At 62.8% G+C, this 57,054-nt stretch carries 51 protein-coding genes and 2 pseudogenes (1 of these 53 cut by a window edge); 27 read left to right on the forward strand and 26 right to left on the reverse strand.

What is annotated here, in order from left to right; all coding sequences use genetic code 11:
• The first annotated feature begins 160 nt into the window (after positions 1-160).
• Positions 161-1,024, forward strand: coding sequence for a polysaccharide deacetylase family protein (locus F759_RS0116705; protein WP_027800872.1), 864 nt, complete (start codon positions 161-163; stop codon positions 1,022-1,024).
• Positions 1,025-1,098: 74 nt separating this feature from the next.
• Here the strand turns inward: F759_RS0116705 and F759_RS37900 are convergent.
• A pseudogene (locus F759_RS37900) lies at positions 1,099-1,962 on the reverse strand (DUF2252 family protein); the annotation flags it as partial.
• 222 nt (positions 1,963-2,184) lie between these two features.
• Here F759_RS37900 and motA point away from each other — a divergent pair.
• Both motA and motB read left to right on the forward strand, forming a co-directional pair.
• Complete coding sequence (gene motA, locus F759_RS0116715; RefSeq protein ID WP_027800873.1) at positions 2,185-3,072, forward strand: flagellar motor stator protein MotA; 888 nt, start codon at positions 2,185-2,187, stop codon at positions 3,070-3,072.
• Positions 3,069-4,055 carry a flagellar motor protein MotB gene (gene motB / locus F759_RS0116720; RefSeq protein ID WP_027800874.1) on the forward strand — a complete coding sequence of 329 codons (987 nt, stop codon included), beginning with the start codon at positions 3,069-3,071 and terminating at the stop codon, positions 4,053-4,055. The genes motA and motB overlap by 4 nt, the downstream gene beginning before the upstream one ends.
• 49 nt (positions 4,056-4,104) lie before the next feature.
• Here motB and F759_RS0116725 read toward each other — a convergent pair whose 3' ends face one another.
• From F759_RS0116725 to F759_RS0116735, 3 genes are all read right to left on the reverse strand, one after another.
• Positions 4,105-4,914 carry an exodeoxyribonuclease III gene (locus F759_RS0116725; protein ID WP_027800875.1) on the reverse strand — a complete coding sequence of 270 codons (810 nt, stop codon included), beginning with the start codon at positions 4,912-4,914 and terminating at the stop codon, positions 4,105-4,107.
• 23 nt (positions 4,915-4,937) lie between these two features.
• Complete coding sequence (locus F759_RS0116730; RefSeq protein ID WP_027800876.1) at positions 4,938-5,180, reverse strand: hypothetical protein; 243 nt, start codon at positions 5,178-5,180, stop codon at positions 4,938-4,940.
• A gap of 130 nt (positions 5,181-5,310) precedes the next feature.
• Complete coding sequence (locus F759_RS0116735; protein ID WP_027800877.1) at positions 5,311-7,410, reverse strand: D-(-)-3-hydroxybutyrate oligomer hydrolase; 2,100 nt, start codon at positions 7,408-7,410, stop codon at positions 5,311-5,313.
• 158 nt (positions 7,411-7,568) lie between these two features.
• On the opposite strand from F759_RS0116735, the gene F759_RS0116740 reads away from it, so the two are divergent.
• The 7 genes from F759_RS0116740 (at position 7,569) to F759_RS43340 (ending at position 15,147) form a co-directional block, all read left to right on the forward strand.
• The gene (locus F759_RS0116740; RefSeq protein WP_027800878.1) at positions 7,569-8,339 is read left to right on the forward strand and encodes a (2Fe-2S)-binding protein; all 771 of its coding nucleotides are present in this window, start codon (positions 7,569-7,571) and stop codon (positions 8,337-8,339) included.
• A gap of 13 nt (positions 8,340-8,352) precedes the next feature.
• Complete coding sequence (locus F759_RS0116745; RefSeq protein WP_027800879.1) at positions 8,353-9,354, forward strand: FAD binding domain-containing protein; 1,002 nt, start codon at positions 8,353-8,355, stop codon at positions 9,352-9,354.
• Positions 9,351-11,573: a xanthine dehydrogenase family protein molybdopterin-binding subunit gene (locus F759_RS0116750; protein WP_027800880.1), complete on the forward strand. Its 2,223-nt coding sequence runs from the start codon at positions 9,351-9,353 to the stop codon at positions 11,571-11,573. Before F759_RS0116745 ends, F759_RS0116750 begins: the two co-directional genes overlap by 4 nt.
• Positions 11,574-11,648: 75 nt before the next feature.
• A complete protein-coding gene (locus F759_RS0116755; protein ID WP_027800881.1) occupies positions 11,649-12,236 on the forward strand; it encodes a nucleotidyltransferase family protein in 588 nt (195 codons plus the stop codon).
• A gap of 151 nt (positions 12,237-12,387) precedes the next feature.
• Positions 12,388-13,947 (forward strand): DUF4130 domain-containing protein, encoded by a 1,560-nt coding sequence (locus tag F759_RS0116760; protein ID WP_036024598.1) that lies wholly within the window; start codon positions 12,388-12,390, stop codon positions 13,945-13,947.
• Between the two features lie 215 nt (positions 13,948-14,162).
• On the forward strand, positions 14,163-14,867 hold the full coding sequence (locus F759_RS0116765) for a PIG-L deacetylase family protein (RefSeq protein ID WP_027800883.1): 705 nt from the start codon (positions 14,163-14,165) through the stop codon (positions 14,865-14,867).
• A gap of 127 nt (positions 14,868-14,994) precedes the next feature.
• Positions 14,995-15,147 (forward strand): hypothetical protein, encoded by a 153-nt coding sequence (locus tag F759_RS43340; protein ID WP_164701897.1) that lies wholly within the window; start codon positions 14,995-14,997, stop codon positions 15,145-15,147.
• 228 nt (positions 15,148-15,375) lie between these two features.
• On the opposite strand, the gene F759_RS0116775 is transcribed toward F759_RS43340, so the two are convergent.
• Genes F759_RS0116775 through aepX form a run of 3 tightly spaced genes read right to left on the reverse strand, consistent with a single transcriptional unit; the run spans position 15,376 to position 19,358 of the window.
• The gene (locus tag F759_RS0116775; RefSeq protein ID WP_027800884.1) at positions 15,376-16,443 is read right to left on the reverse strand and encodes a 2-aminoethylphosphonate aminotransferase; all 1,068 of its coding nucleotides are present in this window, start codon (positions 16,441-16,443) and stop codon (positions 15,376-15,378) included.
• A gap of 21 nt (positions 16,444-16,464) precedes the next feature.
• Positions 16,465-17,637: a phosphonopyruvate decarboxylase gene (aepY, locus tag F759_RS0116780; RefSeq protein WP_027800885.1), complete on the reverse strand. Its 1,173-nt coding sequence runs from the start codon at positions 17,635-17,637 to the stop codon at positions 16,465-16,467.
• Entirely contained in the window at positions 17,634-19,358 is a 1,725-nt protein-coding gene (aepX, locus tag F759_RS0116785; RefSeq protein WP_027800886.1) for a phosphoenolpyruvate mutase, read from the reverse strand. Before aepX ends, aepY begins: the two co-directional genes overlap by 4 nt.
• Before the next feature lie 573 nt (positions 19,359-19,931).
• On the opposite strand from aepX, the gene F759_RS0116790 reads away from it, so the two are divergent.
• Both F759_RS0116790 and F759_RS0116795 read left to right on the forward strand, forming a co-directional pair.
• Positions 19,932-21,473 carry a methyl-accepting chemotaxis protein gene (locus tag F759_RS0116790; protein ID WP_027800887.1) on the forward strand — a complete coding sequence of 514 codons (1,542 nt, stop codon included), beginning with the start codon at positions 19,932-19,934 and terminating at the stop codon, positions 21,471-21,473.
• 308 nt (positions 21,474-21,781) lie between these two features.
• Positions 21,782-23,518 carry a peptidoglycan D,D-transpeptidase FtsI family protein gene (locus tag F759_RS0116795; RefSeq protein WP_027800888.1) on the forward strand — a complete coding sequence of 579 codons (1,737 nt, stop codon included), beginning with the start codon at positions 21,782-21,784 and terminating at the stop codon, positions 23,516-23,518.
• A gap of 45 nt (positions 23,519-23,563) precedes the next feature.
• Here the strand turns inward: F759_RS0116795 and F759_RS0116800 are convergent.
• Positions 23,564-23,827: pseudogene (locus F759_RS0116800) on the reverse strand (sensor domain-containing diguanylate cyclase); the annotation flags it as partial.
• Positions 23,828-24,056: 229 nt separating this feature from the next.
• Between F759_RS0116800 and F759_RS0116805 the strand changes: the two are divergent.
• Positions 24,057-24,314: a DUF2866 domain-containing protein gene (locus F759_RS0116805; protein ID WP_027800890.1), complete on the forward strand. Its 258-nt coding sequence runs from the start codon at positions 24,057-24,059 to the stop codon at positions 24,312-24,314.
• Here the strand turns inward: F759_RS0116805 and F759_RS0116810 are convergent.
• Positions 24,296-24,928, reverse strand: coding sequence for a 2-hydroxychromene-2-carboxylate isomerase (locus F759_RS0116810; protein ID WP_027800891.1), 633 nt, complete (start codon positions 24,926-24,928; stop codon positions 24,296-24,298). The genes F759_RS0116805 and F759_RS0116810 overlap by 19 nt on opposite strands.
• On the opposite strand from F759_RS0116810, the gene F759_RS42180 reads away from it, so the two are divergent.
• Both F759_RS42180 and F759_RS0116820 read left to right on the forward strand, forming a co-directional pair.
• Positions 24,918-25,097: a hypothetical protein gene (locus F759_RS42180; RefSeq protein ID WP_152530656.1), complete on the forward strand. Its 180-nt coding sequence runs from the start codon at positions 24,918-24,920 to the stop codon at positions 25,095-25,097. The genes F759_RS0116810 and F759_RS42180 overlap by 11 nt on opposite strands.
• 107 nt (positions 25,098-25,204) lie before the next feature.
• Positions 25,205-25,573, forward strand: coding sequence for a hypothetical protein (locus tag F759_RS0116820; protein ID WP_027800892.1), 369 nt, complete (start codon positions 25,205-25,207; stop codon positions 25,571-25,573).
• Positions 25,574-25,593: 20 nt separating this feature from the next.
• Here the strand turns inward: F759_RS0116820 and F759_RS0116825 are convergent, their stop codons facing one another.
• A complete protein-coding gene (locus tag F759_RS0116825) occupies positions 25,594-26,220 on the reverse strand; it encodes a LysE family translocator (protein WP_027800893.1) in 627 nt (208 codons plus the stop codon).
• Positions 26,221-26,537: 317 nt separating this feature from the next.
• Here F759_RS0116825 and F759_RS0116830 point away from each other — a divergent pair, with 317 nt between their 5' ends.
• The 4 genes from F759_RS0116830 (at position 26,538) to F759_RS0116845 (ending at position 29,826) form a co-directional block, all read left to right on the forward strand.
• The gene (locus tag F759_RS0116830; protein WP_027800894.1) at positions 26,538-27,119 is read left to right on the forward strand and encodes an IMPACT family protein; all 582 of its coding nucleotides are present in this window, start codon (positions 26,538-26,540) and stop codon (positions 27,117-27,119) included.
• Positions 27,120-27,336: 217 nt separating this feature from the next.
• Positions 27,337-27,876, forward strand: a complete 540-nt coding sequence (locus tag F759_RS0116835) for a hypothetical protein (RefSeq protein ID WP_027800895.1) — start codon at positions 27,337-27,339, stop codon at positions 27,874-27,876.
• Positions 27,877-28,046: 170 nt separating this feature from the next.
• Entirely contained in the window at positions 28,047-28,667 is a 621-nt protein-coding gene (locus F759_RS0116840; protein ID WP_027800896.1) for a LysE family translocator, read from the forward strand.
• A gap of 181 nt (positions 28,668-28,848) precedes the next feature.
• On the forward strand, positions 28,849-29,826 hold the full coding sequence (locus tag F759_RS0116845; protein ID WP_027800897.1) for a 2-dehydropantoate 2-reductase: 978 nt from the start codon (positions 28,849-28,851) through the stop codon (positions 29,824-29,826).
• A 107-nt stretch (positions 29,827-29,933) separates the two neighbouring features.
• Here F759_RS0116845 and F759_RS0116850 read toward each other — a convergent pair whose 3' ends face one another.
• From F759_RS0116850 to oxlT, 3 genes are all read right to left on the reverse strand, one after another.
• Positions 29,934-31,385 carry an aldehyde dehydrogenase family protein gene (locus tag F759_RS0116850; RefSeq protein WP_027800898.1) on the reverse strand — a complete coding sequence of 484 codons (1,452 nt, stop codon included), beginning with the start codon at positions 31,383-31,385 and terminating at the stop codon, positions 29,934-29,936.
• A gap of 91 nt (positions 31,386-31,476) precedes the next feature.
• Positions 31,477-32,565, reverse strand: coding sequence for a LysR family transcriptional regulator (locus F759_RS0116855; RefSeq protein WP_027800899.1), 1,089 nt, complete (start codon positions 32,563-32,565; stop codon positions 31,477-31,479).
• A 33-nt stretch (positions 32,566-32,598) separates the two neighbouring features.
• A complete protein-coding gene (oxlT, locus tag F759_RS0116860) occupies positions 32,599-33,945 on the reverse strand; it encodes an oxalate/formate MFS antiporter (RefSeq protein ID WP_027800900.1) in 1,347 nt (448 codons plus the stop codon).
• Positions 33,946-34,312: 367 nt separating this feature from the next.
• On the opposite strand from oxlT, the gene F759_RS0116865 reads away from it, so the two are divergent.
• Both F759_RS0116865 and F759_RS0116870 read left to right on the forward strand, forming a co-directional pair.
• On the forward strand, positions 34,313-35,260 hold the full coding sequence (locus F759_RS0116865) for a LysR family transcriptional regulator (protein ID WP_027800901.1): 948 nt from the start codon (positions 34,313-34,315) through the stop codon (positions 35,258-35,260).
• Between the two features lie 96 nt (positions 35,261-35,356).
• Complete coding sequence (locus F759_RS0116870; RefSeq protein ID WP_027800902.1) at positions 35,357-35,662, forward strand: hypothetical protein; 306 nt, start codon at positions 35,357-35,359, stop codon at positions 35,660-35,662.
• Positions 35,663-35,772: 110 nt separating this feature from the next.
• On the opposite strand, the gene F759_RS0116875 is transcribed toward F759_RS0116870, so the two are convergent.
• The 7 genes from F759_RS0116875 to F759_RS0116905 form a co-directional block, all read right to left on the reverse strand.
• Positions 35,773-36,561, reverse strand: a complete 789-nt coding sequence (locus F759_RS0116875; protein ID WP_027800903.1) for an NAD(P)(+) transhydrogenase (Re/Si-specific) subunit beta — start codon at positions 36,559-36,561, stop codon at positions 35,773-35,775.
• Positions 36,562-36,624: 63 nt separating this feature from the next.
• Positions 36,625-37,446, reverse strand: coding sequence for a fumarylacetoacetate hydrolase family protein (locus F759_RS0116880; protein WP_027800904.1), 822 nt, complete (start codon positions 37,444-37,446; stop codon positions 36,625-36,627).
• 100 nt (positions 37,447-37,546) lie between these two features.
• Entirely contained in the window at positions 37,547-39,742 is a 2,196-nt protein-coding gene (locus F759_RS0116885; protein WP_027800905.1) for an acetate--CoA ligase family protein, read from the reverse strand.
• Between the two features lie 99 nt (positions 39,743-39,841).
• Positions 39,842-41,089, reverse strand: a complete 1,248-nt coding sequence (gene frc / locus F759_RS0116890) for a formyl-CoA transferase (RefSeq protein WP_027800906.1) — start codon at positions 41,087-41,089, stop codon at positions 39,842-39,844.
• 24 nt (positions 41,090-41,113) lie between these two features.
• Positions 41,114-42,877 carry a thiamine pyrophosphate-binding protein gene (locus F759_RS0116895; RefSeq protein ID WP_027800907.1) on the reverse strand — a complete coding sequence of 588 codons (1,764 nt, stop codon included), beginning with the start codon at positions 42,875-42,877 and terminating at the stop codon, positions 41,114-41,116.
• 416 nt (positions 42,878-43,293) lie between these two features.
• A complete protein-coding gene (locus F759_RS0116900; protein WP_027800908.1) occupies positions 43,294-44,013 on the reverse strand; it encodes a GntR family transcriptional regulator in 720 nt (239 codons plus the stop codon).
• Positions 43,991-44,209: a hypothetical protein gene (locus tag F759_RS0116905; RefSeq protein WP_027800909.1), complete on the reverse strand. Its 219-nt coding sequence runs from the start codon at positions 44,207-44,209 to the stop codon at positions 43,991-43,993. Before F759_RS0116905 ends, F759_RS0116900 begins: the two co-directional genes overlap by 23 nt.
• A gap of 364 nt (positions 44,210-44,573) precedes the next feature.
• On the opposite strand from F759_RS0116905, the gene shiA reads away from it, so the two are divergent.
• The 3 genes from shiA to F759_RS0116925 all read left to right on the forward strand — a co-directional run bounded on the left by shiA (position 44,574) and on the right by F759_RS0116925 (position 47,812).
• Complete coding sequence (gene shiA / locus F759_RS0116910; RefSeq protein ID WP_027800910.1) at positions 44,574-45,890, forward strand: shikimate transporter; 1,317 nt, start codon at positions 44,574-44,576, stop codon at positions 45,888-45,890.
• A 379-nt stretch (positions 45,891-46,269) separates the two neighbouring features.
• The gene (locus F759_RS0116920; protein ID WP_027800912.1) at positions 46,270-47,673 is read left to right on the forward strand and encodes an L-lactate MFS transporter; all 1,404 of its coding nucleotides are present in this window, start codon (positions 46,270-46,272) and stop codon (positions 47,671-47,673) included.
• A gap of 10 nt (positions 47,674-47,683) precedes the next feature.
• Positions 47,684-47,812 carry an MFS transporter small subunit gene (locus F759_RS0116925; RefSeq protein ID WP_027800913.1) on the forward strand — a complete coding sequence of 43 codons (129 nt, stop codon included), beginning with the start codon at positions 47,684-47,686 and terminating at the stop codon, positions 47,810-47,812.
• Positions 47,813-47,885: 73 nt separating this feature from the next.
• Here F759_RS0116925 and F759_RS0116930 read toward each other — a convergent pair whose 3' ends face one another.
• The 3 genes from F759_RS0116930 to F759_RS0116940 all read right to left on the reverse strand — a co-directional run bounded on the left by F759_RS0116930 (position 47,886) and on the right by F759_RS0116940 (position 53,002).
• Positions 47,886-50,744, reverse strand: coding sequence for a YadA-like family protein (locus F759_RS0116930; protein ID WP_027800914.1), 2,859 nt, complete (start codon positions 50,742-50,744; stop codon positions 47,886-47,888).
• A gap of 399 nt (positions 50,745-51,143) precedes the next feature.
• Entirely contained in the window at positions 51,144-51,569 is a 426-nt protein-coding gene (locus tag F759_RS0116935; RefSeq protein WP_027800915.1) for a DUF3830 family protein, read from the reverse strand.
• 509 nt (positions 51,570-52,078) lie between these two features.
• Positions 52,079-53,002 (reverse strand): helix-turn-helix domain-containing protein, encoded by a 924-nt coding sequence (locus F759_RS0116940; RefSeq protein WP_209440492.1) that lies wholly within the window; start codon positions 53,000-53,002, stop codon positions 52,079-52,081.
• Between the two features lie 176 nt (positions 53,003-53,178).
• Here F759_RS0116940 and F759_RS0116945 point away from each other — a divergent pair, with 176 nt between their 5' ends.
• Positions 53,179-54,177 (forward strand): helix-turn-helix transcriptional regulator, encoded by a 999-nt coding sequence (locus F759_RS0116945; RefSeq protein WP_027800917.1) that lies wholly within the window; start codon positions 53,179-53,181, stop codon positions 54,175-54,177.
• A gap of 76 nt (positions 54,178-54,253) precedes the next feature.
• Here the strand turns inward: F759_RS0116945 and F759_RS0116950 are convergent, their stop codons facing one another.
• Both F759_RS0116950 and F759_RS0116955 read right to left on the reverse strand, forming a co-directional pair.
• Complete coding sequence (locus F759_RS0116950; RefSeq protein ID WP_027800918.1) at positions 54,254-55,015, reverse strand: ABC transporter permease; 762 nt, start codon at positions 55,013-55,015, stop codon at positions 54,254-54,256.
• On the reverse strand, positions 55,012-55,938 hold the full coding sequence (locus tag F759_RS0116955; protein WP_027800919.1) for an ABC transporter ATP-binding protein: 927 nt from the start codon (positions 55,936-55,938) through the stop codon (positions 55,012-55,014). The genes F759_RS0116950 and F759_RS0116955 overlap by 4 nt, the downstream gene beginning before the upstream one ends.
• Between F759_RS0116955 and F759_RS42185 the strand changes: the two genes are divergently transcribed.
• Both F759_RS42185 and F759_RS42860 read left to right on the forward strand, forming a co-directional pair.
• A complete protein-coding gene (locus tag F759_RS42185) occupies positions 55,937-56,128 on the forward strand; it encodes a hypothetical protein (protein ID WP_152530658.1) in 192 nt (63 codons plus the stop codon). The two genes, F759_RS0116955 and F759_RS42185, sit on opposite strands and share 2 nt — an antisense overlap.
• Positions 56,129-56,389: 261 nt before the next feature.
• On the forward strand, positions 56,390-56,809 hold the full coding sequence (locus tag F759_RS42860) for a hypothetical protein (protein ID WP_027800920.1): 420 nt from the start codon (positions 56,390-56,392) through the stop codon (positions 56,807-56,809).
• Between the two features lie 194 nt (positions 56,810-57,003).
• Here the strand turns inward: F759_RS42860 and F759_RS0116965 are convergent, their stop codons facing one another.
• On the reverse strand, positions 57,004-57,054 hold the end of the coding sequence (locus tag F759_RS0116965; RefSeq protein ID WP_244438851.1) for a tannase/feruloyl esterase family alpha/beta hydrolase. Its footprint extends 1,494 nt past the window's final position; only the last 51 of its 1,545 coding nucleotides appear in the window; its start codon lies beyond the right edge, outside the window — the gene reads right to left on this strand; its stop codon occupies positions 57,004-57,006.

Consider the following 57,054-nt stretch of genomic DNA (forward strand, 5'->3'; position numbering starts at 1 on the left):
GGTCGATCACAAATGCCACCGAACGCCGGCTTTCATCATGCAGCCACCGCGCTTTCATTGCCGTTCCTGTGCACAAGCGCGCCGGCCCGCGCATCAATGGTATTGTTCGACGTTGCGCGCGGCGCCTTGCCTGCCCGCGCGATTACCGGAAGCACGCTTTATGAACCAACTTTCCACGTCCCACGACGCTGCAGCGGCACCGCTGCGCCGCTGGCCCCAAACCGGCTATCCCGCGATGCTCACCGCCACCGCCGCATGGCACGTTTTCGTGCTCGGCGCATGGCTGCTGGTGCCGCGCGCGTGGCCCTGGTGGCTCACCGCGATCTTCGCGAATCACGCGGTTTTCACGGTGGCCGGCCTGCTTCCGCGTACGTCACTGCTCGGTCCGAACTGGACGCGTCTGCCCGCCGGAGCGCGCAACGCGGATGCAATTGCATTGACGATCGACGACGGCCCGGATCCCTTCGTCACGCCGCAAGTGCTCGATCTGCTTGACGCGTTCGACGTGCGCGCCACCTTCTTCTGCATAGGAGAAAAGGCACGGCGTTATCCGCAGCTAGCACGTGAGATCGTCGCGCGCGGTCATGCGCTCGAAAACCATTCGCAGGTTCACGTGCATACGTTTTCCGTCACGTTTCCGGGCGCGCTTTTGCGCGAAATCGATGCCGCGCAACGCACGCTCGAAGAACTCAGCGGCGAGCGGCCGATGTTCTTTCGCGCGCCGGCCGGCCTGCGCAATATCTTTCTCGAACCTGTGCTGCGCAAGCTCGATCTGCGGCTCGCCGCGTGGACGCGGCGCGGCTACGACACCCGGGAGCGCGATCCGCTGGTCGTCGCGCGAAGGCTGCTCGACGGTCTGGAGCCGCGCGACATACTGCTGCTGCACGATGGCAACGCCGCGCTGACCATCGACGGGAAGCCGCTCATTCTCGCGGTGCTGCCGCGTGTGATCGACGCCGCTCGCAAACGGAACTTGCGCTTCGTCACGCTGCGCGAGGCGAGGGTCGACCGTCCACACCGCTAACTCACGCGGTTGATCCACGCCGCTGCTTTACGCCGCTGCTTTACGCCGCTGCTCCGCACGGCCGGCCCCACCCGTCACATGCGAAAATCCGCAGCCATGTCCTCGTCCGAGCGCGCCTCGATCGCGCCGCTGCGGCACGCTTTGACAAAGACATCGTAATCGCGCTCCACCTGGTCCGCGTAACTCGCCGCGTAAGCCGTGAGCGCTTCGGCGAACTGATCGCCGCGTCCGATATACGCGCTCACTTCCACCGCCTGACCGCTTGCCTTTGCATGGGCACGCGCCATCACCCAGCCGCATAGCCTCGCGTAACCGTTCAGCAGATCGCTGTCGAACAGCTCGATGCTGGCCGACAGCTTCACGTCGCGCAACTGACGAAAGTAGTAATGCCGTCCAAGCGAACTCGTCGCCCAGCCGAGAAAGATGTCTTTGGCGGCCTGCAACATGCGCTGCCCCTGCACCACGCGCTCGCCCTGATGTTTGACGGCCGGCGACTTGTAGTAACGGGCAATCACCGACGGCCTCGCTTCCTTGATCTGCACGAAGAGCGGCTTGTCCATATGATCGACGAGCAGCACAGCCATGCAACGCGCACCCACGCTGCCCACACCCACCATTTTGAACACGATGTCCTGCACGGTGAATTGAGCAAGCAGTTCGCGCCGGTCGTGCGGCATCGTCTTCAGGTACTCGCTCCACATGCCGTCGAGCATGTTGCGTCCGTGCGATCCCCCTAGCTCATCAGTCTCCCCGGCGGTGAACAGTGTGTTCGCGCCGAGCACATGAAAAAGCGCGGGCGGCGCATCGCGAATCACCCAGCGCTCGCCGTCATGCTGGGCCATCTTTTCGAACAAAGTTTCGTGCGTGCGGCTTGCGGCCTTCTCCATGCCGCGCCGCACCGCGCGGCGATGTTCCGGCGTAAGCGCCGTCTCGGCCATGCTAGCAGAGCGGTCGGTAAAAAGGTGCGGGCGGTTTTACCGGCGCCGCATGAGCGCACCGGGACACCGACAATTTTTCAGTTCCGGCTTGGTCGTGCTCTTCAGCAATCATCTTTCGAGCCGTTTACCAGTACATGCGGAAATTCAGTGACGCACGCAAAGTCCCTTTGAACAAGGGCTCGTTTGATAGACGTGCGGCGCGCAAAAGATAACGGAGAAAATATGTTTGTCGCAATTGGCTGGCTGTTGGTGATCGGCTCCGTCATTGGAAGCTTTATTGGCGTGGGCGGTCATTTGCCGGCGCTGATTCAACCGTTCGAATTGTTATGCATTTTCGGCGCGGCAATCGGCGCGTTCGTCGTGAGCAATCCGACTTCGACGCTGAAGAAGACGCTCAAGGCGATTCCTTCATGCTTCAAGGGCGGCGGCTACACGAAGGAAAAATATCTGGAACTGATCGCGCTGCTTTACGAACTGCTTCAGAAGGCACGCAAGGAAGGCATGATGTCGCTCGAAGCCGACGTCTTTGCGCCGGAAGAAAGCGTGATTTTCCAGAAGTATCCGCACGTTCTCGCCGACCATCATCTGCTGGACTTCATCGTGGACTATCTGCGCATGATGTCCGGCGGCAATGTCAATGTGCTCGAAGTGCAGGATCTGATGGATGAAGAACTCGCCACGCATCATGCGGAAGCGTCGGTGGCGGCCAATGCAATCCAGAAGATGGCCGACGGCCTGCCCGCATTCGGCATCGTCGCCGCGGTGATGGGCGTCGTCCACACGATGGGTTCGGTGGGCGCGCCACCCGCCGTGCTCGGCGAGATGATCGCCGGCGCACTGGTCGGCACGTTCCTCGGCATTCTTCTCGCGTATGGCTTTATCGGCCCGCTCGCCGATCTGCTCAACGCGAAGGGTCGCGCCGAAGCGAAGCCGTTTCAATGCGTGAAAGCCGTGCTGCTCGCTTCGCTGTCGGGCTATGCGCCGCCCATCGCAGTGGAGTTCGGCCGCAAGGTGCTGTTTACCGCCGATCGCCCGAGTTTCCAGGAACTCGACGACGCCGTGCGCGCCACCAAATCGCCGAAGCCGCTTGCCGGGGGAGCCGCATCATGACGCAAAGAAGGTCGCGCGGCTCGCAGGACGACGCGCCGCCGCCGATCATCGTGCGTCGCTCAAAAAAGGGCGATGGTCACGACGCGCATCATGGCGGCGCATGGAAAATCGCGTATGCCGACTTCGTCACTGCGATGATGGCGTTCTTTCTGCTGATGTGGCTGCTCGGCTCCACGTCGAAGTTCGACAAGCAAGGCATCGAGGATTACTTCAATACGCCGCTATCGAGCCTGCTCGGCGGCAATGAAGGCACGGCCGCCGCACGGCCGAGCGTCGTGCAAGGCGGCGGCCGCGACATCTCGGACACGCGTCCCGGCGACGGCAAGAAGACCCAGATCGAGCCGGCCACGCCTGTAAACGTGGTGCCGACCGTCGCCCCCGCGGACGCGGCCCGCTTGCAGCAACTGAAAGAGAAGCTAATCTCGTTGATCGAGCAAAGTCCTGCGTTGAAGGCGTTCAAGGATCAGATACGCATTTCGATTACGAACGAAGGGCTGCGCATCGAGATCGTCGATTCGCAGAACCGTCCGATGTTCGCCTCGGGCAGTCCAAGACTACAAACGTATGCGATCGCGATACTCACGCAGATCGGCGCGGCGCTCAACGACGTCGAAAACCGCATTTCGATCGCGGGTCACACCGATGCCGTGCCGTACACCGGCGGCCCTGTCGGCTATTCGAACTGGGAACTGTCGTCCGAGCGCGCGAACGCCGCGCGGCGCGCGCTCGTGGCAGGCGGCATGCATGCCGAAAAGCTGTTGCAGGTTCGCGGCCTCGCAGACGTACTGCCGCTCAACAGCAATGTCGTCGATGAACCGACCAATCGGCGCATCAGCATTCTCGTGATGAACAAGGCCGCGGAACAGGCGTTCTTCCACGATGGCGGGCGAACGTCGATCGACGAAAGTTCTCCTGCCGGTTCGGCGATTCCCGCAGTCGCGGCGCGCATGCGTCCGGCTCCGGGTTCGACGATAGTTCGCTAGCGCTTCACACGACGTTTCGCTGCGGCACCCTGCAGCGAAACGTCGTGCGTCAGCTGCGCGTTTTGCGCCGCCCCGCGCCCATGTCCAGTTCGACCCATGTCGGCGCATGATCGCTTGCGTGCGGCTCGCCGCGCACCCAGCGGTCCACGCCCGCGTCGCGCAAACGCGGCGCGAGATCCGGGCTCAGCAAGATATGGTCGATGCGCAAGCCGGAGTTAGTGTCCCAATGCCGGCGGAAATAATCCCAGAAGGTGTACACCCGCTCATCGCCGAAATGCGTGCGCAGCGAGTCGGTCCACCCTTGCCCGAGGAGACGCCGGTAGCGTTCGCGGCTTTCGGGTTGCAGCAGCGCGTCTTTGAGCCATGAGCGCGGGTTGTAGATGTCTTCATCGGTAGGCACGACGTTGAAGTCGCCGGCTAGCACGACCGGATGTCCGCTCTCGAGCAGCTTCGCGGTGTGGTCGATCAGATGGTCGAACCACTTCAGTTTGTACTCGAACTTCGGACCGGGCTGCGGATTGCCGTTGGGCAGATAGAGGCAGCACACCAGCAGACCGTCGACGGCCGCTTCCAGATAGCGGCTATGCGTGTCGGCTTCGAAACCCGGCAAGCCGCGGCGGCTTTCGAGCGGCGGCTCGCCCTTCGACAGAATCGCCACGCCGTTCCACGCGCTCTGACCATGCCAGATCGCGTGGTAGCCGGCTTCGCGCAATGCCTCGGCGGGAAACGCGCCATCGGCAGCCTTCAATTCCTGCAAGCAGACAATGTCCGGCGCTTCGCGCTCGAGCCATTGCAGCAACGCGGCCTGGCGCGAACGGATTCCATTGATGTTGAATGTCGCAATGCGCAACCTCGCCACGGCACTTCCTCCTGCAACGCAAGTTATTTTGACGCCGTTTTCGGCACGGCTTCGGCAGCTTCATCGCACCATTGCAACGCCCACGATCTCGCGCACGAGATCGCATCGGCCTCGTTAGTAAAGGCGTCGATGTCGCCGGAATCGTGCGACTGGAAACGTTCGTTTTTCCGCGGTATGCGAGTGATTCTGGCCCGCGCGTAGTACACGCCTTCGTCTGCGTGGCGGGCCCGGCAATCGATGTGAAAGTGCTTGTAGTCGAACTGCATCGATTCTCCTCTGAACGCGCTTGATGCCGTCATCGATAGCATGGCTCATACCCGCGCTCGCACTCGACGCAGCGGCCACACGCGCGACGACGCCCGGCGCGCGCGATCCGCTATCGGCATCAATCCCGCATCAGTTCGGCACGTTCACCGCGCCGTTTGCCACGGTAATGGCATTCCCGCCGGGATTTGCCGCAATCGCCGGCAAGTTTGCGACGGTCAATGCAGGCGCCGCGCCCGGCGTACCGCCGCGCGGCACCGTATGGACCACTTGCGACGGCGGCAAAGGCGTGCCGCTCTTCAGATGACTCCACATCAGATTGAGCGCCTGAATGTTGTAGTAATGCAGCGGCACGAAGCGCGTGTCGAAGCCCGCCACGCCGAGGAACGCGTCGAAGTGCTGGCCGTTCGTGATTTCATAGAACGACAGCTTGCTCGCGCCGCCTTCCACGAGTTGGTTCGTTGCGAAATACGGCCGCGACGCATGGTTGATCGGCACCAATGCATCGGCCCGGCCTTGCACGATGATGGTCGGCTTGCCATGCAGGTTCGCATTCACCTTGATCGCTTCCACGCTCGTCGTCAGCGCGCCGTTGGTCCACAGCGTGCGCAGGCACGCTGCGCCCACGTAGCTTGCGTCGACCGTTGCGAGCCGATGATCGAATGCGCCCACCGTGCCCGCGTTATACACGAGGTTGATGCCGTTCGTGGGCGGCACGCCGTTGCCGGTGCCGAACACGGTGAGCATCGGCGAAACGGCTGGCGTCACACCCGCCGCGCCCGTCGAACTCGTCGTGCCGAAGCTGAAGTTGCAGAGGTTGGCGGTCACGCTCGCCCTGGCATAGGCGTTCGCATAGGTCACGGCGACAGCCGGCACCGCTTGCGAATCCCACATCGGCGCATGCAGCACGTCCGAATCGGTCTCGTAGCCGTTCTGATGCAACAGCGCGAGCGCATTGGTCGCCTGCGTGATGGTGTCCGTTCCCGCGATCACACCGTTCGCCGCGAGTGTCGCGCATCGCGCGGTGCGGATCGCGGTGGTCGTGGCAACCGGCAGCGTCGTCAGATACGGCGCGCCGGTTGCGGCAGGCGCGAGCGCCGCGCACGGCTCCAGCAGGTTTGCGAGCGTCATGTAATCCGCAAGCGGCTTGCCGAATGCACCGACGGGCACGCCGCCCTGAGACACCGACACTTGCGAGGGCACGCGCACGTTGATCTGCGGCTCGCCGACCACCACTGCGGTAATGAGGCCGGAAGTATCCTGCTCGGCGGCTGCGAGCGACGCGCCGCCGCCATTGCTCACCGATGCCGCGATCGTCATGATGCTGCCGGGCTTATAGCGCACGGTGCGCGTCGAACCGTTCAACGCCCCATATGAATCGTTGAGCGCCCAATACGCGAACTGGATTGCTTGCAGCGTGTTCTTGCCCCAGTCCTGCTCGGGGTTCTGCTGCGAGTGTGCGTGCTTGAATGCGTAGCGGTTAGGGAACTGGCTGTTATATGTGCCGAGATCCGTGTTGCCCAGGTTGGCCGTGAAGAGGCTCGCTTTGCCCGCGGCGCTCGCGTCCTGCAAAGTGCCGTCGATCAGCGTCACGCGATTCGTCGACAGTTCGTGTGCGCCGTTGCCCGAGCCTTTGTCCGTGTATGCGACCGCGCAACCGCGCTTGAGCCCCCACTCGCCGGCCGCCGAAATTGCGCCATACACGCCGCGCGAACCCGATGACGTTGCGGTGACAATGCACGGTTGATCCGCATTGAAGCTCGCCGGGATCTGCACGAGCACGCTAACGTTTTGCTTACCGCTGCCGTCGTCGGCAAAAGCCAGATATTCCTTGCCGGCGATCTTGCCTTCGCCCAACGTGTCGTTGCCGTTCAGATCGACATTGGGGCCCCAGAAACGCCCGTAGCCGCCATTGCTCGTCATGTCGACGAGCGCCCGATAGTTCGACCAGATCGCGAGGCGCCGCAGTTCCGCAGCCGTGGGTTGCGCGGCGTTGGCAATCGCGGGCGCAGTGGCCGACGCGAGGCCAGTTTTACCGAGTCCCGCAGTGAGCAGGTCGTCGCTATTGCCGTCATATGACTGCGTCTTGACGGCGCCCGCGATGAAGTCAGGCAGAACGTTGGCTTGCGGTGGAGGCGGGCCGTCGTCGTGGCCGCCGTGGCAGGCGCTCACACCAAGCGCGACGACGATTGCAATGGCAAGCGCGGGCCTCACTCCAATGGCTGATGTCATCTGTGCTGTCTCCGTTATTTTTCACAATACCGTTTTTGCGTTAGCGTTGTTCACGCAACCGCGCCGGATTTGCTACGCTCGATTGTTGGAGCGCGACGCTTCGGATACCGACGCATCGTCAGCCTGCATTGACCTTTCAGCGGAGTCAATAGAACGTTATGGCAACTGACAACGAATGCCACGATCCGGGTAACGAAGCTGCCGCCTTACCTCAACCTTCGCGCCGCCGTTTTCTGCAATCAGCCGCGGCCGCGGCGACTGTCGGTGCGGCACCGCACCTTCGCGCGCAAACGCAAACGCCTGCCGCGCCGCCCGCGCAGAGTGCGGCCCCCGTGCCGCCGCGGCCCGTCGCGTTGAATGTCAACGGCCGCGCCTATGCGTTGCAACTCGAACCGCGAGTGACCTTGCTCGATGCATTGCGCGAGTACGCGGGTCTGATGGGCACGAAGAAAGGCTGCGACCGCGGGCAATGCGGCGCATGCACGGTGATTGCCAATGGACGCCGCATCAACTCTTGCCTGACGCTCGCCGTAATGCACGAAGGCGAGACCATCACGACGGTCGAAGGGCTCGCGAGCAATGGCGCATTGAGCCCGCTACAGCGCGCTTTCATCGAACACGACGCGTTTCAGTGCGGCTACTGCACACCCGGCCAGTTATGCTCGGCGACTGCTCTGCTCGAAGAGTTTCGCAACGGCACGGCAAGCGTCGTGACTGAAGATGTGCGCAAAGGTCCTGCCAAACTTTCCGACGACGAAATCCGTGAACGCATGAGCGGCAATATTTGCCGCTGCGGCGCCTACGCGAATATCGTTGCCGCGATACGCGCGGCGCATGAACGCAGCGGTCAGAACGTGAGCGCGGCTGGCGCGCACAACGACGACCATCGCGACAACCACGGCAACCGCAACAACCGCGACAACGCTTGACGGAGCGACGAGCATGGATGCGATCTCCTACGAACGCGCCGCCGATATCGCCGGCGCAGTGCGGGCCGCCCAGCAACCGGGCGCGGTGTTTATCGGCGGCGGCACGAATCTGCTCGATCTGATGAAGGGTGGTGTCGAGCGGCCGGTGCGGCTCATCGACATCACGCATATCGGCGGACTCGACGGCATAACGACGCTGCCCGACGGCGGCATTCGCATCGGCGCTCTCGTACGCAACAGCGACGCCGCGAATCATGCGTTGGTGCGCGAACAGTATCCGTTGTTATCGCAGGCGTTTCTGTCGGGCGCGTCGTCGCAATTGCGCAATATGGCGACCGTCGGCGGGAATCTGCTGCAACGTACCCGCTGCGGATACTTTTACGACACCGCTTTCTCACAGTGCAACAAGCGAGCTTTAGGCAGCGGCTGCGCGGCGCTCGAAGGGCATAACCGCATGCACGCGATTCTCGGCGCGAGCACGCAGTGCGTCGCGGTGAACCCATCGGACATGAGCGTCGCGCTCGCGGCGCTCGATGCGGTGGTCCGCGTGAGCGGCCCGGCCGGCGAGCGAAGCATTCCATTCGCCGAATTTCATCGGCTTCCGGGTGACAGGCCCGACGTCGACACCACGTTGCGTCCCGGCGAGTTGATTACCGCAGTCGATCTGCCGACACCGATTTTCAGCGCACATTCGCACTATCTGAAAGTGCGTGACCGCGCCAGTTACGCATTCGCACTTGTGTCCGTGGCCGCTGCATTGCAGATGGACGGCGAGCGTGTGCACACCGCGCGTATTGCATTGGGTGGCGTCGCGCACAAACCGTGGCGCGCGAGCGCAGCGGAACAGATGCTCAACGGACAGCCGCTTACGCAAGCCACGCTGAACCACGCGGCTGCCGCCGCATTGCGCGATGCCCGGCCGCTTGCCGGCAACCGCTTCAAGGTGCAGCTCGCGCAACGTGCGATCGTCCGGGCGGTGAATCAGGCCGCGGGCCGGGCGGGAGGTGTCGCATGAAACTGATCGGTCAACCGTTCGACCGCACTGACGGTCTGCTCAAAGTAACCGGCGAAGCACGCTATGCCGCGGAATTTCCCGAAGCGCGCCTCGCGCATGCGGTGCTCGTGACGAGCACGATTGCGCGCGGCACGATTGCATCGATCGATGCCAGCCGCGCGCAAGCCGTCCCCGGCGTGCTGCTCGTGATGACGCATCAGAACGCGCCGCGTCTGCCCAATGGCGGCAAGGCGCAATTGGCACCGCCGGCGGGGCGTCGGCTGTCGCTATTGCAGGACAACGAAGTGCATTACAACAACGAGCCGGTGGCGGTGGTCGTCGCCGATACGCTCGAACATGCGACCGATGCCGCGCGTCGGTTGCGCATCACGTATCGAGCGGCGGCGGCCACGCTCGACTTCGCGCAGGCGAAGGCAAACGCGCATGCGCCAGACAAACCGCAAGGACGTCAAACGGATACGCAGCGCGGCAGCTTCGAGGACGGCATGCGCCATGCCGCTGTGCATATCGACGCAACGTACACGACGCCCATCGAGCATCACAATCCAATGGAGCCGCACGCAACGATGGCGCGCTGGGACGGCCCGCAGCTCACGCTCTACGATTCGACCCAAGGCGTGAGCGGCGAAGCGCAGGCGGTGGCGAGGACACTCGGCATTTCGCCGGGCGACATACGCGTGATTTCGCCGTTCGTCGGCGGCGGCTTTGGTTGCAAGGGCTCGTCGTGGTCGCATGTGTCGTTGTGCGCGATGGCTGCGAAACAAACGGGGCGTCCGGTGCGGCTCGTGCTCGAGCGGCCGCAGATGTTCGGTCCGGTGGGCGCGCGTCCGCGCACCGAACAGCGCCTCGTGCTGGCCGCGCGGCACGATGGCACGCTGAGCGCAATGCGTCACGACAGCATCTCGAACACGTCGATGATCGAAGACTGGACCGAGACCTGCTGCATGGTCACCCGCATGTTGTACGCGGTGCCGAACCAGGTGACCACGCACCGGCTCGTGCCGCTCAACGTCGGCACGCCGACCTTCATGCGCGCGCCGGGCGAGACGACCGGCTCGTTCGCGCTGGAATCCGCAATGGACGAGCTCGCGGTCGCCCTCGAGATGGACCCTCTCGAGTTGCGGCTGAAGAACTACGCGGAAGCCGATCCGCAGGAAGGCAAACCCTGGTCGGGCAAGTCGTTGCGCGAGTGCTATCGGATCGGCGCCGAGAAATTCGGCTTGTCGCGGCGTAATCCCACACCGCGTTCGATGCGTGACGGCAACGCGCTGACCGGCATGGGCATGGCGACCGCGACATACCCGGCCAATCGCAGCGAGGCCGGCGCCATCGCGCGGATTTTGCCCGACGGCACGGCGATGGTGGCCTCGGGCACCCAAGACATCGGCACTGGCACCTATACGGTGATGACCCAAGTCGCCGCCGATGCGCTTGGCTTCACACCGGAAAACATCCACTTCGCGCTCGGCGATTCGTCGCTGCCGAAGGCGCCTGTGTCGGGCGGCTCGCAATCGGCGGCGAGCGTTGCGCCAGCCGTGCGCGAAGCCGCGAGCGCGGCGCGCGCCCGGTTGATCGCGCTGGCGCTGGCGGACCCGGCGTCGCCCGTGCATGGCCTCGCACTCGACGACATCAGCGTGGAGAACGGCTGGGTCACGAGCCGCTCGCAACCGGCGAAACGCGATCCGGCGGCGGCCATCATCGCGCGCTCGGGCGGTAAGCCGATCGAGGCCACGTCCACCGTCAAACCGGGCGACGAGAAGCAGAAGTACTCGTTTCACTCGTTTGGCGCAGTGTTCGTCGAAGTACATGTCGACGCGGATCTCGGCACGATCCGCGTGCCGCGCGTGGTCGCCGTGTATGACGTGGGGCGCGTGCTCAACGAGAAGACCGCGCGCAGCCAGATGCTCGGCGGCATTGTGTGGGGCATGGGCGCCGCGCTGCAGGAAGAGTCTTCGCTCGACACGCGCTATGGGCGCTTCACGAACGCGAATCTCGCCGAGTACCACGTGCCGGTGAATGCCGACATCGGCTCGCTCGACATTACGTTTCTCGACCGGCCGGACCCGTATATCAATTCGCTCGGTGTGCGCGGCATCGGCGAAATCGGCATTACGGGCGTGTGCGCCGCGCTTGCCAATGCGGTGTATCACGCGACCGGTGTGCGCGTGCGCGATCTTCCGATGACGCTCGATAAGGTGATGGGAACCGCGCGAGTGTGAGCGCATGGCAAGCGCTTGCCTCGGGGTGCGTTGCGCCGCACAATCGCTGGCATCTCGTCCAACGGTGTCCAGTCCATGACCTACGCGTCGCTCGCCACTGGCATATTGCTCGCAGCCGGGGTCGGCTCGCGCTTCGACCCGCACGGCCTGCAAAACAAGCTGCTCGCGCGCCTGCCCGACGGCACGCCGGTCGCCCAGGAAGCGGCGCACCGGCTGCTGAGGGCGGTGCCGCGGGTGCTGGCCGTGGTGCGGCCGGGCGCCGAAGCGCTCGCGCGCCTTTTGAACGATGCAGGCTGCGACGTGGCATTTGCGCCCGCTGCCGAGCGCGGCATGGGTGCGAGCCTCGCCGCCGGCATTCAGGCGAGTGAGGATGCCGAGGGCTGGATCGTCGCACTCGCCGACATGCCGCGCATCCAGATTGCAACCATCGAAGCGGTGGCGCGCGCGCTTGACGGCGGCGCGCCGGTCGTGGCGCCGTTTTACGAGGGGCAGCGCGGGCATCCTGTGGGCTTTGGCGCCGAACACCGCGACGCACTGCTTTCACTCGATGGCGACAGCGGCGCGCGCTCGTTGCTGCGCTCGCAACGCGTGATGAGGCTCGATGTCGACGACGCCGGAATCTTGCGGGACGTCGACACGCCGGACGATCTGCGCGGGCTTTGAGCGCAGCGCGTGCGCTGGCGTTCTGCTGAGCGTTACGAACACAGCGGGCTTGATTCCGGGCGGTGCCTGGGTGCATACTGTATATCCATACAGTATTTGATGAACCGTTGACTGGCGCGTGAACACGTTACGCCGGCCGCGGCGTTCCCGCATGAACCGCATTTCCATCGAACCGTCTTTCGCCGCCTGGCGCCGTGCGGCGCGCTCGCTGTTGCTGAGTGGTGCGGAGCCGGCGCGGGTCGAATGGGTCGAGTGCAGTGACGATGCGCAGGGGATGGCTGGAACTGGGGCGGCCACCCCTGCCACCCCCGCCGCTTCCACAACGACTCCCGCCGTGCCGCGCGAGTTGCTCGTCTGGCTGAAAGCGGCCGCCTGCTTCCGCGCGCCCGACCGCTGGGCGTTGCTCTATCGGATCCTATGGCGCTGGACGCACGGCGAGCGGGACGTCTTCGATCTGAGCGACAGCGACGGCGCATTGCTCGATCAGCGCGTGCGTGCCGTCGAGCATGAAACGCAAGACATGCTGAGCCTGACGTTGTTCAGAAGGCGCGATCCGTCGATGGGGCCGCCGGAGTTCGTCGGCTGGTATGAACCGCATCACGACTTGCTGGAACGCGCCGCCCACCGCTTCGCCGCCCGCATGGGCTACTCCACGTGGATGCTCGCCACGCCGCAGGGCGCTGCGTTCTGGAACGGCATGCTATTCCATACAGGGCACGCGGCGCCCGACGAAGGCGAGCAGGTCACGCCGGTTTCAACGGAAAGCGCGATGACGGGCGAAGCCATCACGAGTGAGCCCACCGAGGCGCTCTGGCTTGCCTATTACGTGGGCGTCATCCGTGGAGAAAAACCGTCGGTGTCGCTGCGATACTGGAGAACGCCGCCCGAGGGCCCGCCGTTGCCCGCGCATCTCGCGCGCGAGCGCATCCGTCCGAGCGGGCAAGGCGCCGCTGTGACGATGCCGACCGCGCCGCCGGTCGAATATTCGGTAGTCACGCCGCCACTGCGCGAGCCCGCCGGCTCGCTGGACACTTGCCGGCGTTGCGCGTTATGGCGCAACGCGAAGCAGGCGGTGCCTGGCGTCGGTGCTGCTGGTGCTGGTGCTGGTGCTGATGCTGATGCTGATGCTGATGCTGATGCTGATGCTGATGCTGATGCCAGTCCGAATGCCAGTCCTCGTGCCAGTGCCAGTGCCAGTGCCGATGCCAGTGCCATTGGTAGCGCCGCGATCATGGTAGTCGGCGAGCAGCCCGGCGAGTATGAAAACCAGCACGGTGTGCCGTTCACCGGGCCTGCCGGTCAACTGCTCGACAGTGTGCTCGCGCGCGCCGGACTCGAACGCGCAGCGCTGTTTCTGACCTACGCCGTCAAGCACTACAAATGGGAAATCGTCGGCCATGAGCGGATTCATCGCACACCCGCGCGTCGGGAAATGGAAGCCTGTCAGTTCTGGTTGGAAAAAGAACTGATGCAGGTCGCGCCGCGCGTGGTTGTCGCGTTAGGCGCAACGGCATTGAAGGCGCTGACGGGCGCGAACGCCAATCTTTCGGAATATGCGGGCGAAACTATCGCTCACGAAGGGCGCCTGATCGTACCGACCTGGCATCCGGCCTATGCATTGAGAACCGCGGACGCACGTTTGCGCGACGACATCGTGGCAAGCATGGTGACAGCATTCAGGCGCGCAGTTGAGTTGGTGGACGCCCGCTAGCAAGCGCAACGAGTCGGTCGCGCAACCACAGCTTTCCCAGGCATACGGCTTGCGCGAACGTGTCACGCATGGCGAATCGCACCGAGAACTGCAAACCGGCTTGAATCAACCGCGCAACTCATTCCAATTCCGCCTAAGCTGATGTGACGCCGCGATTGTCACGCAACGTTACGCCGCCCAAGCGGCGCAGGCGTTTCGAAACCACCCGACTTCCCATGAGCGAAACCAGTCCGCGCCTCTTTATCGTGTCACCGCATTTCGACGACGCCGTCTTCAGTTGCGGCGCATTGCTCGCCGCGCATCCCGACGCCGCGGTGTGCACGGTATTCGCCGCGCCGCCCGAACATACGATGCATACCGAATGGGATGAGAAATCGGGCTTCGGCAACGCCCATGAAGCGATCCACGAGCGCACGCTCGAAGACAACCGCGCGCTCGAATTACTCGACGCGATTCCGCTGCGCATGCCGTTTCGCGATAGCCAGTATTCCGATTCGCCGTCGATCAGCAAAATGGCTGCGGCGCTGGAGGAAACCATCTACCGAACCACGGCGAACACGTTGCTGATGCCGCTCGGCTTGCATCACGACGATCACGTGCGCGTATTCGAGGCCTGCTGCGAGATCCTGCCGCGCCTGTCGCATCTTGCATGGTTCGGCTACGAGGAAGCGATTCACCGGCGCACGCCTGGCGTCGTGCAGGCACGGCTCGCCGATCTGGCGCAGCGCGGCATCGTGGCGACGCCCGCAAATCCAAGCGCCGGCCACACGATCGACGTGCAGCGCCGGGCCCAGATCAAGCGCGAAGCAGTCAATGCATACCAGAGCCAGTTGCGCGCGTTCGGCCGGGGCAACTACGAAGACGTGTTCGCCACCGAGCGCTACTGGCAGCTCAGCGTGGGCCGCCGCGTAAAAAAGTAGGAGGACGGCGAGCGCGAGAAATCCTCGCCATCAACCTGCGCAATCAACGTGGCAAGAAGCGCGTAGGCTTGAAGAGAACGGCAGGCGCCGTCTTGCTACCGCACAGTTCTCAACCACAGGTGATGCAATGAGCTACGACATGCATACGAGTCCGATTCCCGACCCCAACGCCGACCCGACACGTGATCCGGAGGGCGATCCGCTGACGCCGCCATCGCCCGGTCATCACACCGAGGAACCGCAACGTCCAGAAGGACCGCCGGATAAAGATCCGGTGTGAGCCGCTGAGCACGCCGCGAGCGCTGGGGGCGGCCGTGAGCGTTGCGGGGCGGCCACCGTTGAGCGCTGCGGGGCGGCCGTGAGCGCCCAAGGCCGTCGCGAACCGCTAAACGACACATGCGAACCGCTGCGCGCGGACGCGAACTGCTGAACGACAGACGTGAACCACTGCGGACGGCCGTGAACCGCTGCCGCCCAGTTCACGCGGCGCGCGGCGCGGGCGCGACAATCAGCTCGTCAGTTCGGTAAAGCCCTGCAACAGACGGTCGATATCAGCAGCGTGAATATTGCCCATCGTCGAAATACGGAACAGTTCGGCCGACAACCCACCCTGCCCCGCATAGATGACGAAGCCGCGCGCCTTGAGCGCGTCGTGTAATTGCGGATACGCGACGCCATTGGGCAGCCGGTACGCACGCAGCACCACCGACGATTCCTGCGCCGCCAGCACGCTGCCGACACCGCGCTCGGCCAGCCCCGCGCGCGCCTGTTCCGCGAGCGCCGCGTAACGCGCGTGACGCGCGCGCCAGCCGCCTTCGTCGGCGATCTCGCGCAGCGCTTCGACGAGTGCGTAGTATGCGTGGACCGACGGCGTGAACGGCGTGTTGCGCTGATCCTGCAAACGCGCGAGCCGCCCGAGGTCGAGGTAGTAAGTGCGGCTCGCCGCCTGCGCAAGCGCGGCGCGGCGCACCAGCACGAACGATGCGCCCGGCACGCCATGCAAGCACTTGTTGGCCGTCGCGGCGACTGCGTCGAGGCTTGTATCAGCGAAGTCGATTGCTTCGGCGCCGAAGCTGCTCACGCCGTCCACCAGCAAACGCAAGCCGCGCGCACGGCACAGCGCGCCGAGCGCCGAGAGGTCGTTCAGGCGCCCCGTCGTCGTTTCGTGATGGATCACGGCCACATGCGTGAGCGCCTTGTCCGCGTCCAGACGTTCCGCGATTTTCGCGAGGTCCGGCGCCTGCATCCAGTCATGTTTCAACGATTCATGCGCGATGCCGTATTGCGCGGCAATCTGCGAAATGCGCTCGCCGTACACGCCGTTTTCCACGACCAGCAGCTTGCCGTTTTGCGGCACCAGCGCCGCAGTCATGCTTTCGACGGCGGCCGTGCCGGAACCCGTCATCAGCACCGCTTGCCATTCGCTTGCGTCGAGACCATACAGGTCGACAAGACGCGTGCGCGCCTCTTCCTGCAAATCGAAAAACTCGCTTTCGCGGTGGCACAAGTCGGTCTGCAACAGGCTGTTGCGGACGCGTTCGGTGAGCGTCACCGGACCGGGATTGAGCAGCAGCATGGTCGCTCCTTTATGTTGGTTTCAAGCGGCGCCGATGTGGCGCATCAGGCGCGTCTTCACATCGGGCGGAGTGATGGTGGGACGCGGCAAGCCGTCAGGCGTACCGCGGCGAATGACGAGGCGCGCGAAACGCGGGCCGTCGAGCGGCGGTGCTTCGAACAACTCGTCGAGCACGGCCGGATCGTCGCTTTCGACCGCCGACGCATAACCGCATGCCGCGGCCACGCCTGCGAACGAAACTTGCGGCGACACCGTCGCCTGTCCGCCCGTCGAGTCGTGCGCGCCGTTGTCGAGCAGCACGTGCGTAAGATTCGACGGGCCGTAAGCGCCGAGCGTCGCAAACGCGCCCATGCGCATCAACGCGGCGCCGTCGCCGTCGAGCGCGACGACATGCAGATCCGGACGCGCGAGCGCAAGACCGAGCGCGAACGGCGTCACGCAGCCCATCGAGCCGACCATGTACAACTGATTCGGACGATCGTCGATTGCATAGAGCTCGCGTCCGCAAAAACCGGTCGACGCGAGCACCACCGTCGATTCGACGGGCGTGTGCGCGATCACCTTCTTCAATGCGTCATGACGTGATGCGAGTTCGCTCGCCGCGACGTTGGTGAACCGCGAACGCGCCACAACGGGCACGCGGCCCGCGCCGGCGTCGCTCGCCTTCAACTCGTAGGGCGCAACGCTGCCCTTTTGCATGACGAGCGCGTACGGGCGGCCCGTTTCGTCCATATGCGCGATGGCGCGATCCAACGCTGGGCCGATCGCGTCGGCTTCGGTGGGAAACGTCTCCCATGGAATTTCCATCGTGTCGAGCATTGCGGGCGTGACGGGGCCCATCAACGCGTGCTGCGGTTCGTCGGCCACGCCCGGCTGGCCGCGCCACGTGACGATCAGCAATTGCGGCAAACGGAAAGTCCACGTGAGCGAGGTCAGCGGGCTCACCGCGTTGCCCAGGCCGGAGTTCTGCATCATCGTGACGCCGCGGCGGCCCGCGTGCGTGCCCCGTGCGCCGAGCGTGACGCCCGCGATCAACGCGACGGCGTCGCCTTCATTGGCCGCCGACACGTAGTGCAGCGACTCGTCCTGCAACACGTAGTTGATGAAAGGCGTCAGGTACGAACACGGCACGCCGGCATACCAGTCAAAGCCGCGTTCGCGCGCCGCCTCGACGAACTGTGCCGCGTCGATCATTGCGCGGCCCCGTTCGCTGCGTCAGCTGCCGCAGTGCCGATAGACGCCGCAAGCGGCGTCTGTCCATGCGCGAAGTCGCCGGCGCGGCGGAAGTCTTCGAGATCGTTGACACCGCGCCAGTGGCCGTGCACGTATTGCACTTCGATCGATTCACCGGCTTCGATGAGCGCATTCAGCAACGCGGGCATATCGAGCGACGCGAAATCGGCACGCGCCTGCAACTGCTGCATGACCGCCTGAAGACGCTCGCGCCCTTCCCCGCGTACGTTCAGGAGGCCGACCCAGCGGCCATGCGGCGCCTGCGCGGCAATCGCCGACGACGCGTCCTTCCCGCTCGACACATGACGCAGCACGACCTTGTTGCCGAAGAGACCCCGGTCGTCGGCCGCCGAGCACCACGCGAAGTCGCGCACGCTGGCGTTTTCCGCATCGGTCAGCGACGAATCCACCACCACGCTGAACGCCGCTTCGCTCTCCACCAGGTCGCGCAGGATATAGCTGCGGAACAGCAGATCGCCGTACGAGATCACCGTGTCGCCCGCGAGCTTGTCAAGCGCACATGCGAGCGACGCGAGTTCGCCGGTCTGCGCATGCTTCTCATTAACGACGAGCTTGATGCCGGCGGTGTCGATTGCATCGGCGCGATAACCGCCGACCACGGTAATGTCGTTGACGCCCTGCTTCTTGAACGCATCGACGAGCCAGCGCAACAGCGGCTTGCCGGCGATCGGCAGCATGACTTTCGGCCGGTCTTCGGTGACGGCTTCGAGGCCCTTGCCGCGGCTCGCCGCGAGCACGACGGCGGAGCCCGCCGCGCGGCTGTTCGACAGATAGCGGTCTTCGGCTTCCGAGTATTCGTCGGCGTCCTGCAAGCGGAAAATTTCGTTGACGCCGGCAATGCGGTCTTCGACATTGACGAGCGTTTCGCTCGAATGAATTTCTCGCGCCACAGCCTGCATGGCCGACGTGGCCGCGCGAATCAGATGGTTCGCCCAGATCACCGTGCTGATGCCGGCTTCGCGAAAGACCTCCGTCGGCGTGCTGTAGTACTTGGTCGGCACGATGACGAGCGGCCCGCGTCCGGCCCATTCGCGCGCGAACTCGAGAATTTCGTCCGGGCGCGACAGCTTGCTGTGAATCAGGATCGCGTCGGCACCGGCCTGGCGGTAGGCTTCCGCGCGGCGCAGCGCCTCTTCCATGCCCCAGCCTGCGATCAGCGCTTCCACGCGCGCAACGATCGAAAAGTTTTCGTCCGTCTGCGAGTCCTTGCCGGCCTTGATCTTGCCGCAGAATTCGTCGATATCGGCGAGCGGCTGCGCTTCGCCGTTGATGAAGCTATTGGTCTTCGGAAACTGCTTGTCTTCGATACATACGCCGGCAATGCCGCGCTGTTCCAGCTTGCGCACGAGGCGGCGCACGTTGTTGAAATTGCCGTAGCCGGTGTCGCCGTCCAGAAGAATCGGCAGGTCGCTCGCGTCGGCCATGAATTCGAGGTTGTCGACCACTTGCGTCCAGCTTGCTTCGTTGTTGTCGCGCACGCCGAATTGCGCCGAGATCGCGAGGCCCGAGCCCCAGATCGCCTTAAAGCCGGCTTCACGGACGATGCGCGCGGACAGGCCGTTATGGGCCTCCATCATGAACTCGAGTTCGTTGCTGACAAGCATCTGACGCAGACGCGCGCTGCGGGAAGCGGAGACGAAGGCGGGTTCGCGGGCATTCATTTTCTGTACTCCTTGTGGCGGGCTTATTGGCGCTCTTTTTGCCCGGCTGGCGACTGGAAAATGGCGACTATAGCGGAATTTTCATTTACTCGTCATTTACACGACCGCCCGTGTTTCACTTTGCCGTTAAGTGGAAAAATGTGTCGTTTTTTGCAAAGAACCGTGGCCACCGACGCTTTGCAGATAATTGGCGTTTTGTGGAATCTTGACATTCGTCCATGCCGGCGTTGGGTTGTCGCAAATTCGTAGAAACGCGGACTTCGAAAACCATGTCGCCGTTTGCGGTTCAGTTTATTTTCTTGAGGCTAATTCAGATTAAAAAATAAAAACTCCCGTAAATACCGTTCCTAATTAATTTGATAATCGAATTTTAAACGCCGTCGCGTCCGGATAAATCCCAATGTATACGGCCTGCAAAAAGATGCAGAGGTCGCGATTTAGTCAGACGAAATGCGCAGTGAAACAGCGGGTTTCCCCTGCCCTCAGGAGAAAACTGAAGGCTGCCGTAAACACAGTCAGCGAAAAGCAAAAAGCCAATCCGATCGACCCTTTGCAAAAGCACGACCCACTGCTATGACTCTGAACAAAAAACTGGCCTCAATGATCGCTGTGCTCTGGTTCGGCCTGATCCTGATCGGCGGCTTCGGCGCATGGCAAAACCGTGCGTCGATGATCGCCGACCGGCGCGATCAACTCGCGTCGTTGATCGACCAGGCGAACCACGTCGTCGGCCGCTACTACGCGCTGGCGCAACAGCACGCCATAACCGAAGACGAAGCGAAGAAACAGGCGCTCGCAACGCTCGAGTCGATGCGCTACGGCAAGGACGGCTACATCTCGGTGAACGACTCGCAGCCCGTCATGCTGATGCATCCATTCAAGAAAGAAATGGTCGGCAAGAACCTCGCGCAATTCGCCGATCCGGCGGGCAACCATCTGTTCGTGGACATCGTCAACGCGGGCAATCACGAAGGCGGCGGCTTTGTCGACTATCTGTGGGCCAAACCCGGCAGCGAGAAGCCGGTAGCCAAGACGAGCTATTCGCAGCACTTCCAGCCGTGGGACTGGTATGTAGTCACCGGCATGTACATGGACGACGTGCAGCGCGCGTTCTACGCAAGTCTTTTGCGCTGGCTCGCGATCACCGTCGCGCTCGGCGCGATCGCCACGGGCATCATGCTGTTCGTGTTGCGCAGTATTCGCCGCTCGCTCGGCGGCGATCTCGAAGTGGCCGTCGAACATGCGCAGTTGATGGCGCGCGGCAACCTCGCGGCCCGCGTGCCCGTCAAGGAGAACGACGCCGGCAGCCTGCTGCATGCACTGCAAACCATGCAGGCCGGTCTCGTCGACACCGTTTCGCGCGTGCGTATCGGCACCGAGAACATCAACATCGGCGCAACCGAAATTGCCGCGGGCAACACCGATCTGTCGCAACGCACAGAGGAACAGGCCGCCGCGCTGGTGCAGACCGCGTCGAGCATGGATCAGATGACGGTCAACGTGAAGCAGAACGCGGACAGCGCGCTGCAGGCGGCGCACCTCGCAGGTCAGGCCGCGGACGTCGCCACGCGCGGCAGCCGCGTGGTCGATGACGTGGTCCGCACGATGGGCGAGATCACAACGAGCTCGCGACAGATCGGCGACATCATCGGCGTGATCGACGGCATCGCGTTTCAGACCAACATTCTCGCGTTGAACGCGGCGGTGGAAGCGGCTCGCGCCGGCGAACAGGGCCGCGGCTTCGCAGTCGTCGCCGCGGAAGTGCGCAGCCTCGCGCAACGCTCGGCCACGGCCGCCAAGGAGATCAAGGCGCTGATCGAGACGTCGACGAACACCGTCGAAGCCGGCGCGTCGCTCGTGTCGAATGCAGGTTCGACGATGGGCGAGATCGTGCAATCGGTGCGTCGCGTGAACGAGATTCTCGAGGAAATCAGCAATGCATCGCGCGAACAAAGCGCGGGCATCGAGCAGGTGAATCGCGCGGTCGGCGAAATGGATCAGGTCACGCAGCAGAACGCGGCGCTCGTCGAACAGGCCGCCGCAGCAGCGCATTCGCTGAAAGATCAGGTGGGCGTATTGCGCGAAGCGATTTCGAGCTTCGCGCTGCCGGCCTGAAGGTGAACGCACACGCATGAAAAAGAAGGCGCTCGACAGACGAAGAGCGCCTCATCGACATGCTGCGCCGAAACCCCGCGCATCGATCAAACGCGTGAGAACACGGCAGAACGCGGCGGGACACGAGGCACGACGGCACATCAGCGAACGCAAAAAACCAGCCGCCCGGATCTTCAGATCCGGGCGGCTTTTTTTCGCCTGTCGCGCGAGTTCGCTTGCAGTAATCGCCCATACGGATTACGTTCTCATTACAATGAGCCGCGCCGCCTTTTGAGCGATGCAAGTCAATCCGCTGTTTATCCGTATCCATGATCCAGAAGAAAAAGTCTCAACCGCGCGATCCTTATGCGCCGGTCGCGAAGAACCAGTTGCTGGTCGCGCGCCTGCCGATGTGGCGCTCCAAACTCATCGTCGTGCTGGTGTTCGGCGCGTTTGCCGCGCTCGCAGGCCGCGCGTTCTGGGTGCAGGTGATGAACCGCGACTTCTACGTGGACCAGGGGCAAAAGCGCTATCAACGCACGATCGAACTGGATGCAACGCGCGGCCGCATTGTTGACCGCAATGGTTCGATGCTCGCGGTCAGTCTCGCGACTTACGAGATCTGGGCGTCGCCGAAACTACTCGACGAAGCCGCGTTGCCGCCGCTCTCGAAACTGCTCGATCTGCCGCTCGCGGAACTGCGCCGCCGTTTGAACGGCGACAAGACGTTTGTGCTGCTCAAGCGTCAGGTGGATGCCGATACCGCCGGTCATCTGTCGAAGCTCGGACTCGCAGGCATCACGCAGATCGCGGATTCCAAGCGTTTTTATCCCGAAGGCGAATCGGCGGCGCACGTAGTCGGCTTCACCGACATCGAGGACAACGGTCAGGAAGGCGTCGAGCTCGCCGCCAACGAGCAGTTGCTCGGCGTGCCCGGCCATCGCGAAGTGATCCGCGACCGGCTCGGCCGCGTGGTGTCCGAGACGCGCCCGCTCGTGCCCGCGCAGAACGGCGAAACTATCCATCTGACCATCGACCGGCGCATTCAGCAACTCGCGTACGGGCAGTTAAAGGAAGCGATTGCGAAGCATCGCGCGGAAGCCGGCAGCGTCGTCGTGCTCGACGCGCGCAACGGAGAAATTCTCGCGCTCGCCAATTATCCGAGTTTCGATCCGAACGACCGCGCGCGTCTGACCGGCCGGCAATTGCGCAATCGCGCGGTGGTCGACACCTTCGAGCCGGGCTCGACAATCAAGCCGGTGGTCGTCGCGCTTTCCATCGACGAGGGCAAGGTGCGGCCGCAAAGCGTCATCGACACCGCGCCGGGCTGGTACAAGATCGGTCCTGCCGTGATTCACGATACGTCGAATCACGGCGTGATGACCGTCGCGGAAGCAGTGCAGAAGTCGAGCAATATCGCGCTCGCCAAGCTCGCGCTCAATCTGCCGGCCGAGAAAATCTGGAGCAAGTATCAGGAATACGGACTCGGCCTGAGGCCCGATCTGACCTTTCCGGGCGTGGCATCGGGCAAGGTGCGTCCATACAAACGCTGGCGCCCGATCGAGCAGGCGACGATGGCATATGGCTACGGACTCTCGGCGTCGCTACTGCAAATCGCACAGATCTACACCGCCTATGCCGGCGACGGCACGATGCACCCGGTGCGATTGGTGCGCGATACCGCGGACGCAAGCGGCCATGCCGCAGGCTCCGCTGCGCAAACGCGCCACGCGGTCACCACGCCAGGCACCGCCCGCGCGATCCGTTCGATGCTGGAAATGGCTACCGGCGATGGCGGGACGGGGCGCGCCGCGACCGTCGAAGGCTATCGCGTCGGCGGCAAGACCGGCACCGCGCGCAAACAGGTCGGCGCGACTTATGCAAAGAACCGCTACCGTGCGCTCTTCGTCGGTATGGCGCCCATGAGCGACCCGCGGCTGATCGTCGCCGTGATGATCGACGATCCGGCCGGCAAGGCGTTCTATGGCGGCACCGTCGCGGGCCCGGTGTTTAGCGCGGTGACCCGCGGCGCACTGCAACTGCTCGGCGTGCCGCCAGATGCGTGACAGGAATCAGCATGTAGCCTGGCCGGCGCATGTAGCCGGCGAAGCTGCACGATCCGTCGCGCGCAACGCAGCGGGATCAAGTTCGACGAGCAACGGCGCGCGCTCGTCGAGCCATAGCGTGACGGTCGATAACAGGAACTCGCGCGGCAAGTGACCGAACAGGGTATCGAGGAACGACGCGAAAGCCTGGGCGCCGATCAAACGCACCTCGACGTCCTGAAAACGCCGTAGCGTGCGTTCGTTGTGCTGCACGGTATCGACAAGCGAGCGAAGACGATCGGAGAGCGGCGTTTGGGCGGAGTAGGTCACGTTATCAGTCATCAGCGGTGCCAGGCTCACAGGCTGAGCGAAGCCACAAGCGCCGCACACAGTCTTCGCTTTTGCGCGATCTTAAGTCTCGCTTAATTCTTTGCTGCAACCATGCGGCTCAACATCCCCTGTTGAGCCGCCAGATCATCGGCGGCGTTTTTTTCAGCGATGTTTGCCGACGTACCCGAGCATGGGCCGCATGCCTGCCAAAAAAGAATGAGGTCAAATCATGGTTGAGAACACGGTATTCGAGCATCTGCGTGCGATGCCCGACAACGAATGGGCCCGGCAGATTCACTCATGCAAGGTCTCCGACCCGCTGCAACCGCCTTGGGGGCGTTCGTACCGGCTCGTCGAATGGACCATGAAGCACACGCCCGAAGCGAGCCGCCGCGTCGTGCCCGCCGAGAGCACACCGCTGGAAATTGCGCAGGCCGTCGTATCGCATGTGCCCGGCCGGCGCTTCTGTCAGCACGGCGACGAATAGCAGAAGTCCAACGCATCTTCGAGCCGGTCGTTGCCCCAGAACATTTCATCGCCGACGAAGAACGTCGGCGCGCNGAAAATGCCCTTCGTCGCGGCAGTTTCAGTCTGTTCGCGCAGACGCAGCTTGTTCGCGTCGCTTTGCGCCTCGGCAATGATCGGTTGCGCGGGCAAGCCCAGTTTCGCGAGCGCTTCACTCACTACCTGGATCGAACCGATATCGCGGTCATGCACGAAATTTTGCTGCATGATCTCGCGGCAGTATGCGGCGATCCATTCGCTCTGCGCGCCGAGCAACGCCACGCGCATCGCCAGCAAGGCGGCTCGCGGAAAAACGCTCGGACGTGTCAGCGCAATGCCGTATTTGCGGCACTGCCGCTCCATATCCTTCCACACGTAGGCGCCCTTCTCCTTTTGCAGCACGAACGGAGAATTGTCGAAACCGAGCGCACGAAAAATCGGCCCGAGCAGAAACGGCCGCCAATCAACGCTGACACCTCGCGCCGCAGCCTCAGCCTCTATACGCATGACGCTCAGGTAGCTGTAATTGCTGCCGAAGTCGAACCAGAGCTCGATGCGGCGCGCCGGCGTGGCTGCGGAAGCTGTGATGTCGTTCATCTCGTCTCTCTTGCAATGTCTGACAGTCAAACGCGAAAGCGTTGCCTATGATGAGCGTCTTTGCCTTTCCTATCGTGGAAGCATGATGCGCTATCCATACGATCTGCTCGTCGCCGTGTGTCTTGCCGTCGTCGTGATGGTGGCTTCCGTCATGCTCGCGCTGAACTGAGTGGCAGGCGGGCTACAAGCCTCTTTCGCCGTTGCCCGCAAACGCTACGTGTTCCCGTAAAAAGTCGCGATATACTGTACATATATACAGTATTTTTCGTCTGAGCAATGCGCCTTCCACCTTTCGAGCCTCCCACGCTTGCCGAGCTGCGCGCCTGGTGGCGCGCGCGTGACGAGCGCGCCGTTCAACGGCTCATCCTCGAAATTCAACGCCAACGGCTGACGCTGCTGGAGCTGCGCAACCTGATCGATTGCGGGGTGCAACAGGCGCGCGCCACAGATCGCACGCTGGTCGAACGCGGCGAACCGCTCATGACGTTGCGTATCAGGCTCGCGCAGGAGGTACTGCGCGTGGGCGAGATCGACGACACGCGGCAAATCAGCCGCGCGGAGCAGGAAAGGCTCGCCGTGCGCACGCAGGAACAAATGGAATATGCACGCGAAGGGCGTTTAAGAAGACAGCGCCGCAACGTCTAACCGTAGCGAGACGCGAGCGCTCAGCGCGTTTGCGCGGCCACGCGCAGGCCGAGCGAAATAAACAGCACGCCGATAATTTTGTTCTGCCAGCGGCGCAGCCACGTCAAGCGTTTCACGAGCTTGCCGAGCGGACGAATCGTCAACACGATCAGCGTCGTGTAAAGCGCGCTCGTGCCGACGAAAATCAGCCCTAACGTCGCGAACTGCAAAAACGTGGAGCCATGTTCGGGATGAACGAACTGCGGAAGAAACGCGAGGAAGAAAAGCGCGGTCTTCGGGTTCAGCACTTCGGCGGGAATCGCCTGGAAGAATGCTTTCGATGCGGACACCGGCGCGCTCGCGGGCACATTTGCGCTGCTCTGCTTTTCGCGCAACGCCCGAATGCCGAGATAGATCAGATAAGCCGCGCCGATCCACTTGACCGCGTTGAATGCGAGCGCCGACGTCATCAGCAGCGCCGAAAGGCCGACTGCCGCGCCGAGCGTGTGGATGAAGTCGCCGACTGCAATACCAAGCCCGGTGAAGATGCCCGCCTTGCGTCCTCCGTGAACCGTGCGCGTCAAGACGAGCAGTACAGCGGGTCCGGGAATGAGAAAGAGCCCGAGTACAACGGCAACGAAGGTGCCTAACGCGGATAACTCAAGCATGGTGTCTCCAGATTGATTTGCGCCCGTCCGATCGAAACGGACTGTTCGGCTAGTGTACATGTGCACCGCACGTACCGCGCTTGCCCGCGCCATAGCGTGCCATGTCGCGTTTTGCCGCGCGGATGGCCGAACAGAGTCAAATCGTCGTGCCGCGATATTTGCGCACCGGCTCGATCTCGCGCGGTCTCTCGCCTCTCTCGCCTCTCTCGCCTCTCTCGCCTATTACCGGCTACGGTCGCAAACTGGCTATGATTCGAGTCTCGAGCTCAAACGCGGCGCATGAGCTCTTCATTCATGTAATTGACTGGAATCACCAGGTGACTTACACGCTGTCGACGCGGCACATCCACGAACTCGAGATCCGCAAGAGCCGGTTCATTGCGTATGCCATACCCGTCGAGGATCGCGACGCCGCGATGGACGAACTGCGCCGTCTGCGCGAGCAGCACGCCGCCGCGACGCACGTTTGCTGGGCGCTGCTCGCAGGCGGACAGTCCGGCATGTCCGATGACGGCGAGCCGTCCGGCACCGCCGGCCGGCCGATTCTCGAAGTGCTGCGGCATCACGATCTGGACGGCGTGCTGGCCGCCGTCGTCCGTTATTACGGCGGCGTGAAGCTCGGCGCAGGCGGCCTCGTGCGCGCCTACACCGAGGCCATCGCGTCAGCGCTTCTGGATGCGCCGCGAGTCGAGCGGATTGCTCAAGGGTCGCTCACCGTCGAAGTCGGTTACGCCGACGAAGCGAAAGTGCGGCGATGGGTCGAAGCCCAAGACTACGCACTCGCCGATACCGCGCATGCAATGCTCGTGAAGATGACGATCCGTTTGCCGGTCAACGCGGTCGACGACGCACAGCGCGCGTTGGTCGATATGACGCAGGGCAAAGCCGGCTTCTCATGACGGCGGCGTCGCAGCGCGTTTTATTTAGAAGATGGCTTGCTGGTGGCCGCTGTTACCATGCTGTTCTCCAACGGCATGTATCACCACTTAAAGGGCCACTCCTCTGATCTCGACCGCCGCTTGTTCCCGCACAGCGCCCGAATCGGCGCGGCATGGTTCGCTTGTGTCTCATCTGTCGCGCCCGACAGCGTGCACGCCGGCAACGGTGGGAAACATCGTGCTCAAGGGCTGCGGCCTGATCGCACTACCTTTGATGCTCTCCGCCTGCTCATGGTCGTGGTTCGGCCTGAACAGCCCGCCCCGCGCCGCGCCGCATTCCACCGGTTGGCTCAGTGTCGCGCCCGCCCGCGATTTTGCCTACATGCCGGCCCTCGACGGACGCGTGTCGCCGAATCGCATCGAAAACACGGCGATGACTGCCCTGGTGCTAAAAAGCGATATCAACCAGGCAGTGCGCGAGAGCATCGCGAATCGCCTGAAGGTCGCCGGCTTTCATCTCGACGATGGCAGGAAAGTGCTGAGCGGCAGCATCGAAAAATTCACCGTCGACGACGTCCGCTCGCCCGCTCTGTGGACTCTGAAGATGCGCTACGTGGTGATCGACGCCGCCACGCAAAAGGTCGTGTTCTCCACCACGAAGACCGTCAAACGGAAATCGCCGAAATTCAGCAGCAGTTCCATCGCGATCGAGGACACGGTCAAGCTCAGCGTCGACGCGTTGGTGGGGGATAGCGGGTTTATCAATGCGGTGAACTGAGGCCTGCAAGGGCGCCTGCCAAGGCGGCCTGCAACGCGCGTCAGCGCACACACCAGCGGAGGCACGCGTCCGCTTCGCTACAATCGGAAAATCGGAAGCAACGCGGCGCTCTTCGGCTCCGCTTTTGTGCTCACCGCCCACGCCCGCGCGTTCACTCCCTGCGAGGCTTTATGTCGACCACTGCCTGGCTGTTCTTTCTTCCCGCGTGCTTCGCCGTCAATCTCGCGCCGGGGCCGAACAATCTTCTGTCGATCAACGTGGCCGCGCGGCACGGCTTCATGACCGCGTTCCTAGGCGGTACTGGGCGGCTCGTCGCGTTCGCGGCCATGATCGCGCTCGCCGCTACCGGTCTCGCGGTCGTGCTGCATGCGTCGGAGTGGTTCTTTCTCGCGATCAAACTCGCGGGCGCCGCTTACCTGATCTGGCTCGCGATTCAACTATGGCGCAGCGACGCGCCCGCGATCGACATCACGCACGAACAATCCGCAGCGCTTCCGCGAATCGTGCGGCAGGAGTTCCTCGTGGCGGCCGGCAATCCCAAGGCCATACTGGTTTTCACCGCGTTTCTGCCGCAATTCGTTGACATCGCGAAGCCGATGCTGCCGCAATTCGCCGTGCTCGGCGCAAGCTTTCTCGTGCTCGAATGCGTGGCGATCGCGCTGTACTCGTGGGCTGGCATGCATCTCGGCAAGTGGCTCGTACGCGCGCGCGTCAGGCGCTGGTTCAATCGATGCTGCGGCGCCTTGCTCGCGGCGATTGGGCTGAGCTTTTTGCTCGTCAGGCGCGCGTGACCATTGAGGTGCTGCATGACAGGTCAGCGCGCACAAGCATAAGGAATCCCTAATGCATTCGCCGAGAAACTTTAACTATCTGTATTGTCTTCCCGCCCCTATGCTCAATCAGTGACCCGCCGCCGTGCTCGGCGTGACGCGGCGTGGGCGAGCGACTTCTCATAGTCACAGGAGCGGCATCATGAAGATCTGTATCTTCGGAGCGGGAGCGATAGGCGGTTTGATGGGCGTGCAATTGGCACGCGCCGGCGCGGACGTGAGTTTCGTCGCGCGCGGCGCGCATCTCGCGGCGATGCGCGAGCACGGCGCGCGTCTGATTATCGACGGGGAGACGGTCAGTGCACCGGTTCGCTGCACGTCCGACCCGAGCGAACTCGGCGTGCAGGACTTCGTGATCGTCACCTTGAAAGCGCACTCGCTGCCCGGCGTGGTCGACGCCATGCAGCCGCTGCTCGGCAAGCACACGGCAATCGTGACCGGCGTCAACGGCATTCCGTATTGGTACTTCTATCAGCACGGCGGCAAGTTCGCGGGCACGCGGCTCGCGAGCGTCGACCCTGACGGCAGCCAATGGACGAAGCTCGGTCCCGAACGCGCGATCGGCTGCGTTCTGTACCCGGCCGCCGAGATCGTCGAACCAGGCGTCATCAAGCATGTGTACGGCAAGAAATTCCCCATCGGCGAGCCGAGCGGCGAGCGCACGCCGCGCATCCAGCAATTGCACGACATCATGCAGGCGGCGGGTTTCGAGGCGCCGATCCGCGACAACATCCGCGACGAAATCTGGCTCAAGCTGTGGGGCAATCTGTGCTTCAACCCGATCAGCGCGTTGACGCACGCGACGCTCGACGTGCTCACGAGCGACCCCGGCACGCGCGCGGTGTCCCGCACGATGATGCTCGAGGCAAAGCGTATCGCCGATCAGTTCGGCGTGCACTTTCGGGTCGATGTGGAAAAGCGCATCGACGGCGCGGGCGCGGTCGGCGCGCACAAGACGTCGACCCTCGTGGATCTGGAAAACCGGCGGCCGATGGAAATCGATCCGCTTCTGACCGTCGTGCAGGAAATGGGGCGTCTCGTCAACGAGCCCACGCCGACCATCGACGTGGTGCTTGCGCTCGTCAAGCTGCGCGAGCGCATGGCGTTGCAGGGCGCCTGAACGATGTAGTGCTTCTCCGCGCTTCTTTGGTTTTACGCCGGTAAGTTGAAAAAGGATCGGACGCCGCTGGGCGTCCGATCCTTTTTATTGCGCAGCGAGTGAGGTCGCTACTGATCGATAGCGAGCCAGACCGCCTTCGGCTCGGTGAAGTTTTCAATCGCGACGTCTCCGTGCTCGCGGCCGAAGCCGGAATCGCCGGAGCCGCCCCAGGGCAGGCGCACATCGGTATAGCCGTAGGTGTTGATCCAGACGGTTCCCGCTCTCAGGTCTCGCGCCACGCGATGCACACGGCCAATGTCCGCGCTCCACACGCCCGCCGCGAGGCTATACAACGTGCCGTTAGCAATACGTATTGCGTCAGCTTCGTCATTGAAACGGATCACGCTCGCCACCGGCCCGAAGATTTCCTCCTGCGAAATGCGCATTTCGTGCTCGACGTCGGCAAACACCGTCGGCTCGACGAAGAAGCCGCGCTCGCCGACGCGCGCGCCGCCCGTCACGAGCGACGCGCCTTCGGAGCGTCCTGCATCGACATAGCCGAGCACGGTCTTCATTTGCGCAGCGGAGATGAGCGGACCCATCGACGTTTCGCGCAGCGATGGATCGCCGACCTTGATCGCCTTCGCGCGCGCGGCGAGGCGCTCCACCACTTCATCGTAGACATCGCGATGCGCGAGAATCCGCGAGCCCGCCGAGCATACCTGGCCCGTGTTGAAAAAGATGCCCGACGCCGCAGCGCGCACCGCGTTGTCGAGGTTCGCGTCGGGGAAAATCAGATTCGCCGACTTGCCGCCGAGCTCCAGCGTAACGCGCTTGAAGTTGCCGGCCGCGCCCTGCAGAATGCCGCGCCCCACCGAAGGTGACCCGGTGAACGTCACTTTGTCCACGCCTGGATGTGCGACCAACGCGTCGCCGACCACACGGCCCTTGCCCGTGACGATATTCAGCACTCCCGGCGGCACGCCCGCTTCGAGCGCGAGTTCGCCGATGCGCAACGCGCTGAGCGGCGTGATCTCCGCGGGCTTCACGATCAGCGTGCAACCGCATGCGAGCGCAGGCGCGATCTTCCACATGCCGATCATCAGCGGGAAATTCCACGGCACGATCGCCGCGACCACGCCGACCGGTTCGCGCAACGTGTAGGTCAATGCGTCCGGGCGAACCGGCACCACCTGGCCGTTGATCTTGTCGCACCAGCCTGCGTAGTACTCCAGCGTATCGATCGCGGCCGGAACGTCCTGGCGCATCACGGCGGCAATCGGCTTGCCGGCGTCGAGGCTTTCGAGCGTGGCCAGTTCGTCGAGATTCGCGCGCATCAGGCCGGCAAGTCGCGAGAGAATGCGGCCTCGCTCCGCTGCCTTGATTCCATTCCACACTTTCAATGCGGCGCGCGCGGCATGCACGGCCGTATCGACGTCGGCGGCGCTGCCCTGCGCAACATGTGCGATGGGCTCTTCGGTGGCCGGGTTGATATTGACGGAATATTCGCCAGTGGCCGGCGGCAACCGCTTGCCGTCGATCAGCAGGTCATGGCGCCTGAGGCCGGTGTCAGTGTCCATCATGAAGCTCCTTGCATTGAGATGTTGCGTGGGCTGATTGCGGCAAACCGGCCTTGGGGCGAAGGCCGGCGCGGGCAAGGTCGATGCGGCGCTAGGGCTCGTGTAGTGCCGCGCCGCTGCGGGCGGCGGCGGGCCAGGAATCGTCGCGGGGCGCTGCGGGCGGGGCTGCGCTGGGGGTTGCGGTCCCGGTTGCGTGCGGGGTTGTGTTCCGGGTTTCGTTCCCAGTTGCGCGTGGGGTGGCGTTCGGGGTTTCGCCCGAACCGCCGTCCGAACTCGCGTCGGCGGACGACACACCGGCATGGGCTGCGAACTGCGCCCACGCGGCTGCGGCGTTGGGCCTTAGCGAGCGATTGCGACGATGCACGAGCAGCGTCGTCAGTGTCGTCTCAGGAACGAGCGGCCGGCTAACAAGCGACTCGCCGACAGCCGGCCAATGCGCGTCGACGGGCAGAACGCCGACACCCAGCCCCAATTCCACCATGCGCAGCACCGCCGCCACATGCCCGAGCTCTTGAACAGGGCGCCGCTTCAGGCGGTTCGCGTTGACGGCGAGATCGAGTGCCGCGCGCACGCCTGCGTCGGCATTCAACGTGACGAGCGCCCAGTCATGCAGGGCGTCCCACGCGACGCCCGCGTGACGGGCGAGCGGATGCGTCGACGGCATGACCGCGTGCAGCGGCGTGGTGAAAACGACTTGCGCGTGCAACTGATCGTTGGCGAGAGGCTCGGCGAGCGAGACCACGCCGAAATCCACCTCGCCATGTTCGACGCTTGCAAGGACGCCGCTTTGAGCCTGATCCTCGACGGTAACGAGCAGCTCGGGAAATGCCGCCGCGCAACGCGCGAGTCCCTGTGCGACCCAGCCCGACGACAACACCGGGTTGCTCGCCAGCGCTACGACGCCGCGGTGTCCTTCATAAGCGGCCCGCTCTTCGCGCAACGTGAGATCGATTTCATCGAGCAGGCGGCCAATCCTCCGCTCTAGACTCGCGCCTGCATGCGTCAGTTGAACCTGGCGCGTCGTGCGGTCGAACAGTTTCAGTTCGACCGCATCTTCGAGTTCCCGCACGCACCGACTCACTGCCGACTGCGTCAGATCGAGTTCGCGCGCCGCGCGCGTAAAACTCCGTTCACGCGCGACGGCGACAAACACCTTGAGTTGCTGCAACGAAACATTCATGACGTCATGGCCGGCGCGAACGGCTTGGGCAGCCTACTCGCCGGTTTGCTCAGGCCAGTGGCTCAGCCGCGAGGCCTTGCCGTTACCCGCGACAGCGAGCACGCCTTGCTGCGGCTCGTCCTGCGAGTTGATCCAGCGCGAACGCATCGGCGCGAGGATGAACTTCGCGGACACGCCGGCGGCAATCGTAATCACAGCCGAAACGGTAAACACGAGACTCCATCCACCCGTTGCCGACAACACCGACGCAACCGGAACCAGCAGCGAAGCCGTGCCCTTCGCGGTGTACAGCGTGCCGGCATTGGCCGCCGCATACTTGCTGCCGAAGGTGTCCGCGCAGATAGCCGGGAAGATCGAGAAAATCTCGCCCCAGAAGAGGAAGATCAACGCGGCAAAGGTCATGAACGCATACGGGTTCGTGCCGTACTCCATCATGCCGAGCAACGAAAGCCCTTCACCGATAAAGATCGCAAACATCGTGTTTTCACGACCGATCTTGTCGGAGATGAAGCCGCACAGCGGACGCGTGAAGCCGTTGCACACGTTGTCGATGGAGAGCGTGGCCGTGAGCAGCGGCAACGTTACGCCGAAGATCGTCATCGGAATGCGCGCAAGGCCCCAGTCTTTCGCGATCGGCCCGATCTGCGCCGTCGCCATCAGACCGCCCGCCGCCACCGCCACGAAGGACACATAGATCACCCAGAACACCGGCGTCTTGATCATCTGGCCAGGCGTGAGGTCCAGCTTCGACACGGAGAACTTCTTCTTCGCCGGCGTGTGCTTGCGCAGAACGGGCTTCACCAGCAACATCGCGAGCAGCAGAATCGCGACGCCCTGCAAAATACCGAAGAAGAAAAACGTGTGCTCGTAGCCCGAGCGCGTAATCATGTTCGCAATCGGAATCACGGTCACCGCTGCGCCCGCGCCGAAGCCCGCCGCCGTGAGGCCCGCGGCCAGACCGCGCCGGTCCGGAAACCATTTCAACGCATTGCCGACGCAGGTGCCGTACACCCCGCCCGCGCCGATGCCGGCGACAACCGCGGAGACGTAGAGCATCGGCAAGGTCGTCGCATACGAATTCATGACCCATGCAATACCGGCGCACACCGCGCCGCCCGCAACCACCGGCCGTGGACCGAACTTGTCGACGAGCCAACCTTCGAGTGGGACGAGCCAGGTCTCAGTGAGAATGAAGATTGCGAAAGCCAGTTGAATCGAGGCCTGGCCCCAGTGATGCCGCGCGTCCATCGGCGCGACGAACAACGTCCATGCGTACTGCAGGTTCGCCACCAACGCCATGCACACCATGCCGATGACGAGCTGCCACCAACGGTTCGCCCAGAATACGCGGGCCGTTGTCTGTTGAGTGATATCGTCCATGTGCCTTGTCTCCGCAATTATTTAGTGCAGCCGGCCCAAAGCGCCGTGCTGTATGTGTCCCACCTTATCGTTATGACCCGAAAAGTCTTGCAATTCGGGAATGTTTATATCTGCGTCTTTAAAGCGCTTCCTTTAAAAAGCGTGTTATTCGCCGCCTTTTGGGAAGTTCTTAATTCCGACTATTTCTTTTTAGCTGTCGTTTTCGCCAATCTGCCCGTCGGTCCCGCCACGCCTGAATCCAAGCGTTAACCCGAGTGTGGCGCCGGCAACTTCGCTTTGTTTTACAAACTCATGCTAGGGTCATTGCTGAATTACTAATAATTAAAGTTTGTTATTATGTTGATTCACGTTTGCTTATACATCGGCCATGACGATGCGCAATGCCACGCTGCGCCAATTGAAGGTTTTCGAAACCGTCGCGCGCCACCTGAGCTTTTCGCGCGCCGCGGAGGAACTGCATCTCACGCAGCCCGCTGTCTCCACGCAGGTTCGTCAGCTCGAAGAGCACGCCGGCTTGCCGCTCTTCGAACAGCTCGGCAAAAAGATCTACCTGACGCCGGCCGGCACCGAAATGCTGCATTACAGCCGCGCGATCATTCAGCAGTTTCACGAAGTCGACGAAGCGATGAGCCAGTTGAAGGGCGTCTCCGGCGGCAAGCTCAATGTCGCGGTGATCAGCGCCGGCGACTACTTTTTTCCGCGGCTGCTCGCGGAATTCACGCGGCGTTATGCGGGCGTCGTGCTGAACCTCGCGGTGCACAATCGGGAGGAGCTGTTGCATCAGCTCGCTACCAACCAGACGGATCTCGCGGTGATGGTGCGCCCGCCGCACGAAATGGACGCGACGAACGAGCCGTTCGCACCTCACCCGTATGTGATCGTGGCTGCGCCCACGCATCCGCTCGCGGACAAGCGCAACATCCGGATCAGCCAGTTGGCGAACGAGGCGTTCATCGTGCGCGAGCGCGGCTCGGACACATGGAATTCGATGGAGGAAGGCTTCGCCGGCCGCCTGTCCAATCTGAAGATCGCGATGGAGATCAAGAGCACCGAGACGATCAAGCAGGCCGTGATCGCCGGCATGGGCATCGCATTTCTGTCCGCGCATACGATCAGCCTCGAACTGCAGTTGGGTCACCTCGTCGTGCTCGATGTCGAGAGCTTTCCGGTCATGCTCAACTGGTACGTCGTTCATCGGAAGAATAAGCGCCTGCCGCCGGTTGCCGTGGCCTTCAAGCGCTTCCTGATGGAAGAAGGCGCGAGCCTCATCGAGAAGATCACTCGTGTGAAGGAACTGAGCGTCTATAAGCAATAAGCTATGGAAACCCAATAAAACTTTAACTATTGCAAATCGATCAGTACTTCTATGCTGCAAGCAAGTTCCATCACTTGTCAGCCCAGGAGGCCGATCATGAACCACGCTTCGGTTGCGACTCATGCCAGCGCACGCACAGCCCGCGCTGCCGCCGACCATCCCAACGATCCACATTTGAGCGCGTATAACGCCGCGTTCAGCGATCTCGGCCTGCGCTTTCGCTGGGACCACGCGACACTCGAAATCCTGAGCGAATTCAATAGCGAGGCGGCTCGTATCACCGCTTTTATCGAGCGGTTCCATGCGCATCTTCATCGCGCCTACGACGCCGATTTCCTCGCACAGCTGATTCTGCAGAAGAAAGCGCAGTACTACAGCGAGTTCGCCGGCTCCGGCGAATGAGCGGTTCGGCGGGAATGTGTTCCCGCCTTTCTTTCCGCCTATCCCGGCTTTGGCAGCCTCGACGGCTCGCATTCGTTCCGCTAGCCGATAGGCTCGCGAGGTCTGTGTGTTCATCGTGATCGGCCTCCCGGCTGTCGGATTACCGCGGATCGGCTGGACAGGCGGCGCGTCGAGCGTGCGCGGACCTGTCGTTGCCCGCTGCCGCTGTTATGCCAGCGTCCACGATGACGGTATGCTGCCGCGCGCACCATGCCGATCTCGCGCGCGTCTCCCAGCGCGTCTCCCATTTCAGTCTCGTCTCGCCAGCCCATTGCAATGCCGATGCGGCGTCCATGCACATGTCCCTTCGAACATTCGCGACAGAGCATCACATGCACGCCTAGCGAAGAAGACAGTGCGCTCATCGCTAGCAGGGCGGCGAGTCCGAACGGCTGCGCCGCTTCGGTCACGAACCCGTAGCCAAGCCATCCACATAACAGCAGAGCGATTCCGTTGACGATGCGGTGCCCCGGACGCGCCGCCGCGCGCAACGGCAATACACCACGCAGCTTGCAGAATGCGATCGCCGATGTCGCGAAGATCAACGCGCCGGCGAATACGGCCGTGCAGAGCTCGATTCGCTCGAGAAACGCTTCGGTCATCGACGGTCGCGACGATAGCGCCGACAGATAACGCGCGACGCCGATGGACGCAATCGACAAGCCCACGCCACTCGCCAGCAACGCGGCGAGCGCGGGCCCTCGCGCCAGATTGCGCCGACGCGCGAACCGGGCGCCGGCAACAGCGCCAGCCGCGGCCACCAGCACCGAGCCGAGCGCACAGGCCAACAGCGCGGCAAACGCTGTCTTCAGTGGGACGAACATTCCCAGCCACACGGTACTGTCAGACGCTTGCGACACGCGCGCTCCTCCGTGTTTGTGATGCAGTTCCGCGCGCTTGTGGCCCGCGGATCGGCCCATCGTTCAAACGAGTCCCGCGAGAACGCCTGGTTTAGGCATCTCCGAGCCAGCCGCTTGTGCGGCGTTCAGCGTGTTGCGCAGCGTGCCGATGCCGTCGATCGAAATGGACACCGTCGCTCCGTCCTTGATCGACCCGACTCCCACCGACGTGCCGCATGCGATCACATCGCCGGGTTCCAGCGTGAGGTCCTGCGAGATGAGGCTCACCTGCTCGGCCGGCGAAAACACCATGTCGGAGAGCGGATAGTTTTGCCGCTCGACGCCGTCGAGCATCGTCACAAGATGCGCGCTTTGCCAATCGAAGCCCGAGACGATCGCCGGGCCAATGCAGCAGAAAGTATCGAAGCCTTTAGCGCGACACCATTGCGGAAAATGCGGATTCTCGTTGAGCAGATCGGCAGCAGTCACATCGTTGACGAGCGTGTAACCGAAGATCGCCTGAGCCGCCTCTTCGACATCGGCATCGCGGCAGCGCCGGCCAATTACGATGCCGAGCTCGCCTTCATAGACGATCTTGCCCGCGTAGCTCACCGGCCGCCGGATCGGCTCATCGGAGCCGATCACGGAACCCGCCGGCTTCAGCAGAAAGAGCGGATGCGTCGGCACCGGCTTATCGAGCTTCGCGGCAAGCGCGTGATAGTTGTTCCAGAGCGCGACGATCTTGCCGGGCGCGCACGGCGCGAGCGGCGTCAACGCGCGCGTCGACAACACGGCGCCGGTCGGCACCGGTTGATCCAGACTTTCGTACTCATGCAGATAGCCACCTTCGACGCGGCCGAACACCACACCGCCGTCGTTCGACATGAAACGCATCCACGTATCCATACGCCGCTCCTTGAGCGCTTCGGCACGATCCTCTCGCTCGTCGCAATCGCTATTGCAACGATTGTCGCGAAGAGAACCGTGCCGCCTTACGTTAAGTGCGTCAGATCAACCCGGCACCGCGCGCCCACTGATACTTCGCACCGAGCACCGCGACGGGAATCTCCGTCGAATACGCATACGCCGGGACACCATGCGCGTACAGATACTCAGCGGCCTCCTCCACCTGCACGTCGCCCGCGAGCGACGCGACAATCGGCTTCTCGATTCCGCGCGCTTTCATCTCTTCCTTCACCTCGACCACGAGTCGCGCGAACACCATCGGCGGCGTGATGATCGTGTGCCAGTAGCCGAGAATGATCGCGTGAATGCGCGGGTCTTCGAGGNCGAGACGTATCGTGTTCTGATACGTCGACGGCGGCTCGCCGCCTGTGATGTCGACGGGATTGCCCGCGGCGCCGAACGGCGGAATGAACTTGCGGAATGCCGTGTCGAGATCCGCGGGCATCGTCATCAGCGACAGGCGGTTGTCCACGCACGCATCCGACAGCAACACGCCCGAACCGCCCGCGCCCGTGATGATCACCACGTTCTCGCCCTTCGGCGTGGGCAGTTTCGGAATGCCGCGCGCGAATTCAAGCAGGTCGCGCAGTGAGCGCGCGCGGATCACGCCGCATTGCTTGAACACGTCTTCATAGATGCGGTCGTTGCCTGCGAGCGCACCTGTGTGCGAACTGGCAGCGCGCGCACCGAGACTCGTGCGGCCCGCCTTCAACACCACGACCGGTTTTTTCTTCGAGACACGAGCCGCCGTCTCCGCGAATGCGCGACCGTCTTTCAGATCCTCGCAATGCTGCGCGATGATGTCGGTGTTCTCATCCTGTTCGAAGAACGTCAGCAGATCGTCCTCGTCGATATCGGACTTGTTGCCCAAGCCCACGATTGCCGATACGCCCATCTTCGCCGAACGCGAAAAGCCGATGATCGCCATGCCGATACCGCCGGATTGCGACGACAACGCGGCCTTGCCCTGCACATCGTACGGTGTGCAAAACGTCGCGCACAGGTTCTTCGGCGTGTAGTAAAAGCCGTAGATGTTCGGGCCCATCAGCCGAATATCGTATTCACGCGCAATCGCCACGATTTCCTGCTGGCCTTCCACATTGCCGGTTTCGGCAAAGCCCGAAGGAATCAGAACCGCGCCCGGAATGCCTTTCTTGCCGACTTCGGTCAATGCACCGGCGACGAACTTCGCGGGAATCGCGAACACGGCGACGTCGATATCGCCGGGCACGTCCAGCACGCTCTTATAGGCCTTGCGTCCCATGATCTCGTCAGCCTTCGGGTGGATCGGATAGATCTCGCCCTTATAGCCGCCGTTGATCAGGTTCTTCATCACCGAGTTGCCGATCTTGCCGTCTTCCGCCGACGCGCCGATCACGGCAACGCGGTCCGGCTTCATGATGCGGTTCATCTGCCGCACGATGTCTTCCTGACTCGGCCGATAGCGTTCGACGGGCGGCGCAAAGTCGAGCACGATGCGCACGTCGGCCGCAATCGCGCCGCGCTTGCTCGCAAACACCGGGTTCAGATCGAGCTCCGAAATTTCAGGGAAGTCGGACACGAGCCGCGAGACGCTTTCGATCAGCCCGGCTAGCGCCTCGCGATCGACCGCCTCGCCGCCGCGCACGCCCTTGAGCATCTCGGCAGCGGCAATGCCGTCGAGCATCGAGCGCGCGTCGTCGCGCGTGGCTGGTGCAAGGCGGAACGTAATGTCCTTCAGCACTTCGACGAGCACGCCGCCGAGGCCAAACGCAACCAGCTTGCCAAACGACGGATCGGTCACCGCGCCGACAATCACTTCCTGGCCGCCGCCGATCATCTGCTGCACCTGCACGCCGAGCAAGTTGGCCTGCGCGTTATAGCGCTTCGCGTTCTCCATGATCGTGGTGAAACCCTGCACCACATCAGCGGCATTTTTGACGCCGACGAGCACACCGCCCGCTTCCGTCTTATGAAGAATTTCCGGCGAAACGATCTTCAGTACGACCGGAAAGCCGATCTCTGTTGCGAATTGCGCGGCTTCGGCCGCAGTCGTGGCGAGCGCCTCTTTCGGCACCGAAATGCCGTAGACGTCGCACACAAGTTTGCCTTCGGGCGCGGTGAGCGACGTGCGGCCTTCCGCTTTGGCGTGATCGAGAATGTGCCGCACGACGTCCTTGTTGGCGACCTGCGCGTGGTCGTCGGGCGTATGAGCGGTGCCGCGTTCCTTCAGTGAGAGCGTGTCTTCGTATGCCATGTCCTGCCGTCTCCAATGCGGGTTCGAAAGGCGCCGCCCGGCACCGCGCTCACCTGGATGGCGAGCGGCGGGCGGCTTGCACTACGTTTTTCTATGCGCCTAGATGGCGCCGGCGGTGCGCAATGCGCTGATCTGCTCGGGCGAATAGCCGAGTTCCGCCATGACTTCGTCGGTATGTTCGCCAAGCAGCGGCGAACGCTTCACTTCGGTAGGGCTGTCGGACAGTTTGATAGGATTACCAACGGTCAGATATTTGCCGCGCGTCGGATGATCGACCTCGACGATCGTGCCGGTTTTGCGCAGCGAGGGCTCCTCGGCGATCTCCTTCATCGACAGAATCGGCCCGCATGGAATGTCGTACTTGTTGAGGATCTGCATGGCCTCGAACTTGGTCTTGGTCATGGTCCAGCGTTCGACCTCCGCGAAGATGTCTTTCAAACGGGGCAGACGAGCAGCGGGCGTCGCGTAGTCGGGGTCGGTGGCCCACTCTTCCTTGCCGATCACGTTGCAGATCTTGGCCCACACCGGCGCCTGCGTGATGAAGTAGATGTACGCGTTCGGATCGGTCTCCCAGCCTTTGCACTTCAGAATCCAACCTGGCTGACCGCCGCCCGACGCATTGCCCGCGCGCGGCACCGCTTCGCCGAACTTGCCGTTCGGATACTGCGGATACTCCTTCATCACACCGGTGCGTTCGAGCCGTTGCTGGTCGCGCAACTTCACGCGACACAAATTGAGCACGCCGTCCTGCATCGCAGCGAGCACGCGCTGGCCGCGGCCCGTCTGTGTACGCTGATAAAGCGCGGTGACGATGCCGAGCGCGAGATGCAAGCCGGTACCGCTATCGCCGATCTGCGCGCCGGTCACGACGGGCGGCCCGTCGTCGAAACCCGTGGTGGAAGCCGCTCCGCCCGCGCATTGCGCGACGTTCTCATAGACCTTGCAGTCCTCATACGGGCCAGGACCGAAGCCCTTCACCGACGCGACGATCATGCGCGGATTCAATTCCTGAATGCGCGCCCACGTGAAGCCCATGCGATCGAGCGCGCCCGGAGCAAAGTTCTCCACCAGCACGTCGCATTTCTGGATCAGTGCCTCGAGTACCTGCTTGCCTTCGGGGTTCTTCGTATCGATCGTGACCGAGCGCTTGTTGTGATTGAGCATCGTGAAGTACAAGCTGTCCACGTCCGGAATATCACGCAATTGTTCGCGCGTGATGTCGCCGGCGCCGGCCCGCTCCACCTTGATCACGTCCGCGCCGAACCACGCGAGCAATTGCGTGCAGGTCGGGCCCGATTGCACATGCGTGAAATCGAGAATGCGCACGCCGTCGAGTGCTTTGCCCATGTCTTGTCTCCTGAGGTGTCCGTATTACTTGTACATGGTCTGGTTCTTCGTGCCCGGCGCGTATTCGCGCGGGTCGACCCAGATGTTGACGACTGCCGAGCGCCCGGTGCGATGAATCGCTTCGCGCGCACGCTGCAATGCGCCTGCGATCTGCGCAGGATCGCGCACTTCCTCGCCGTGGCCGCCGAGCATTTCGGCAAACTTGCTGAACGGCACATCGCTCAGCAGATTGCCGACGTTGCCACGCTCGTCGCCGTATTTGGCAAGCTGGCCGTAGCGAATCTGGTTCATCGCCGAGTTGTTGCCGATCACCGCGAGGTACGGCGCGCCGAAGCGGTTGGCCGTTTCCATGTCGAATGCGGTCATGCCGAACGAGCCGTCGCCGTAGTAGCACAGCACTTCTTTCTGCGGATGCGCGATCTTGGCCGCGAGCGCGAAGCCGGTGCCGACGCCGAGCGAGCCGAGCGCACCCGGGTCCATCCATTGGCCGGGACGGCGCGGGCGAACGGCTTGGGCGGAAATCGTTACGACGTCGCCACCGTCGCCGATATAGATGGTGTCGTCGGCGAGAAACTCGTTGAGTTCGTAGGCAACGCGATACGGGTGGATCGGCGTGCTATTCGACTTGAAAAGCGGCATGAGCTTTTCAGTCGCGGTTGCTTCGGCGTCCTGCAATTGCGCCATCCACTTGCGGCGCGCCTGGCGCTTGTCGTCCTTCAGGCGGCCGCTCGCGGCTTGCAGCACAGCGGCGAGGATCGCACCCGGATCGCCAACCAGACCCAGATCGATGTCGCGATTCTTGCCGACCGTCCGGTAGTCCATGTCGATCTGCACCAGCGTCAGTTCCTTGCTGATGCGCTTGCCGTAACCCATGCGGAAATCGAACGGCGTGCCGACCACAATCAGAACATCCGCATTGGCAAACGCCTGCGAGCGCGTGCGGTCGAAGTGATGCGGATCGCCCGGCGGCAGCAGGCCCCGGCTCGCACCATTGAAATAGCCGGGAATGTCGAGGCCGCGCAGCAATGCGATCGCTTCTTCATGGCCGCGCGCGGTCCATACCTGCTGTCCGTAAAGAATCGCGGGGCGCTCGGAATTGACGAGTATGTCGGCCAGTTTCTCGATGTCGCGCGGATCGCCAATCGATTTCGTCGATGCACGATAGTGGCCCGGTTGCGGCACGACCGCGCGCGTCAGATCGACTTCGCGGTCCAGCACGTCACGCGGAATTTCCAGGTAAGCAGGACCGGGCGCACCGTTGAAGCACTCGCGAGCGGCCATCGAGATCATGTCCGCGACGCGCTCGGTGCTCGATACGCTGGCGGCAAACTTCGTGATCGGCGACATGATGTCGACGTGCGGCAAGTCTTGCAGCGAACCCATCTTGTGCTGCGTCAGCGCGCCCTGTCCGCCGATATGCAGAACCGGGCTCTCCGAGCGGAACGCCGTCGCGATGCCCGTCACCGCGTTCGTGCAACCGGGGCCGGCCGTCGTGACCACGCAGCCGAGCTTGCCGGTCTGACGCGCATAGCCGTCTGCCGCGTGCGCCGCGACCTGCTCATGGCGCACGTCGATGATACGAATCCCTTCGTCCACGCAACCGTCGTAAATGTCGATGATGTGGCCGCCGCACAGCGTGAAGATCGTATCGACCCCTTCGTTTTTCAGCGCCTTCGCGACCAGATGGCCGCCCGAGACGATGCCTGCGTTGCGCGTCTTCTGCTTGAGCGTGTCTTCCGCCGTGGTGCTGCCCGTGGCTGGGTTCAGGGATGAAACAACTGCAGACATGGTCGTCTCCTGGTCAATCGGTTGTGCAACGGTTATCGATGAGCGTCCCGTTTCGGGGTTACGCCCTTTCAGAACATGTTGCCGGCCTTGTCACATACGGTATGTGATATATCAGTTTCAAGCAAGGACGATTTCACGGTTCCGCTACTGCTGTGTGTTTGCAGGTAAGCGTTGCTGGGTACGGCAAAGCGGCTACTTCAACGCCCGCAAAGCTCCTCGTTTCGAGGGAAAACACTGACTCGTTTCGAGAAACGCTCAGTGTTGATATATCACATACCACATTTCACCAGACGTCAAGCGCGGTATATCCCTACCCGGTAGGCCAAAAAAACAAAAAAGCCCGCGGTGTGAGAACACCGCGGGCTTTTGCCTGCTTCGTTTGCGACCGCCGGGAGCGGCCAATGCCTATTCAGTCATCAGTCGAGAAAATCGCAATTCTTTTCCACGAACGCCGCGAGGTCGAGCGAATGCTGGCGCGTGAGACGCTCGGCCAGTTCGGTGTCCCGCTTCTCCAACGCCTCGATGATGCGTAGGTGATCGACGATCGACCGCGAAGCGCGATCGCTCTGCGAAATTGTCATGCGCCGGATAGCGCGCACGTGGATAAAAATATTCTTGATGGTGTCGAGAATGATCTGCGACTTCGACAACTCGACGATCGCCTGGTGAAACGCGATGTTCGCGTCCGAATACTCGGCGATGTGCTCAGCTGGGGTGCCGTCGCGGAAATTGTCGAACATGTGCCGCAAGCGGGCGATTTCCTCGTCGGTGGCGCGCTGCGTGGCGAGGCGCGCAGCCATGCTTTCGAGCGCGGCCCACATGTGAATCATCTCGACGATCTCGCGCTTGCTCTTGCGCACGATGTAAATGCCGCGGCGCGGCACCATGCGTAGAAAGCCTTCCTGCTCGAGCAGGGTCATCGCCTCGCGCACCGGCGTACGGCTCACGCCTAGCGTCTCGCTCAGCACGCGTTCGTCCAGACGGATTTCGTCGCGCGTCTGGTAAATGTCCGCGTCCGCGATGGCCTGACGCAGCATCGCATAAGCCTGATCGCGCAAGCTCGCGCTTGCGCCGATAGGCTGCAATGACAACGTCAAAGGTGTTGCCACTGCTTCAGTTTGAAGTTCCGACGACATTCATCGCCTCTGGTTGAACGTGCATACGATAAGGCGCCGGCGCTTCGGCGCGCTGCTCACTAAGGCCGACGAAGCGGCCATGTTGCGCTGCAAGCTGCGCGATCGGCAGTGGAATCCAGCGGGCCAGAAGAACGGTGGCCGAACAACCCAAGCCCACAACAGCGGCACCCAGCAACGAAAAAGACACGAGTTCCATTTGTAGCTCCAGACAATTGAATGAACGAATGACTCAATTGTATGTTGCATCGCCGCAAACGTCAATATTCGGTATGTAGTATATCAGTCACTGTTGTTTTTGTATCGTGCTCTAACGGTAGCACGCACTGCGCCTTCGCGCGTCGTCGTCCTTTAAACTCACCGCGCTCCGTGTATACGCGGAAAACGCGCGGTATGCGCGCAGAAGCGTCCGCTCATCGCGCAATTTGCGCTGAGTGCGGATTGTGTGACGCCCGCGGCGTCTTTAATCTTCCGCACATCCTGCAACTGATCGGCCACGCTGGCCCGAGCCGCAAACGCCGATCTGATCGAGCCGTAGTCCGAGAATCCAAGGAGACACCGTCATGAGCACTACCATTTCGCCGGCCACAGCCGCCGACAGTCGCACGGCGCGCAGCCGGGCACGCAAAGCCGCGCTCGGCAGCTTCGTCGGCGCTGTTGTCGACTGGTATGACTTCCTGCTGTATGGGATTGTCGCGGCACTCGTCTTCAACGCGGAGTTCTTTCCCAAAGTAAGCCCGGCAATGGGCACGTTGGCGGCCTTTGCCACGTTCGGCGTGGGTTTTCTGTTCCGCCCGCTTGGCGGTTTCGTGTTTGGCCACTTCGGCGATCGGCTCGGCCGCAAGCGCATGCTGGTGCTCACGGTGATGATGATGGGCCTTTCCACCGCCGCAATCGGTCTCCTGCCATCGTTCTCCACCATCGGCTGGTTGGCGCCAGTGCTGCTCGTCACGCTGCGCGCAATCCAGGGCTTCGCGGTCGGCGGCGAATGGGGTGGCGCGGCGTTGATGGCGGTTGAAAGCGCGCCGGAAAAGAAAAAAGCCTTCTATAGCAGCGGTGTTCAGGTCGGCTACGGCGTGGGCCTCGTGCTGGCGACCGGCCTCGTCGCGCTGATCAGCCGCTCGATGGACAACGCGTCGTTCATGAGCTGGGGCTGGCGCCTGCCGTTCCTCTTCAGCGTGGTGCTGGTGCTAATCGCGATGTGGATCCGCTCGAGCATGGAAGAATCGCAGGAGTTCGTCGAGAGAGTCGGCACGCACGGCGAGCGCAGCGTGCGGCTGCCAATCGTGGAAGCGCTGTTGCGCCATCCGAAGGCGTTCCTGCTGATCATTGCGCTGCGTCTTGCCGAACTGTTCACGATGTATATCGTCACCGCGTTTGCGCTCAATTACTCGACCGCGAATCTGCACATGCCGCGCGAGTTTTTCCTTACGATCGGTTTGCTGGTCGGCGCCGTGAGTTGCGTGACCATTCCGCTCTTTGCGATGCTCGCCGACCGGTTCGGCCGCCGCCGCGTGTATATCGTCGGCGCGCTCGTCGGCATGTTCAGCGCCGTGCCGTTCTTTCTCGCCCTCGAAGCACGCTCAACCGTGTGGATCGTGGTGTTTGCCGTGATGCTCGCGAACATCGCGCACGACATGGTGGTGAGCGTGCAGCAGCCGATGTTCACCGAGCTTTTCGGCACCGAGTATCGCTACAGCGGCGCGGGGGTTGGCTACCAGGTGGCGAGCGTGGTGGGCGGTGGCTTCACGCCGTTCATCGCGGTCGCGCTGGTCAGTTTTGCCGGCGGTTCGTGGCATCCGGTGGCGGGCTACCTCGCGATCGGCTGTCTGATCTCTGTGCTGGTGGCCGCAAAAATGAAGACGGGCCGCACTGTCTGAATAACTGATCGCGATTGAAAAAGGCCGGCGTGGCGATGCAGCCACGGCCGGCTTTTTTGACTTCCACGCGGGCCTGCTTGCGCTGCACGTCGCTGCACCTCGCCTTTTACCCGATATTTGGGATCGCCTGCCGCGATCTGGCGGTTCTCAGTCGCATTTCCTCGGGCAATGCCTTATGCATTTCTATCTCATATTGCCAACCCAAGTCCGCCGCCCTATCGTTCGACCAAGCAAGTTCCTTACGGAATTTGCGCACGCTCATATGAAACGCAGCCGCATATATGAGCGCGGCATCGATTGGCAATTCTCACGCTGCAAACACTAAAGCATTCGGTCTGATGCGCCGATAACAAAGACTTCGCTTCCCGGGAGACCGACCATGAGCAGTATTACCGAGCCGCAGCACAACCGAGGCTCCGCACGATTCTTTTCGAAAGAAGCCACCATCGCAAAGCCGGGTTTTTCCCGCTGGATGGTTCCACCTGCGGCACTCGCCGTTCACCTCTGTATCGGCCAGGCGTACGCGTTCTCCGTGTTCAACGGCCCGCTGACCAAAGTTATCGGCATCACGCAATCCGCTCCCGATGACTGGTCGCTGACCTCTCTCGGCTGGATTTTCTCGCTGGCGATCGTGTTCCTTGGTCTGTCGGCGGCCTTCGCCGGCAAGTGGCTCGAACACGTCGGCCCGCGCCGCACGATGTTCACCGCGGCATGCTGCTTCGGCGGCGGCTTCCTGATTTCCGCGCTGGGCGTGTATCTGCACCAGATCGTGCTGCTGTATCTCGGCTACGGAGTGATCGGCGGGATCGGGCTCGGCCTCGGCTACGTGTCGCCGGTGTCGACGCTGATTCGCTGGTTTCCGGACCGCCGCGGCATGGCGACCGGCATGGCGATCATGGGCTTCGGCGGCGGCGCGATGATCGCGGCGCCGTTGTCGGTCGCGCTGATGAACCACTTCCGCAGCGCGACGAGCATCGGCGTGGCTGAAACGTTCATCGTGCTCGGCATTGTGTACTTCATCTCGATGTCGATCGGCGCGTCGGCCATTCGCGTGCCGCCGGCCGACTGGAAACCGGCAGGCTGGACCCCGCCGCAAACGGCCCAGCAAAAGATGATCACGCGAAACCACGTGCACATCGATCAGGCTCTGAAGACGCCGCAGTTCTATCTGATCTGGCTGGTGCTGTTCCTGAACGTGACCGCCGGCATCGGCATTCTCGGCCAGGCTTCGGTGATGATCCAGGAAAGCTTCAAAGGCACCGTGACGGCTGCCGCCGCAGCCGGCTTCGTTGGCCTGCTGTCGCTGTTCAACATGGGTGGCCGCTTCGTGTGGGCATCGGCTTCGGACTGGATTGGCCGCAAGAACACCTACTTCATCTTCTTCGCGCTCGGCGCCGTGTTGTACTTCCTCGTGCCGAGTTTCGCCGCATCCGGTCATATGGCGCTCTTCGTGCTGTCCTACTGCATCATCCTCACGATGTACGGCGGCGGCTTTTCGACGGTGCCCGCCTATCTCGCCGATATGTTCGGCACGGCGTTCGTCGGCGGCATCCATGGACGTCTGCTGACCGCGTGGGCCGCGGCCGGCGTTGCCGGCCCGGTGCTGGTCAACTACATCCGCGCCTATGAAGTCGCGCACGGTGTGGCCAAAGCCGACGCCTACACGATGACGGTTCACATCATGGCCGTGCTGCTGGTAATCGGCTTTATCTGCAATCTGTTGGTCAAGCGTGTGGACGACAAGCATCACATGACCGAAGCACAAGTCGCCAAAGGCGCATAAGGAGACTCGCATGTCGACCATTGAACCCGTGCACCCGACCAACAAGGTCAAGCTCGCTGTCTTCTGGCTATATGTGATGATTCCCCTGGCATGGGGCGTGTACAACACACTCTCGCAAGCAATGAAGCTTTTCCAGTAAGCGCACCCTGCACCCCGCCGTTCTCACGGTGGGGTGTCCGCGATCGGCAGGTCCGCTGCGCGGCTTCACCTGCCTACCACTGATACGCGGCGCCGGCGCCGACGGAAGTCGTCACTGAACTGATGCCCGCGCTGAGCTTCACCTTGAAGTTTTGCGCGACGCGCGCCGACAGGCCCACCGCCACCGCCTGATAACCCATATAGCCCGCCGTGCCCACGCCGATTGCGAGGTTCTTCGTCGCGTCGACCTCAGGGACCATGTTCATCGCCATTGACGACGCCGTTCCCGCATAGGCGCGCCGCGCGAGGTCGCCCATGCCGCCCTGGAACTGCTGCATGTTGACCGCGTCGCCCGGCGCCTGCCCCGGCGCGAGGTTGGTGATTCGGCGTTCGTTGCCCGACGAGCCTACGGAAACCGTATTCGGCTGATCGGCGATCGACCCTTCTCCAAGCGCGACCGTGTTCGCAGCCGACGCTTTCGCGCCGCCGCCTAAGGCGAGCGAACCGCTGCCGGTCGCCTGCGAAGCGTCTGCGGAACTGTTGACCGCCATGTAGCCGGTGCCACTGGCCGTATAGTTCTTGACGGTCTGATCGATGCTGCTGATCTGCTGGTTGGTTCGCCACAGTTGCGCGCCGGTAACCGCATCGCTGCTGGTTGCCGAAACTTCGCCGGTCTTCAGATTGGTCAGCCGCACGGTCGGCGCATTCGCCGTTGTGCCGCCGAGCGTCACCTTGTCATGCGCCGAACTGTCGTACTGAAGCGCATTCGCCACCGTGCCGCCGATGCGGCCGACCGTGCTTTGCAAGCCGGCGATATCGCCGCTGTTCTGCGTGACGCGGCCATCCAGATTGCCGAGCGCGCTGCCGACAGTGTTCACCACCTGCCCACCCACTTTGTACGACGGCGCGCTGATGGAGCCGTCGGCATTCACCGTCGAGCCGCCGCCAAGCGCCGTAGCCGTGCTCGCTGCTTGCGCGAAGAGTTGCGAACCGTTGACCGCGTCGGTGCTGGTCGCGTTCAGCGAGCCGCGCGCCACACCGGTGACGACGCGGTTGCCCAGCGTGCCCGCCACGCTGATCGCGCGGCCGTCCGTGTTTGCACCGATTCTGATGACACGCGAAGCCGGATCTTGCGTCGCGAGGCCGATGCCGCCCGTGTCGAGCTGCTGCTGCAACGTGGTCAGCCCGTTGTCGAGCGAGCCGAGCGCATCGCCGACGTTGTTCTGCGTGCCGCCTTGCACATGGTACGAAGGTCCGGTCACGGAACCGTCGCTACCGATTTGAGCGCCGCCGCCGAGCCCGGCCACTAGCGGGCTGAACTGCGCAAAATTGATCGCTGACGTGTCCGTGCGACCCGCCGCGACGCCGGTCAATTGCCGCGCGCCGCCGGTGCCCGTGAAATCGACGCGCGCGCCATTCGTATCCTGCCCGACGCTAATGATGCGCGAAGCCATGTCTTGCTGGACCAACCCGATCTCGCCGTTCGTGAGCTGGTTCGCAACGTTCGTGAGGCTGCCCTCGAGCGTGGCGGTGCGTGTGTCGAGACCGGCGATTTTCGTCGTGTTGACGCTCACCCGCTGGTCGAGGCTGGCGACGTTGGCCGCGTTGGTGCCGACGCGTTGATCGAGGTTCGCAATATTGCCGCTGTTCTGCGCCACCGCCTGATTGGTCGCGAACAGTTGCCCGCCGTTCACTGCGTCCACGCTGTCGCTCGTGAGATTCGCCGCGCGCACGTTGGTCACGCGAACCGGCGCGCCAGCGTTGCCGAGCGTCACGCTGTCGTGCGCCGAAGAATCGTATTGCATCGAATCGGCCGTGGCCGCTGTAATCGACGTGGCACTCGCCGTCGCACTCGCCGCCGTGCTGCTTGCCACGCTCGTCGTGACGGCTGCGGCGAGCGCCGATCCGACGTCGCCGTACGTATGTCCGCCGATGTTATAGACCGGCCCATTCGCCGTGCCGTCCGCATTGACCGCCGACCCGCCGCCGAGCGCCGCCGCCACACTCGCAGCGTTGCCGTACAACTGCGCGCCGTTCACGGCGTCGGTACTCGATGCGCCGATCGTGCCGCGCGACAATCCGGTCACCGTGCGGTTGCCGTTCAATCCGGCCACGCTGAGCCGAATGCCTGTCGAGGACGGCGCGACCAGAATGTCGCGCGTTCCGAGATCCTGTTTAACGAGGCCGATGCTGCCCGACACGATCTGCGACTGCAGCGACGCGATGCCCGTGTCCAACGAAGTCAGTGCATTGCCGACAGTGGTTTGCGTGCCCGACTGCACGTTGTACCTCGGCCCGACGGTCGAGCCGCTGGCGCTGACCGACGCGCCGCCGCCTAGCGTCGACACGACCTGCTTGAGTTGCGTCAGATTGACCGCCGACTGCGGGCTCGTTCCCGCCGCGACGCCTAGCAGTTCGCGCGGCCCGCCGAGTCCGGTGAAGTCGACGTAGCGGCCATCCGTGGCTTGGCCGATGGCGAGATTGAGCGTATCCAGATCCTGCCGGACCAGCCCCACCTGACCATTGTCGATGTTAGCGGCGAGGCTGGAAATGCTCGCCGAATTCTGCGAGACCGCGTCATTCGTCGCGTGGAGTTGCGCGCCTGTTACCGCATCGGAGCTGTACGCGGTCAGTGCAGCTTGGGCGATGTTGGTCAGCTTGACGGGTGTGCCGGAATTGCCGAGCGTTGCGGCGTCGTGCGCTCCGCTATCGTAGAACATCGCGTCGGCGACATTCGCGCAGCCGGCAGGCGGACACTCCTGCGCGCCGGCCGGCTGCGCAAACGCCAGCGCGCCGAGCAGGCCCGCGCCCGCGGCCGCCAGCGTCCGGCATACCGAAGCGCATTTCGCGCCCCCGCTTTTCGCCGCTTCGGATGCCGCCACGTAGACGCGTCTTGCTTCATTCCATACGGCTTTATAGATCTTGTTCAACATTCCTCCCACTCGTAATCAATTAACTCTCGCCAAGATTTTTCTTATGCCATCCTAAGTATTACTTCGAATCAACGGACTTAAGACGCAGCGCCTTGACCTGGCAATAAGGTTCGAGCGCCGAGTGTGCAGCCGCTCGCGGGGTTCGCGAATACGATTAATCCTAAAAGCGAATTTTTCGCTTGAATTAGCTAAAAGGCATAATGCGATTCAGACGAAAACTGCCAAATGTCTTAATCCGCAATGCGGACGTTTAAGCGGCTTTAAGCCCAACGCTTAGAGTGGCCGAGAAGCGGCTTAGAAAAAATACGAGCCAGTCGATGCTGGCTCGTAGTGATAGATCGCAAGATGGGGGATGCCGCGCCAGGATACGCGCAACTCAGTGACGAACGCTGACCGCGCTCAGATCTTTTCGAACAGCACGTCTTGTGCGCCTTCCCACAGCACCTTGACGCCGACTTCGCGCAACTTCTCCTTGCCCTCGACGATGGTCAAAAAGTGGTTGCCCGCAAGCTGCCCCATCTTGCTCGCGAAGCAGCACGAGCCATAAGCGATCAGAATTTCGGTTTCGCTATAGCCGCCCGGATAAAACAGAATGTCGCCGACCGACGGATGGCTCGTGTGGTTTTCGAAGCCGACGGCCGCGCCGCCGTTCTCCAGCTTGAACTCGCCGAGCGGCACCCAGCAGCCTTCGCCGCTCCATCGAACGTGGATGATTTTCTGGCGGTACGGCAACAGCTTCAGAAAGGCGGCCACGGTCTGCGGCGCGTCGGGGTTCGTTTCGGCGATAAAGACGTGGCCGCAGGAGGTGATTCGAAGTCGGGTCATTGCGAGGTATCCGGTATGTCGGTGAATGAGAAAGAGGATGGTCGGTCGGATGCGGCTCGGACGCGGCTCGGGCCAAGCCGTGGGCTGGTCATTCTGTCGTCCTGTGCAAGGCTCCGACAGATACAGTTGGCGCAGAGCCGGTCAGTCCAGTTCGACCGGCAATGCGCGGCGCCGATCGCAGCGGGCGCAAGCGCGGGCGGCACCGTCATGCCAGCTCTAGCCTCAGTCGCGCCACGAAAGTTCGTAGTTTGCAAGCCGCGCAATGCACAGCACACTTCGAAAGGTGCGTGATTCCTACAGATGGCCTTCCGGCTTCGCCTCTTCTCGCATGGCGCAATCCGACCGGCCGCGAACCCAAAGCGCAAACGGAATGCGCAGCGCCGCCAGGCATCGCGGGGCGCGCTCACATCCGCGAGTACTCGAGCGCCGTCCCTCACCGGCTGTAGCCGGAACCCCGCCTGCGGCTGAACTGCCCGTCTGCCGGCCCTTGCCGCCGCGCAGTCCGCAAGTCAGCCGCGCAGCCGGTAAGCAAGCGGCGTCACGCCGTAGTCACGCTTGAACTGCACGGAGAAATGACTGGCATTGTCGTAACCAACCGCAATCGCAATCTGCAATACGGTCTGATCGGTCGAACGCAGCAGTCTCGCCGCTTCCTCGAGCCGCAAACGCGTCACATATTGATGCGGCGTTTCGCCGGTTTCGCGGCGGAACACGCGGGCAAAGTGGAAGCTGCTTAGACGGGCTTGGGCGGCCAGCTCGCCGATCGACAGGTCCGCGCGAAGGTTAGCGCGAATGTAGTCGGTGACACGGCGAATGCGGCGCGGCACCAGCCGTTCGGGTTGCGCCGGCGGCGCCGCCCCTGCTTGCCGCCCGTGCGAATAATGTTGAAGAAGATGCGCGGCGAGTGCATGAACCAGCGTATCCACATAAAGTCGCGAGTCGACCGGGTCACTGGCGGCGCGATGCAATGCACCAAGCATCGCGGCAACGAGCGGATCGTGGAATCGCATCGCGTCGCCGAGCGACAGTTCGCGGCGTGCCCCACCGAGCTCCATCTGATCTGCGACGCTGTCGATCAGGCTGCGCTCAATATGTAAATGGACGGTCGACAGCGGCTCATCGCTGATCGAACGCCAGCGCCAGGACACCGGCGCGGGCGGCACGTACCAGACGTCGCCCACCCGCAGTTCGGCGCTTTCCCAGCGCCCGTTCACATTGCGCTCGAGATGCTCGGCGCCGCTCGCGAGCGTCATCAGCGTGAGGTCTTGTAGTCCGGGCGCTTCAAGCAGCTCCTGCTCGTCCGGTTCGAGATAGGAGCGCAACACCAGGTGCCGCCACGGGCGATCCACGCTCGACACCAGTTTTTGGCCCGCCATGTAGCGGTCGTAGGCAAGCGTCGTTGTCAGCTTTGGAATTCGTGTCATCACGTCCATTCCCGAGGAGGTGCCGTATGCAAATGAGAGAACCGTGTCATACCCGCGTTGCCGGTCGGCTGTCAGCGCAAGATCTCGAAAATGATAGCAAGGAACCGGCTACCGCAATTTTTGGAAATAGCTAATCATTCAGGTTGTCGTCTTTCACGCGTTTCGAACGCCGGAGCTACCGTTTCATGGAACACGAATGCGATACGCTGCCGCATTGGCTGACCGGTTCGCCGCAGGGCGAAGCCGGCCATGCATCGGCGGCATACAATTCAGCGCTCACCGCACAACCGGCCTACCCGGCCGGTACGCGGCAGGCCGCGAAGTCAGCCCACGCGGCTGAAGCATCGATGGTATCGAGCCGCGCGGCAACGAGCGCGGCGCCCGCTGGTTTCCTCACGCTCTTCACCGAGGAAGAGATCGGCACGCCCGCGCCCGCCGCACGGCGCGCGCCGGTCATCAGTCCGCTGGTGCGTTTTGGCAGTGCGCAAGACCGCATCGAATTCGTGCGGCAACGCATCAGACAGTTGGGCTTCGACTCGTTCAGCTATACGGCCACGCGCACGTCCGCGCATCGCAAGACCATGTTCGTTCTGACGAGCTACGAGTCGCAGAGCTGGCTCACGCGCTACTTCCGCGAGCGTTATTTCGAGCTCGATCCGCGCGTGGCGCTGGCCTCGCCGACCGGCATGCCGTTCCTCTGGAACACGGTCGACATGCGCGCCGATCTGCCTCGCGCGCAAATGCGCAGTGAGCGGCTCGGCGGCCTGATCGACATGCTCGAGGCGACCGGCCGAAAGAGTGGCATTCTCACGCAGATGCCGTTGCCCGAGCCGGAGCTGAGCGCGAGCCTGTGCTTCAACTCGGAGATCGGCAACCCGCGCTGGATGACCGAATCGATCGTGGCGGAAACGTTAATGTTCGCGCACACGATTCATGAGTTCATCTGGACTCACGCGAAGAGCGTGATCGGCATGACGCCCGCGCAGCAGCAGCGCGTCACGTTGAGCGAGTTGCAGCACGCGGTGCTGAAGGCGGTGGTTCAGGGGCAGCGCGACAAGGAAATCGCGTATTTCCTCGGGCTGTCGCCGCATAACGTCGACTATCACTTGCGCCGCTTGCGGCAGTTGTTCAACGTGCGCAACCGCGTTCAGTTGATCAACGTCGCGAAGGCCTACGTGTCGTAGGCGAACTTGAAGGCAAGCCACGAAAATGCCGTGGCGGCACGCGCCGCCACGGCATTTTTTATGCACAGGTTCGCGCTTAGCTCTTTAACCGGTAACCCGTCTTGAAGATCCACGCGACGATCGCAAGAAACACGGCCAGAAAGAGAGCCGTCATGCCGAGACTTACCTCGACGTTCACATCCGCGAGCCCGTAGAAGCTCCAGCGAAACCCGCTCACCAGATAGACGATCGGATTGAACAGCGTCACGACCTTCCAGAACGGCGGCAGCATGTTCACCGCGTAGAAGCTCCCGCCTAGAAACGTGAGCGGCGTAATGATCAGCAGCGGCACGAGTTGCAGCTTCTCGAAGCTATCCGCCCAGATGCCGATGATGAACCCGAGCAGACTGAACGTAACTGCGGTCAGCACGAGGAACAGGATCATCCAGAACGGATGCTGCACTTGCAGCGGCACGAACAGGCCCGCTGTCGCGAGAATGATGAGGCCGAGCAGAATCGACTTGGTGGCCGCCGCGCCCACGTAGCTCACGACGATCTCCAGATATGACACCGGCGCCGACAGCAACTCGTAGATCGTGCCCGTGAAGCGCGGAAAGTAAATCCCGAACGACGCATTCGAAATGCTCTGCGACAGCAGCGACAACATGATCAGCCCGGGCACGATGAACGCGCCGTAGCTGATGCCGTCCACTTCCTTGATACGCGAGCCGATGGCCGCGCCGAACACGACAAAGTAAAGCGACGTGGAGATCACGGGCGCGATGATGCTTTGCATCAGCGTGCGCCAGGTGCGCGCCATCTCGAACTTGTAGATCGCGCGAATAGCGTAGAGATTCATGCGTTACCTCGAAGCAGACTCACGAAGATATCTTCAAGCGAACTCTGCGTGGTATGCAGGTCCTTGAAACGGATGCTGGCGTCGTCAAGCGCCTTGAGCAGCGCGATGATGTCGGTGCGGCCGCCGTCGCCTTCGTAGGTGTAGATCAGTTCGTTGCCGCCCTTCGCGACATCGAGCCCGTAGCCTGCGAGCGACGCCGGCAACGCAGCGAGCGGGCTTTCCAGTTGCAGCGTCAACTGCTTTTTGCCGAGCTTGCGCATGAGCTCGGTTTTTTCTTCGACGAGCATGATTTCGCCGCCGTTGATCACGCCGATGCGGTCGGCCATTTCCTCCGCTTCGTCGATGTAATGCGTGGTCAGGATGATCGTCACGCCGCTTGCCGCGAGCGAGCGCACGAGCTTCCACATGTCGCGGCGCAATTCGACGTCGACACCTGCCGTGGGTTCGTCGAGAAACAGCACGCGCGGTTCGTGCGACAGCGCCTTCGCGATCAGCACGCGGCGCTTCATGCCGCCCGACAGCGTGATGATCTTGCTATCGCGCTTTTCCCACAGCGACAGGTCGCGCAGCACCTTCTCGACATACGCGGGATTCTTCGGCTTGCCGAACAGCCCACGGCTGAACGACACGGTCGCCCACACGGTTTCGAACGAATCGGTGGTGAGTTCCTGCGGCACGAGGCCGATCAGCGAGCGCGCGCCGCGATAGTCGGTGGCGATGTCGCGACCGTCGACCGTCACGCTGCCTTCGCTCGCGTTGACAATCCCGCAGATGATGCTGATTAGCGTCGTCTTGCCTGCGCCGTTCGGCCCCAGCAAGGCGAAAATTTCTCCCCGGTTGATCGCCAGATTGATGTTTTTTAGCGCCTGAAAACCGCCGGCATAGATTTTCGACAGATTCGTGACTGAGACGATTGGCTGCATGGATTCGATGATGGCAGACACCGTTGTGAAAGTGGATGAAATGACGCGCAAGCGCGACCGCATCCGCAATGTAATGGAATCTGCGAAAGCGTGCAGCGGAAAGAATCGGGCAGCAGAAAAACTGGGCGCCTTCGATGCGTCTCTTTGCAGCGCTTGTAGATTGAGTTCCTTGCTTGCGTTCGTTGCTTGAGTTCGTTCCCTGCGTCTTTCGCGGCGTCGCAAGACAGTTCGGTTTCCGTATGGATAGAGCCTCGCTGTGACGCAGCGCGCGTCGGACCTTGCCGTGGGAGTGTGACCCGCACACCGCGCCGGGAACGCGCCATGCTCGATTGTCGCCGTGCTGCTGCGCCCGTGCGCCTCGCGCCGGCAACCAAGGCACAGTGCTTGCGGCAGTTTGCTCATGTGAGTGCAAGGCGCTCGCGTGACATCAATCAACTCTATGGAGATGACCATGAAACGCTTTACGACGACGATTCTTGCATCAGCACTCGTAATGGCACTCTCGGGCGGGGCCTATGCACAAGCGGGCGGCGGGGCCGGTGGCGGCGCGGGCGGCGGCACTGGAGCGGGGGCGGCGGGCGGCTCCGGCGGCGGTAACGGCGTGGGCGCCGGCGGCGGCACGACGGGCGGCGCAGGCGGAACCGCAACGCCCGGCGTCGGCCCGGGCACGATGAAGCATCCGGGCGACTCGGGCTATGGCTCGCCGGGCGTGACGGGCACCGGCGGCGGCATGGGCACCGGTACTGGCGCGTCGCCCAATAGCGCGACCACCAAGCGGTCCAATAGCGGGATGAGCAACGGCACGCGCAGCGGTACGAGCGGCACCAACGGCATGAACGGTACCAACGGTACGACCCAGAACGGCCAGTAAAGATGGCTGATATTCAAGCGGGTCTTTGACCCTGCGAGTGTGGCTTTAACAGGGACGGCGGTGCCGGCGCGCGGCATCGCCGTCCTGTTGTTTCGGAGCCGTGATGCGACGCCGGCAACGTCGATGGTGGATTTTGCAACGGCTCCAATGTAAAGAAGTCGCGCTTCGCGAGAGGAGCCAATCACAGCATGAAGTCAGGGCTCCGCGCACACGAAGCTCGCAGCGAGATTCATATTGCCCTTGCC

It is taken from the genome of Paraburkholderia dilworthii, from assembly GCF_000472525.1.
GTDB classification, from domain to species: domain Bacteria; phylum Pseudomonadota; class Gammaproteobacteria; order Burkholderiales; family Burkholderiaceae; genus Paraburkholderia; species Paraburkholderia dilworthii.

Excerpts from the sequence above, each read along its gene's own strand:
- F759_RS0116740 (WP_027800878.1), top strand. The coding sequence starts at position 7,569 with ATGGCAACTGACAACGAATGCCACGATCCGGGTAACGAAGCTGCCGCC.
- F759_RS0116900 (WP_027800908.1), bottom strand. The coding sequence starts at position 44,013 with ATGTCGTCGGAACTTCAAACTGAAGCAGTGGCAACACCTTTGACGTTG.
- oxlT (WP_027800900.1), bottom strand. The coding sequence starts at position 33,945 with ATGGACGATATCACTCAACAGACAACGGCCCGCGTATTCTGGGCGAAC.
- F759_RS0116850 (WP_027800898.1), bottom strand. The coding sequence starts at position 31,385 with ATGGACACTGACACCGGCCTCAGGCGCCATGACCTGCTGATCGACGGC.
- aepX (WP_027800886.1), bottom strand. The coding sequence starts at position 19,358 with ATGAATGCCCGCGAACCCGCCTTCGTCTCCGCTTCCCGCAGCGCGCGT.
- F759_RS42860 (WP_027800920.1), top strand. The coding sequence starts at position 56,390 with ATGAAACGCTTTACGACGACGATTCTTGCATCAGCACTCGTAATGGCA.
- F759_RS0116745 (WP_027800879.1), top strand. The coding sequence starts at position 8,353 with ATGGATGCGATCTCCTACGAACGCGCCGCCGATATCGCCGGCGCAGTG.
- F759_RS0116935 (WP_027800915.1), bottom strand. The coding sequence starts at position 51,569 with ATGACCCGACTTCGAATCACCTCCTGCGGCCACGTCTTTATCGCCGAA.
- F759_RS0116805 (WP_027800890.1), top strand. The coding sequence starts at position 24,057 with ATGGTTGAGAACACGGTATTCGAGCATCTGCGTGCGATGCCCGACAAC.
- F759_RS0116735 (WP_027800877.1), bottom strand. The coding sequence starts at position 7,410 with ATGACATCAGCCATTGGAGTGAGGCCCGCGCTTGCCATTGCAATCGTC.
- motA (WP_027800873.1), top strand. The coding sequence starts at position 2,185 with ATGTTTGTCGCAATTGGCTGGCTGTTGGTGATCGGCTCCGTCATTGGA.
- F759_RS0116925 (WP_027800913.1), top strand. The coding sequence starts at position 47,684 with ATGTCGACCATTGAACCCGTGCACCCGACCAACAAGGTCAAGCTCGCT.
- aepY (WP_027800885.1), bottom strand. The coding sequence starts at position 17,637 with ATGATCGACGCGGCACAGTTCGTCGAGGCGGCGCGCGAACGCGGCTTT.
- F759_RS0116955 (WP_027800919.1), bottom strand. The coding sequence starts at position 55,938 with ATGCAGCCAATCGTCTCAGTCACGAATCTGTCGAAAATCTATGCCGGC.
- F759_RS0116790 (WP_027800887.1), top strand. The coding sequence starts at position 19,932 with ATGACTCTGAACAAAAAACTGGCCTCAATGATCGCTGTGCTCTGGTTC.
- F759_RS0116930 (WP_027800914.1), bottom strand. The coding sequence starts at position 50,744 with ATGTTGAACAAGATCTATAAAGCCGTATGGAATGAAGCAAGACGCGTC.
- F759_RS0116795 (WP_027800888.1), top strand. The coding sequence starts at position 21,782 with ATGATCCAGAAGAAAAAGTCTCAACCGCGCGATCCTTATGCGCCGGTC.
- F759_RS0116730 (WP_027800876.1), bottom strand. The coding sequence starts at position 5,180 with ATGCAGTTCGACTACAAGCACTTTCACATCGATTGCCGGGCCCGCCAC.
- frc (WP_027800906.1), bottom strand. The coding sequence starts at position 41,089 with ATGGGCAAAGCACTCGACGGCGTGCGCATTCTCGATTTCACGCATGTG.
- F759_RS0116845 (WP_027800897.1), top strand. The coding sequence starts at position 28,849 with ATGAAGATCTGTATCTTCGGAGCGGGAGCGATAGGCGGTTTGATGGGC.
- F759_RS0116755 (WP_027800881.1), top strand. The coding sequence starts at position 11,649 with ATGACCTACGCGTCGCTCGCCACTGGCATATTGCTCGCAGCCGGGGTC.
- F759_RS0116870 (WP_027800902.1), top strand. The coding sequence starts at position 35,357 with ATGAACCACGCTTCGGTTGCGACTCATGCCAGCGCACGCACAGCCCGC.
- F759_RS0116760 (WP_036024598.1), top strand. The coding sequence starts at position 12,388 with ATGAACCGCATTTCCATCGAACCGTCTTTCGCCGCCTGGCGCCGTGCG.
- F759_RS0116775 (WP_027800884.1), bottom strand. The coding sequence starts at position 16,443 with ATGCTGCTGCTCAATCCCGGTCCGGTGACGCTCACCGAACGCGTCCGC.
- F759_RS0116940 (WP_209440492.1), bottom strand. The coding sequence starts at position 53,002 with ATGGACGTGATGACACGAATTCCAAAGCTGACAACGACGCTTGCCTAC.
- motB (WP_027800874.1), top strand. The coding sequence starts at position 3,069 with ATGACGCAAAGAAGGTCGCGCGGCTCGCAGGACGACGCGCCGCCGCCG.
- F759_RS0116765 (WP_027800883.1), top strand. The coding sequence starts at position 14,163 with ATGAGCGAAACCAGTCCGCGCCTCTTTATCGTGTCACCGCATTTCGAC.
- shiA (WP_027800910.1), top strand. The coding sequence starts at position 44,574 with ATGAGCACTACCATTTCGCCGGCCACAGCCGCCGACAGTCGCACGGCG.
- F759_RS0116825 (WP_027800893.1), bottom strand. The coding sequence starts at position 26,220 with ATGCTTGAGTTATCCGCGTTAGGCACCTTCGTTGCCGTTGTACTCGGG.
- F759_RS0116905 (WP_027800909.1), bottom strand. The coding sequence starts at position 44,209 with ATGGAACTCGTGTCTTTTTCGTTGCTGGGTGCCGCTGTTGTGGGCTTG.
- F759_RS42180 (WP_152530656.1), top strand. The coding sequence starts at position 24,918 with ATGTCGTTCATCTCGTCTCTCTTGCAATGTCTGACAGTCAAACGCGAA.
- F759_RS0116920 (WP_027800912.1), top strand. The coding sequence starts at position 46,270 with ATGAGCAGTATTACCGAGCCGCAGCACAACCGAGGCTCCGCACGATTC.
- F759_RS0116945 (WP_027800917.1), top strand. The coding sequence starts at position 53,179 with ATGGAACACGAATGCGATACGCTGCCGCATTGGCTGACCGGTTCGCCG.
- F759_RS0116840 (WP_027800896.1), top strand. The coding sequence starts at position 28,047 with ATGTCGACCACTGCCTGGCTGTTCTTTCTTCCCGCGTGCTTCGCCGTC.
- F759_RS0116855 (WP_027800899.1), bottom strand. The coding sequence starts at position 32,565 with ATGAATGTTTCGTTGCAGCAACTCAAGGTGTTTGTCGCCGTCGCGCGT.
- F759_RS0116895 (WP_027800907.1), bottom strand. The coding sequence starts at position 42,877 with ATGTCTGCAGTTGTTTCATCCCTGAACCCAGCCACGGGCAGCACCACG.
- F759_RS0116750 (WP_027800880.1), top strand. The coding sequence starts at position 9,351 with ATGAAACTGATCGGTCAACCGTTCGACCGCACTGACGGTCTGCTCAAA.
- F759_RS0116950 (WP_027800918.1), bottom strand. The coding sequence starts at position 55,015 with ATGAATCTCTACGCTATTCGCGCGATCTACAAGTTCGAGATGGCGCGC.
- F759_RS43340 (WP_164701897.1), top strand. The coding sequence starts at position 14,995 with ATGAGCTACGACATGCATACGAGTCCGATTCCCGACCCCAACGCCGAC.
- F759_RS0116880 (WP_027800904.1), bottom strand. The coding sequence starts at position 37,446 with ATGGATACGTGGATGCGTTTCATGTCGAACGACGGCGGTGTGGTGTTC.
- F759_RS42185 (WP_152530658.1), top strand. The coding sequence starts at position 55,937 with ATGGATTCGATGATGGCAGACACCGTTGTGAAAGTGGATGAAATGACG.
- F759_RS0116820 (WP_027800892.1), top strand. The coding sequence starts at position 25,205 with ATGCGCCTTCCACCTTTCGAGCCTCCCACGCTTGCCGAGCTGCGCGCC.
- F759_RS0116865 (WP_027800901.1), top strand. The coding sequence starts at position 34,313 with ATGACGATGCGCAATGCCACGCTGCGCCAATTGAAGGTTTTCGAAACC.
- F759_RS0116705 (WP_027800872.1), top strand. The coding sequence starts at position 161 with ATGAACCAACTTTCCACGTCCCACGACGCTGCAGCGGCACCGCTGCGC.